The following is a 57,671-nucleotide window of genomic DNA, read 5'->3' as shown; positions in this document are numbered from 1 at the left end:
CAGTTCCCAGGCGAGCGCGCCTTGAGTGCGGGCGACGGCCAGGGATTGTTGCAGGAGTGCTTCGGCTTCCTGAATGGCCCCTTCGCGAGCAGGCTCGCTCCCACAGAGATTTTGGGTGTACTCAGACCCCATGTGGGAGCGAGCCTGCTCGCGAAGAGGCCCGTCCAGACAACCCAGATCGTCATTCAATAACGCATCAGCCCGAGCCCGCAGGATCTCCGCCGTGCTCCACCCGGCATCACCACTCAGCGCTCGCTCAAACAGAGCGTCATCCACAAAACGATCATCCAGCGTCACCATGATTTCCCGAATCAACCCACTGCTGTCCTGCGGCACGGGTGCGAGGGTTTGAGCATCAATCACCTGCGCGTAGTGCCGCGCCCACGTATTGAACAGCAGCACCGAATGCTTCTGCGATTGCTCCAGCAACAGTTGCAACAGCGCCCGGGCGTTCTGCTCATCGCCGTTGTAATGAGCGATCAGGCAACTGGCCAGCGCCAGGGTGTAGCAAATCGAAGTGCCATGGTCGATCTGCACGGCAATATCCAGGGCCAGCCGTGCCGTATGCCACGCTTGCTCCGGCAAACCCTGCAGCCATAGCACCCGCGCCAACACCGTCAGCGACGCGACACTTTGGTCGTACTGCACGCCAAAACCGTGAGTGAAGCGGTTGACATGGCCGCTGTGCGCCATGCGCTGCAGCACCTGTTCGGCATGAATGCGTGCCTGCGGTTGGTCGCCGGCATAGTGCAGGGCCAATACGCGCAAGCGGTGGGTACTCAGTGACAACAGCGGGTCGCCGTGCAGACCGAGGCGGTCGAACTGTTCGCTCTGGGCCAGCGCCATGCGATAGTGCCCGCAACTGAGGTTGACCGCCATGTGCCCGGACACCGCGCGCAACTGCCCGGCGACATCATCGTGTTCATGCGCCAACTGACGCGCTTCGGCGAACGCTTCGATGGTTTCCGGGGTGCCGCCCCACGTGTGATAGCAGGCACTGCCGAGGGCCAGTTTCAGGGAGATTTTCAGGCGCGGGCAGGGTTCGCCCAGTTCGTCAAACAGGCTCAGCGCCCGCCGTACATAGCTGCCGTATTCCTTGAGCAGCGACAACTCTTGCCACAAAGGCGCCGACGCCGCTGCCAGGCGAATTCCCAAGCCGCCCGGGCCGACACCGTTGAGGCTCCAGTCCAGCGCGGCGCGCAAATCTTCCAAGCCTCGGGCGTAGCGCTCGATCCACAACGCCGTTGGCGTGTTGTCCCAATCGTTTTGCGCCTGCTGCATCAACGCCAGACAGCGTTCAGCATGCCGTTCACGGGTTTCTTCGCATTCAGCGGCGTGATCGAGTTTTTCCAGGGCATAACGGCGGGTCGTGTCGAGCAGGCGATAGAACACCTCTTCATCACCGACCTCGACGCTGAGCAGGGATTTGGCCACCAGTTGGCTGATCGACACAAACACCATGCTGGGGTCGATTTGTTGGCCAACGATCACCGCCGCCGCTGACTCCAGGGTAAACCCTCCGCGAAACACGCCGAGACGGCGCAGACAGGTTTGCTCGCAACGGTCGAGCAGATTGAAACTCCAGTCCAGCGTGGCGCGCAGGGTGAGATGGCGCTCAAGACTGTTTTGATTACCCGCTGCCAGCGGTGGCAAACGGCCCTGCAGTTGGCTCAGCAAACCGTCCAGGCCCAGTTCGGCGACCTGCGCAGCCGCCAGCTCCAGCGCCAGGGGAATGCCGTCGAGGCGGTGGCAGATCTCGATCACTTGCGGCAACTGCGCGTCGCTCAGTTCAAAGCTTTCCTGCGCGGCCGTGACCCGTTCGATGAACAGCTGCAGCGCCGAGAAGCTCAGCGCTTGCTCGCGATTCAATATCGCTGGCATCGACGGGTATTCGAGGGAATCCAGACGCTGCACAAATTCGCCTTCGGCCCGCAGGCTCTCGCGGCTGGTGGCGAGGATATGCACCTGCGGTGCGCCGCGCAGAATGCTTTCGCTGAGCGCCGCGACGGCATCGATCAGGTGTTCGCAGTTGTCGAGCAGTAACAGCATTTGTCGCTGTTGCAGACCATTGACCAGCGCCGCCAGTGGATCGCCTTCGATTAACGCCAGATCGAGCAGGGTGGCCAGGTGCGAGCAAATCAGCCGAGGATCCTTGAGCGGTGCCAGGTCCAGCAGCCGAATACCGTCGCGGTAATGGCCGATCAACTGTTCAGCCACGCGCAAGGCCACCGTGGTTTTACCGATGCCGCCGGGGCCGACCAAGGTGATGCAGCGTTGGCGCGGCAGCTGCGTCATCAAGCTGTCGACCAGCGGCTGGCGGCCGATCATGCGCGTGCGCCGCAAGGGCAAATTGTGCCGACCGCCAGCATCGCCCACAGGACGCTCCTCCATGGATTCCAGTAAAACCGGTGCGACAAAACTGTAACCGCGTTGCGCCACGGTGATGATGTAACGCTGCCCGGCCTGACCATCACCGAGAGCCTTGCGTAACGCCGCCATGTGTACACGCAAGTTGATGTCTTCGACAACGCTGTCCGGCCAGACTCCGGCCATCAATTGCTGTTTGCTCACTACTTCGCCGGCGTGGGCCAGCAGAATCAGGAGGATGTCCATCGCCCGTCGACCGAGTCGCAACGGCTGTTCGCCTTCGAGCACCCGCCGTTGTCCGGGATGAATCCGATAGGGGCCAAAACCGAGGGCCTGATTCGGCGAAAGACTCAACAGCTCACTCCTGCGGTGCTGCGGCGGACAGAGCGGAGTAGTGCCAGGCGTTAGCGCAGGCCTTCTAATCCGGGGTGTTCCGGCATAATCCTCAGGTTTGAGCGTCAGTGCAACGGGTGTCGCGATCAAAACACGGCGGGTTGTGAACGGTGGACTTTGGGTTCGCGCATGACCTGGCAGCGCCAGGCAAACGGATTGATGCCTTCGCTACGAGTGAACATATGGCAGAAATGCGCCTGATCGCAGAACCCGCATTCCAGGCTGATTTGCGTCAGGCTCAGTTCCGTGTGCCGGATCAACAGCTTGGCTCGGGCCAGGCGCTGGGTGCGAATCCAGTCCTGCGGCGATAATCCGGTGCTGCATTTGAAGGCGCGGGAAAAATGGCTGCGTGACAGTGAACAGGCGCGGGCCAGTTCGGTGACCTCGAGGCTTTCGCCGAGGCGTTCGAGGATCAGCTGTTTGACCTGTCGTTCACGTTGCGGACTGAGTCCGCCGACCCCGGTCTTGCGTGGTTCGTTGGCAGGGGCGAGGGCGACGCTGTGCTGTAAGTGAGCCATGGCCAAAGTCCGTGTCGATGGGGAATGCACGGTCGGCGCATCCCCTCAGGTCAAAAAAACAACGCTGCGCAGAGGGTTTCATTGTTGGCCGAGGGCGGGAGGCTGACGAGTTAATCGTTGTTAATTCCAGCGCATTGACCTGAACTCAGCACATCCCTGCAAGTCTGCGCCCCGCTGTTTGCGGCACGATGACTGCAAGCGTGGCGAACCGATGGGGCGTCGCAATCGGCAGGTCCAGGGGGAATCAAATGAAAGGCATCTTTAAAGCAGCGACGGCGCTGACGTGCGCGCTGGTGATTTCCGGTGCCATGGCGCAGGCACCACAGCAGGCCACTCAGGCGCCGGGCTATTTCCGCCTGGCCTTGGGGGATTACGAGATCACCGCGTTGTTCGATGGTTACAACGACCTGTCACCGAAGCTGTTGCAGGGCATGAGTCAGGGCCAGATTCGTGCGCTGCTGGCACGCCGTTCGATTGAAACCCCGGGTGTCCAGACGGCGTTCAATGCGTTTCTGGTCAATACCGGCAAGCAACTGATTTTGGTCGACAGCGGCGCCGGGCAATGCATTGGCGCCACCGCCGGACAGCTTCTGGCGAATATGCGGGCCGCGGGTTACCAGCCAGAGCAGGTCGATACGGTCTTGCTGACGCATCTGCACCTCGATCATGTCTGTGGTCTGGTCGATGCACAGAAACAAGCGTTGTTCACGAATGCCACGGTGTACGCCGCCAAGGCGGAAGCGGATTACTGGCTCGATCCGGCCGCGCTGGCCAAAGCGCCGGCCGGCGCCAAAGAGTTTTTCAAGATCGCCCAGGACTCCACGGCGGCCTACGTCGCCGCCGGGCGCTTCAAGACGTTCGCCGCTGGCCAGTCGCCGTTGCCGGGATTAGTCGAAGCGACACTCGAAGCCGGCCATACGCCGGGCAGCACCACCTACCGTTTCACCTCGCAGAACCAGAGCATCGTTTTCATGGGGGATCTGGTCCATAACCTGGCTGTGCAGTTTGAGCATCCGGAAGTGTCAATCGGCTTTGATGTCAACAGTGCGCAAGCGATCAACGCGCGTCAGGCAGTCTTCAGTGCGGCGGTGGCCAGCAAGACGTGGGTGACGGCGGCGCACCTGCCGTTCCCGGGCATCGGTCACATCACCGCGCAAGGCGAACACTTTCAGTGGGTGCCCGTGGAATACGGTCCGTACAAGCGCGCGGCCAAGGTGCCGTTAATCGAGTAAAGTGCGCAGCGCCCACCCGCAAAAACAGCTGACACCGAAAAGGAAAACATGCCCATGAACCGTAACGATCTGCGTCGCGTCGACATGAACCTGCTGGTGATTTTCGAAGCGCTGATGTTCGAAAAGAACCTGACCCGCGTCGCCGAAAAACTGTTCATGGGGCAACCGGCCGTCAGCGCGGCGTTGGGGCGTTTGCGCGATCTGTTCGACGATCCGCTACTGCTGCGCAACGGTCGCAGCATGGAGCCGACCGCGCGGGCGTTGGCGATTCTCAAAGAGCTGCAACCGGCGATGGACGTCATTTCTGGCGCGGTCAGCCGGGCCAAGGAGTTCGAACCGGCAAGCAGTTGCGATGTTTTTCGCATCGGTTTGTCAGACGACGCCGAGTTTGGTCTGTTCCCGCCGCTTTTACGCCAGCTTCAGCAGGAAGCACCGGGGATTGTCGTGGTCGTGCGCCGCGCCAATTACTTGTTGATGCCGGCACTGTTGGCCTCCGGGGAAATCTCCGTCGGCGTCAGTTACACCACTGAATTGCCGGCCAACGCCAAGCGCAAAAAACTGCGCGACATTCCCTGCAAGGTCCTGCGCGGCGATGACCGCCCGGGGCCGCTGACCCTCGACGAATACTGCGAACGCCCGCACGCGATGGTGTCGTTCTCTGGCGACCTGAGCGGCAATATCGACATGGACCTGGCCAAGGTCGGCCGTTGCCGTCGCGTGGTGCTGGGCGTGCCACAGTTCAGCGGTTTGCGCGCCTTGCTCGCCGGCACCGAGATGATCGCCACCGTGCCAGATTACGCCGCCTGCGCGTTGGTGGAAGGTTGTGCGCTGCGCGCCGAAGATCCACCGTTTCCGATCGATGCGGCGCAATTGTCGATGGCGTGGAGCGGGGTGCATGACAACGATCCGGCGGAGAAATGGCTCAGGTCGCGGATCAGCCAGTTCATGGCGGCACCGCTGGATATACCGCCACGTTAACCCCGCCGCTCGTCGGAAATTGCTCTGTACCTGTCAGATCTGACAGGTGACGATTTTCTGTTTCTGGCTGTTAATCACTCCGTCGCCCGATCCCTCGGCAGGAGTGTTTTGTCATGCTTTTAAAACTCAAAAAACAGATCGCAACTCTGGCACTTGCTGAGCCGGATATTACCGGTCGTACGCTTCCCATTCTTCCCTCGGGGGAGTGGGGGATCAATCGCGCTGCGGCGCAAGGGATCTATCCGGACGATGGATTGCAGGTCTACCTCAGCCCATGGACGACGAAGAATAAAGGCGACCTGGTGGTGCTCAGGAAAAACTCCGTCGAGGTGGATCGGTACACCATTCGTGATCAATCAGAATCTGATCAGCGTGCGACCCTGTTCGTTGCTCCGCGGCATCTTGCTTCGGGCTCCCATGAAATCGACTATTGGGTAAAACGATTAGGCCTGGATCCCGCCGAGACGTACACGCCGCCATTGAAAATTTTCGTCAAGCTGGAAATTCCCGGCGGACAGGATACGGAGGAGGGGCCGGGGCATTCCAATCTGTTCATGTTCATCCCGCCGGAATTTGTCTCTGGTGGGGTGCACAGCGACAACATTCCGGTGGATCCGGATGATCCGGATAATCCGGAGGCGCCGAAAGCGGGTGTGCCTATCGTCATTAGACACGCATCCGGTAGCGGCAAACCTTACCCCGATATTGCCGTGGGCGATCAAGTTCAGCTCAGTTGGGGGGGCATTCTGATCTGGTCCGACCCGGTGACGGCAGAGCAAATCAATGACCCGTTGAAGAATCCCATCACGATTTACGTCAAGCGGGCGATTATAGAAAAAGCAGGTGATACCGATGCGGTGGGCCTGGCCGTGAGCTTTCGCGTGCGCGATATCGTCCACAACTATTCGGAGGACTGGTGTAGAGAAACCCGGATCAGGGTTTCGCTCAACACCAATCGGCTGGTTGCCCCTATTGTCAAGGATGCGCTCAACAATGTTCTCGACCTTGACCGGTTGGGTGATAAAAACGTCGTCGTTCAGGTCTGGGCAACCTCGAGCGAATTCAAACATCAGGACTGGATTGAAGTAAAAGTCAGCGGTACCACCGCCGATGGCGAAGCCGTCACATTCACTGCGCCGAAGCAGGAGGTCGACAATCTCCCCCACACCTATGAGTTCGAGTTTGAGAATGCGGATCTGCGCAGGCTTGTCGCAACCCAGGTGATTTTTTCTTATGAGGTCGAGCGCGAGGGAATTGCCGATCCGCTGCAATCCAAAGGTCAGTTCGTGCAAGTCAACGGTGAGGCCACGCGCCTGGATGCCCCTGTTGCTGAAGATGAAAACCAGGGCGCCATTGATCCTGACCTGGCACGTACCCGGATTCTGATTCGCTCTGATTCGGTGTTCAACTATGGCGATGCGTTTGAACTGGTGTGGTTCGGTAAACGTCCGGATGGCAGTGCCTATATCCCGGAATTCGAAAGGTATACACCTAGTCGGGAGGAAATCGCCGACCCGGTCGGTTTTTTCCTCACTGTCGAAGGTTTGCACTTGAAGACCATTGAGGGCGGAACACTGGTGCTGTCATATGTCCATTTGAGTGTGGATGGGAGCGACGACATTGTCAGGCGTGTGTCGCGTCCCGCGGCATCGCTGAGCGTGGGCGAGCCAAAATTCGAGTTGGTTAAACCGATCGTGCTCGGAGAAAGCAATGGCTCACTGGAGCCTGATGAATTACCCAACGGCGTTGGTCGGCTGACCGTTCCCAAACCCATCGTCACGCCGACGAAACGCGGCGATAAGGTGACTTACAAATGGGAAGGGGAACGATCAGGCAAGACCAGCGACTTCATCGACATTACTGCGCTCAACGAGAACAGCGACGTGCCATTCCGACTCAGCGAGAAGTTTGTTGCCGAGCATATCGAGCCAAATCGCGGTGCCACGATCACGGCCAATTACGAAATCTGGCGCAAAGAAACCGACACGATCAGTTATTCCAACCCTCTCGTGTTCTCCGTCGGCGAGTCCACGCAATTGCTGGATCCGGCCCGCGTAGTGCAGGCGCTCGATGATATTCTCGACCCGGCCAATGCTCCAGACGGAGCGACCGTCGAGATACCGGCCAATGACCCCGACAATGCCGGCGATCACTTCTATATGACCTGGGCTTCGTCAGATGGAGTGGTCAAGCACACCGATGACAAAGCGGTCAGTGGCAATAACAAGGGCAAGCCGATCGAGTTCACTGTGGGTCTGCCAATTGTGCAGGCCAGCTTGAACAAAAAAGTGACTGTCGATTATCGGGTCGAGTTGTTTGACGGCGGCGAGGCAGACGGCAAACCTTATGACTTTGACGTGCAAGCGCAAGAGTTCCGTCTACCGGTAGCCACCTTCAGGGAGGCCACGGGTTCGCAGAAAGATCAGTTGAACCCGGACGACGTCTACCCCAACGGCGCAACGGTGGTGATCCCGGCGACGGCTCAACTGAAGACCGACGATGAAATCACCGTGACCGTGGTCGGCAAAACCACCACCCCTTACACCCACACGGTTCTGGCAGCAGAGGCCGACAAAGAACTCAGCGTGATCAAGGCGGCCCACGCGGTGATCAGCGCTAACCTCGATGACAGCATCGCGTTGAGTTATGAGGTCAAGCGCAAGGCGGGAGGGACCGATGGCCCGTCGGTGCCGACGGTTTACGATGTTCGCCGGGTCATTGGCAGCGGTACCCTGAAGATTATGGGCGCCCGTTATAACCGCAGTACTTATCGCGCATCCAGTGCTACTCGTGTACTGAGCGCATTCAACGCCACCACGGGGCAGCCGCTGCAAGCGCAGTGGAAGTACGCTTCGGACACAGATTGGATGACCGCTGCCACCTGGCGCGACACCTCACCGCAGCAGCCGCTGCAAGTGCGCACTGCCGATGATCTGGTCACGCTCAACTCGGCGAATATCATTGGCAACGGGATCGATACCACGGTCACAGGTTTCGCAGCTTTCGTCGCTCACCGAGATGTCGGGGATGTCGCTGGTTGGGGCAACGCTGCGTACGGCGCCAATATTCCTCCGACCATCATCACCATGGATGACATCGTTGAGGTGAGCTGCACGCGCAGTGCTTATGCGGCTCGCCGCGCCAATAGCGCAGTTGTCGCCTGGGGAACCGCCGCCGAGGGCGGAAGCATGAGCGGTATAGATCCGCTGGGTTTTGTCGAAGTTATCGGTAATGCGACCGCGTTCACCGGGTTGAAGACTACTGGACAGGTGTTTGCCTGGGGCACAGCAGCCGATGGAGGTAGTGTTCCAGCAGAAATCAGCGCACTGACGGATATTGTTCGAGTGGTGGCGGCGGGTCAGGCTTTTTCAGCAAAACGAGCCGCCGGTAATGTTGTGGCCTGGGGCCTGGCGGCAAACGGTGGGGTAGTTCCGGGTGAGATTGCAGGCTTGACCGATATCGACAATCTGATCGGCAGCTTTGGTGCCTTTGCCGCGCATCGTGGCAATGGACGGATTGTCGGCTGGGGCCACGCCACCTATGGCGGCGTTGTGCCGGCTGAAATTGCGTCCCTGACCGACATCATCGAATTGAGCTGCGCCAATGCGCAAGCCTTCACCGCAAGGCGCGCGACCGGGCAGGTGGTGGCGTGGGGGACGGCCGCGTACGGCGGGACGATTGACGCGCTGATTGGCGGGCTCACGGACATTGTCGAGGTCAGTTCCACCTGGCGCGCATTCGCAGCACGCCGAGGCAACGGTCATGTAGTGGCGTGGGGCACTCCCGCGGAGGGTGGTCTGGTGCCTGCCGAAATCGCGGCGCTCGATGACATTGTTCAGGTGTGTGGTTCCTCCATGGCTTTTGCCGCGTTGCGCAAGAACGGCACAGTGGTCGCCTGGGGGAATGCGACCGTAGGTGGCGATACCTCGACGGTCGTCACTGAGCTGACTCAGGTACAAGCGCTTTACGACAACACTCACGGGTTTACCGCGCTCACCGCTGATGGTCGAGTCGTGACCTGGGGGCATCCTGCTGGCGGCGGGGACAGCAGCGCCGTACAGGAGCGGCTGAGGGGCAAGGTGTCTTATCACGCTACCCCGACCTCCAGAGGCCGGGCACTTCTGGCCAGTCGCTGGGCCGAGCTGAATATCGGGCGTTGAACGCCTGCCATTGAGCCTTCCTTCAACCCCGAAATACGGTGCTCGACAGAGCGCCGTGTGAGGTGTCGCCATGCACAAAACAACAAACACCCCGCTCAAACCGTCTGTAGACGAAGCGCCCGGCGATGTACTTGATCCTGCAGACATTCCGACCAAAGGCGTGACAGTCAGAATCAAACCTTATGACGACATGGCCTACCGTGACTATGTGTATCTGTTTGTTGGTGAGGTCGTTGGTGAGGAATACACCGATGACATCCCGATTGGTTCGACCGCTGTTGGCAAAGACGTCACATTTACCGTGCCCGGCAGTGCGCTGATCGCCAACGCGAAAGACATCGTACTTGTTCGTTACCAAGTGCAGTTTGTTGGCGGCGATCTGGTGGATTCGCAGCCACTGGAGCTCGTATTACAGTCGGGCTTTGACGCGAAAGCGACCCTCGATCTGAGCGCACATAATCACGTGGTGTCAGTAGACAAACCGCCGGTCAAGTTACCCGCCGCCGCCCGAATGACGCGACTGGCGCAGTGGGGGAGTGGCCCCTATCAATACACCAGCAGCGATCCGGCCATTGCCAGTGTCGATGAGCAGACGGGCGAAGTCAGCGCCCGACGCAATGGCGACTGTGCGATCAGCGCCACCGACAGCCAGAGCCAGACCCGAACCTACCCGTTGACGGTCAAGGGGATTGTTGAAGTGCATTTCCTCACCGACCGCGCGGATTGGCAAGGGATGCTCAGACTCTGTGAAACAGCAAAATTGCAGCCGGTCACGCTGTCCCGGATCAAACGCATGTGGACGCTGTACTTTCCCGACGCCGGCCCTGTGGCCGAATACCTTGAGTGGCTGAATTATCCCGTGTGGACCGGCGATGAATTGGGAGCCGGCACCGCTTGGACCTATGACCTGAACGGCGATTCGGTCAATGACAATGCCAGTGCGCACAACAAGGACACGTATTGGCAAGTCCTTGGGGTTAGCGCGACCCAAGCGAAGCGTCAAGAGGGCAGGGGGTAGAAACCATGCAAAGCGCACGGACGCAGATAACCCGATACCTATTGGCATTGCTGTTGCTCAGCGGTCCGGTTCTCGCCGCCACCGGCCCGGAAACCGCGCAGTTGCTTAACAGGCGCTATCAGAACACCACGGCAGAATGCGCAGGCGCCAAACCGGCGTATTTTTGCAGTGGGGTGCTGGTGCGCGGCAGTGATCCGGCTCTTGAGTTCTGGAAGCACGGGGAGGTTGCCCGAAAATTGGGAGCGGAAGGTTTTGTTTATCTGCGGGGCGACCTTGATACGCAGAGGTTGGCTTTGGCGAATGGGATGGTGTTCAGCGATTCATTCACAGCCATCGGGAATGGTCTTTCGCTGGAGGTGTTGTGTGCCTACCCATTCGCTTTCCCATCGACGGCTACCCGCGCAAACTTCGGTTGCGCTGCCCTGTCAGCCACACAGCACCTGCAAGACGTCAGTTCTTGTGCCGACGTTGGCGTCAGCGATGCGCCAGCCTGGTTGGCGCACTTTCAACAACAAGGGCAGTTACCCGAAAAGCAATGCTCGTTGAGCAGCCTTGACCCGGCACAATTCAAGGCTAGCCTGCTGGCGCACCAAGGCATCGACGATAGCTGGTCGGCCAGACCGAACAAGGTGCAGATCAAAAACTGGGATCCCGATGCACCCGGACTGTTGCCGGTTCAAGGCCTGTATTACGACGTGACGCAACCCGGGGCGTTACTCGGCGCGCAGAAAGATCAGCGTGATTACTTCATTGCCACGGGTGAGTGGCTGCCGATCCTGCGCATGAACCTGAGCGAACCACCGGATGCCGTATTCGGTTTCAATCTGCAGGATCAGTTGTATATCGGTTATCGGATTGCCGCCAACATGAATGCACGCTTCGCCGATACGGCTTCGGGTTGCCTGCGCGAAAAGCCCGGATTTCACTGCAATGGCGTGTTGGTTCGAGGTGCAGATGCGTCAGCGGGTTTCCACGCCTGGAATCCCAGCCCCAATTCGATAGGCCGCAATGGTGTCTCATTCAGTTATGTGCGAAAGGATGTGGGTACCACAAAACTCGCTGGTACTCAGGGCTTCACGTTCAAGGAAGCGTTTGCCCCGACAGGTCATGCGGTGACATGGCGTTGCGCTTATCCGGCCAATGCCGGGACGAATTCCATACCCGACAGTTGTCGCGCCAGTTGCCAATCTCAGGGCATTACCACCGTTGCTGCCTGGCAAGCCCGCTACGCTTCCAACCCCAGTGCAAGTTGTGCTTTTGACATGTCATTGGCCTCGTTTCAGCTCAGCATCGACGTGCGTGCCGGCCTCAGCGCGGCAGCCAGACTCAACTGGAACGAAGTCATCATTGCCGTGTGGCCTCAGAACATACCGGCGCTAGTGCCCCTTGAAGCCTTTTTCTATGTGTCGGGAAGCAGTCCGGGATTGGCCAATGCGCAATTCATCCAGCGTGACTATTTCACGCAAACCCATGCGTTTTTACCCGTTATACGATTGAATCTGGCCAGTGCAGATGGCCGACCTTTTGTATTTGAAGTGGGGGATCAGACGGTTCAGGACACCTCAACTCAAACCCTGGTCCGAGGCATAACGCCGCGACCGCCAGTCTCGTCGCAAAAGGACTCGGGCCCTGATGAAAATTAATAGCCTGCTCGTTTTTCTGGTAGCGCTCGCGCACTTTGATATTTCCCTCGCCGCAACCGGCCCGGAAACCGCGCAGTTGCTCAACAGGCACTATCAGAACACCACGGCAGAATGCGCAGGCGCCAACCCGGCGTATTTTTGCAGTGGGGTGTTGATACGCGGTACTCAAGGTACACAGGAGTTCTGGAAACACAGCGAAGCATCCGTTCAACTGGGGGCGCAGGCTTTCAACTATCTGCGGGCCGATCTCGACACGCGCACGCTCGGACAGCCCAATGGGTTGATCTTCAGTGATGCCTTCACTGCCATTGGTCAAGGCAAGCCGCTTGATGTGCTGTGTGCCTACCCCTTCGAATTTCCAGTGCAAAGCACGCGACCTGACTCGGGATGTGGCTGGGTTGCTGCGGTACAGCACTTGCAGGACGTCAGTTCGTGCAGCGGTCTGGGTGTCACCGACGTACAAGGATGGCTCGCGCATTTTCAACAGGAAGGTCAGCAAGCCGCCGGGCAATGTTCGCTAAGTAGCCGTGATCCTGCCCAGTTCAAGGCCAGTCTGCTCGCACACCAGCAGATTGATGCGCAATGGGCCGCTCAACCGACGCTGCTGCTAGTCGGGAACTGGAACGAACAAACCCCTAAACAACTGCCATTACTCGGCTTGTTCTACGACGTCAACCAGAGTCAGTCGCTGCTCGGCGCGCAGAAAGATCAGCGCGATTATTTCGCTGCCACCGGTGAGTGGCTACCGATCCTGCGCATGGATCTGAACCAGCCGCCGCAGGCAGTGTTCGGGTTCAATCAGGACGATCAGTTGTATATCGGTTATCAGGTGGCAGCCAGGTTGAATGCGCGTTCGATCGAGAAAGTACGCGAATGCCGTGGCAGCACCGCGGCGTTCAATTGCACCGGCGTGTTGATCCGCTCAACGGATGTTTCAACGGCATTTCATTCCTGGAACCCCAGTCCTTCGTCGGTTAACGGCAATGGTGTTTCCTTCACTTACATTACCGACGGCGCGTTGATCGCCAAGACTTACAAACCTCAGGGTTTCATCACTCGCGAGTCTTTTGCGCCCACCGGTAAACCGCTGACGGTTCGCTGCCTCTATCCCTTTGATGCTGGTACCGGCGGCTCTGCCGACATCTGTCGAACCCATGGCGGTCAGTGTGAAGAGTTGGGTATCGACACCCGCGAGGGATGGATTGAACGCTTTGCAAGTACCCCGTTGAGAAGCTGCGCGTTCAATACCGAGGCCAGGATGTTCGAACTGGCGACCACGGTTCGTGCTGACGCCAGAGACCCGTACGGTTGGAACGAGCTGATTGTCGCGGCCTGGTCGGAAGACGATCCGCAAAAGCTCCCTTTGGAAGCTTTCACCATCATTACGCCTTCGCATATTGCCGGTGATGGCCTAGCCGGCGCTCGATTCATACAACGTGATTACTTCGAGGTGACCGGTCGCTTCATTCCCATCGTGCGCGTGCTTTTTACCGCCGCACCCGGCTCGGTATTTTCCTATGACCCACAAGATCAGGCGCTGTCGGACACCAGCATGCGGATGTTGAGCAACAAGATTCCGTTTTTGCCGAGTTCCATGCGTGATGATTGATTCCCGCTCGACGTCAGGCAGGCCCGTATGAGCCCAATAATTCCAAGGCTCACAGCTTTTTTGTTGGCTCTTGTGCTCGCAGTCAGTTCAAGTCAGGCCGCGACCGGCCCGGAAACCGCGCAGTTGCTCAACAGTCGTTATCAGAACACCACGGCAGAATGCGTGGGCGCTAACCCGGCGTATGTTTGCAGTGGGGTGCTGGTGCGCGGCAGTGATCCGGCTCTTGAGTTCTGGAAACACGGTGAAGTCGCCACGCAGTTGGGGGCTGAGGCTTTTCTGTATCTGCGTACCGATCTGGGGACTCGCACGTTGTCATCAGCCAACGGCGTTATCTTCAGTGATCATTTACTGCCATAGGTCTGGGTAAATCGCTGAACGTGTTATGTGCCTATCCATTCGAACTGGGCCTGCACAGTTCAGGGCCAGCCTGCTCGCGAAAGCGGTGTGTCATTCAAAACATCTGTTGGCTGACCCGACGCCTTCGCGAGCAGGCTCGCTCCCACATTGGCTCGCTGTGGTCCATAGATTTTCGGTGCTTTAAACATCGCTGTTTAAGCAACACCCACAGACACTCTTTCAGGCTACGCAACCTTGCGCCTTTGCCTACAGCTACGCCAGAATCCGCCGGCTTGTGCGCTTGTGGTCCGGTCTCTATCGTTTGGTGGTCGCTGAAAACTCAGCGATCGGGTTTAGCGACTCGGACCAAAAAAAGTGCATCAGCGCTCCATGCTTCGTTGCAGGCTATCGTCTGCACTTCGCTATGGCGGCTGTATGCGGGAGACCTTCGGGTCTACCGGGTTGCCTTTTTACCGGTTCGCTAACCTGCATACGGTCGCCACCCATCCTGTTTAGCGACAGGACGTGGTGATCCCGGCTCTAAAAAGGAGATTCACCATGTTCAAAGTCACGCCCAACCCACCAGACATCGACCCCACATCCCCCTACGAATCCATCGATTCTCGAAAGCTCCACGAAGCCGCCGACCGCGCCCTCGACCATTACCTCCTTCCACCCGGCTCCACGCCACCCCCACGCAGAACCCGTGGCATGTACGCCGTAACTGCCGACACCAAAAATGAAGAACTGCTGACCGACGCCAGCGAAACACTCGCCTCGGCCAAGACCATCGCCCAGGACGTCGCCCACCTGTTGCCCGCACCGCAGCGCCGGGCGTTGTTGGGAATTGCGCAGTTGATCATGCTCGGTGAGTTGGCAGTGAATCGGGTGCTGGATAACCTCGAACCACCGGCCTAAGCACACCCCCTGTGGGAGCGAGCCTGCTCGCGAAAGCGGTGTGTCATTCAAAACATCCGTTGGCTGACCCGACGCCTTCGCGAGCAAGCTCGCTCCCACAGGGGGCTGCGGTGTTCCAAGAATTTTGGAATGCCGCAGAACTGAGCACATCTATCCAATTTCCTCCCGACCATCATTGGCATGATTCCAGCCAATGACATTTCAAGGGTCGGGTCATGAATGCCTCAACAGATGAACAGGCACGCGACATCGGTTTGCTGTTCCTGCGGGTCAGCGGCGGGTTGTTTTTGTTGTGGGTGCACGGCTTGCCCAAACTGCTCGACTTCACCGCGCAACTGCAGCTGATCGAAGACCCGTTCCACCTCGGTTCTCACCTCACCTTGATCCTGGCGATCTTCGCCGAAGTCCTCTGCCCGCTACTGATCGTCGCCGGGTTACTGGCGCGATTGGCCTGCGTGCCTATTCTCTTTGTGCTGCTGGTGGCGTTGCTGGTCGTGCATCCGCAATGGAGTGTGGCCGAGGGGCAGTTCGGCTGGTTGCTGCTGATCCTGTTTACCACTGTGTTGATCGCTGGGCCGGGACGGCTGGCGATTTCTGTTCGTTTGCCCGGAGTGTTGCGTTATGCCTGAAGTCCTCAATCCACAGTCACCGGGGGCCGATGAGACGGTCACATTGATCATCAAACACCGGGTCAAGGCCGGTTTCGAGTCGGCGTATGAAGCCTGGCTGCGCAATATCGTCCGTGTAGCGGGGCAGCGTGAAGGGCATTTGGGCGTGGACGTAGTGAGGGGCAAGCGCGGCCGTCTCGACTTCTACACCTGCGTGCTGCGTTTCAGCAGCACCGAAGCGATGCAAGGCTGGCTGGAGTCGCCGCAGCGACAGGCACTGGTCGCCGAAGCCGCGCCAATGCTGGCTGATGGCGATCAGACCGAAGTCGCGCCGATCAATGAATTCTGGTTTACGCCACTGGCCGACGCCGCTTCGCCGCCGCCGCGCTGGAAGCAAGCGGTGGTCACGCTGCTGGTGATTCTGCCGCACACCTTGCTCGTGCCGCTGATCTGGGGACCGCTGCTGGCGCTGCATCCGCTGCTTTCCAACTATGTGGTCGCCACGTTCCTGATCACCCTGACCATCGTCCTGTCGGTGGTGTACGTGGTGATGCCGCCGGTCACCCGTTTATTTTCGCCATGGCTCGAAGCCAGCCAGGCCCATGAACACCTCGATTCCCAAGACACCTCGCCGCGTTGAGCGCGCGAGGTTCGCTCCTTTTCACTTTGCTTGAGGAACTGCGATGAGCGCCGATCTGATTCTGTTCAATGGCCAATTTCACACCGTCGACCGCACCAAACCACTGGCCAGTGCCGTGGCCATCACCGACGGCCGCTTCGTCGTCGTTGGCAACGACAACCAGGCCATGGCCCTGCGCGGGCCGAACACGCAAGTGGTCGATATGCACGGTCGCTGCGTTATTCCGGGTCTCAACGACTCGCACTTGCACTTGATCCGTGGCGGTTTGAACTACAACCTCGAACTGCGCTGGGAAGGCGTGCCGTCGCTGGCCGACGCGCTGCGCATGCTCAAGGATCAGGCCGACCGCACGCCGACCCCGCAATGGGTGCGCGTGGTCGGTGGCTGGAACGAATTCCAGTTCGCCGAAAAACGCATGCCGACCCTGGAAGAAATCAACCAGGCCGCGCCGGACACCCCGGTGTTCATCCTGCACCTGTATGACCGTGCGTTGCTCAACCGCGCCGCATTGCGCGTGGCCGGTTACACCCGTGACACGCCGAATCCGCCGGGTGGCGAGATCGTCCGCGACAGCAACGGCAACCCGACCGGCATGCTGGTCGCGCGGCCGAACGCGATGATCCTCTACTCGACGCTGGCCAAGGGGCCGAAGCTGCCGCTGGAATATCAGGTCAACTCGACCCGCCAGTTCATGCGCGAACTCAATCGCCTCGGCCTGACCAGTGCGATCGATGCCGGCGGCGGTTTCCAGAACTACCCGGACGATTATCAGGTGATCGAACAACTGGCCAAAGACGACCAGTTGACCGTGCGCATCGCCTACAACCTGTTCACCCAGAAGCCGAAAGAAGAGCTGAGCGATTTCCAGAACTGGACCGGCAGCGTCAAGTTGCATCAGGGCGACGACTTCCTGCGTCACAACGGCGCCGGCGAAATGCTGGTGTTTTCGGCGGCGGATTTCGAAGATTTCCTCGAACCACGCCCGGACCTGCCGCAGACCATGGAAGAAGAGCTGGAACCGGTGGTGCGCCACTTGGTCGAGCAGCGCTGGCCGTTCCGTTTGCACGCGACCTACAACGAATCGATCAGCCGCATGCTCGACGTGTTCGAGAAGGTTAACCGCGACATTCCGTTCAACGGTCTGCCGTGGTTCTTCGACCATGCCGAAACCATCACCCCGCAGAACATCGAACGTGTGAAGGCGTTGGGCGGCGGCATCGCGATTCAGGATCGCATGGCGTTCCAGGGCGAATACTTTGTCGACCGCTACGGCAAGCAAGCCGCCGAGGCGACTCCGCCGATCAAACGCATGCTCGCCGAAGGCGTACCGGTCGGCGCCGGCACTGATGCCACGCGGGTTTCCAGCTACAACCCGTGGACCTCGCTGTACTGGATGGTCAGCGGTCGCACCGTCGGTGGTCTGGCGCTGTACGAAGAAGGTCTGCCGCGCACCACCGCACTGGAACTGTTCACTCATGGCAGTGCCTGGTTCTCCTCGGAGCAGGGCAAGAAGGGCCAGATCAAGGTCGGGCAACTGGCGGATCTGGCGGCGCTGAGTGCGGACTTCTTCCATGTCGAGGAAGAAGCGATCAAGTGGATCGAGTCGGTGCTGACCGTGGTCGGCGGCAAGATTGTTTATGCCGCCGGTGACTTCGAAGACCTCGGCCCGCGCTCGATTCCAGTGCTGCCGGACTGGTCGCCGGTGGTCAAAGTCCCGGGTCACTGGCGGCCGAATTCGCCATTGCAGGCGCAGGTGCACCAGTGCAGCGGCCCGTGCGCGGTGCATACGCACAGCCACGAAAAGGCGCGGATGTCGAACGCGCCGGTCAGCGACTTCGCCGGTTTCTGGGGCGCGTTTGGCTGTTCCTGCTTCGCCTTCTGATTTCCCCTAAAGCGCCGGCCATCCGGTCGGCGCTGCACGCTTCATCCATCCGTCCATCAGGAGTTTTCCCATGAGCGTTCCTTACACACGTCTGAACAAAGATGACGCGGTTGTACTGCTGGTCGATCACCAGACCGGCCTGATCTCGCTGGTCCAGGATTTCACCCCGAACGAATTCAAGAACAACGTGCTGGCGCTGGGCGATATCGCCAAGTTCTTCAAGCTGCCAACCATCCTGACCACCAGTTTCGACGCCGGCCCGAACGGCCCGATCGTGCCTGAGCTGCGTGAGCAGTTCCCGGATGCACCGTTCATTCAACGCCCGGGGCAGATCAATGCCTGGGACAACGAAGACTTCGTCAAAGCGATCAAGGCCACTGGCCGCAAGCAACTGATCATCGCCGGTGTGGTGACTGACGTTTGCGTGGCGTTCCCGACCTTGTCGGCGATTGCTGAAGGCTATGAAGTGTTTGTGGTGACTGACTCGTCGGGCACTTTCAACACCACCGTGCAGCAGGCGGCGTGGGCGCGGATGTCGGCGGCGGGTGCACACCTGCTGAACTGGTTCTCGGTGGCGTGCGAACTGCAGGGTGACTGGCGCAATGATATGGAAGGTCTGGCGCATTTGCTGTCGGAGCGTCTACCGAACTATCGCAATTTGATCAACAGCTATACCAAGTTCACTGCCAAGTAATCGGCTGATCCTGAAAAGCCCCTCACCCTAGCCCTCTCCCGGAGGGAGAGGGGACTGACCGAGGGGCTCTTTCGAGGTACGCCGACGTGTAATACCGAGCCGAACTTCAGTTTTGAACAGCTTGAAGATCGGCTCCCTTTCCCTTCGAGGTCTTGGGGAGAGGGGCTGACCGAGGGGTTCTTTCGAGGTACGCCGACGTGCAATACCGAGTCGAACTCTGGTTCGGAATTGCATGCGGTCTGCTCCCTTTCCCTTTGATGTCTTGGGGAGAGGGGACTGACCGAGGGGTTTTTTCGGGGTACACCGACCTGGGGAATCGAGTCGAACTCTGGACTTGAAGCACACGGAGATCGGCTCCCTTTCCCCCTCGCCCCCTTGGGGGAGAGGGCTGGGGTGAGGGGGAGGCTTTTGATCTTGATCCTGCCGCTTCAACGCTTCTGCAACCACCCCAAAAACCCACCTTTCCTCACCGCCACCGGTTTGCCCATCAACGCGAGGCGACTGTTCTGCTGACGCACCGCCTGCAATTTATTCAACGCCCGACCCACCTCCGTGCGCTGTTCCATGCACTGACGAGTCAGGCTCTTGTCGAGACGATAAATGATGCTCGACGTCAACGCCGTGAACGTCGCCTGCGACGGTGTATCCGCGAGAATGCTCTGTTCACCCATGACCTCACTCGGCCCCATCCGCCCGGCCTCGACCTTGCTGTCGCCGTCCGCCACAGTCGCACTTACCACCCCGGTGGCAATCACGAACAGGCTGTCCGGCACTTCGTCCAGATCCAGCACCACTTGGCCTGCGGTGTATTGCTGCGCAACCATCGATTCCGCCAGACGATCACGTTCCTCACTGCTCAGCGAGCGGAAGATTTTCACTTCATCGAGCAACGCGCGGGCGCGGGTCGACGGTTCGATCACGCCGTCGGGATGGCGCGAAATGCCTGCTGCTTCGAGATGCCGGTGGGCGAGGTCGAACAGTTGATTGCGTACTTCGCTTTTCTTGCCGAGCTCGGCGATGAACCCGCTGGCGACGTATTCCGACATGGTTTCGCCGGCCTCTTTCAGCACGGCTTTCGGCGCTGGCGTCAGCAACAGAGAGCTGCTGCCCTGCAGGGTGCGATCAAGTGCATCCAGTACCCGGCGCGGGCGGATGTGATTCGGCACCTGAATGCTGATCGACACGCCGTGCATGTTGTTCGGGCGGCTGAGGTTGACGATCTTCGCCTTGGCCGCCACCGAGTTCGGCACCACGGCCATGGTTCCGGCGCTGGTCAGCAGGTGGGTGGCGCGCCAGTCGATGTCGAAGACCTTGCCTTCGACGCCGTCGATCACCACAAAATCATCCACCTGATACGGCTTGGTGGTGTTGAGCACGATCCCGGAAAACACATCGGCCAGGGTGCTTTGCAACGCCAGACCGACAACGATCGCCACCACGCCGGAGGTTGCCAGCAGACCTTTCACCGGCAATTCCAACACATAACCGGCTGCGGCGACGGTGGCGACCAGGAAGACCAGTGCGCCGATCACGTCTTGCAGCAACCGCCCGCTGTGGCCGATGCGGCGCATCAGTGCCAGGCCGATGACTTCGGTCAGCACCCGCGCGGCGTACAGCCACCAGAGAATGCCCAGTGCCGTCGCACCCAATTGCGCCACGCGGTCGTCGGTGAATTGTGGTGCTTGCAACGGACTGACGCCGGCGTTGATCACCAGCGCCGTGAACGCCAGAAACAGCACCAGCCGCACAGCGACTCTCGGAGCGCGATGGGTGAAGGGCGAGAAGTGCCAGAGCACGGCGTCGAGCAGCAGCAGGGCGGCGCTCCAGGACAGCAGGTGGGTGTAGAAAAGGGTCATGACCGAAGCTCCGCAATGTCTGCCAATAAAAAGATCGCAGCCTGCGGCGGCTCCTACAGAAGAACGTATTCCAATGTAGGAGCTGCCGAAGGCTGCGATCTTTTGCCGTTATGGATTCAGATGGGTTTTCAGCTCAGCCGCTGCCTGACGCACTGCCGCTTTCACTTCCGGAATCTGACTCAGCGGATTGAGCAAACCGAAGTCATGAATCATCCCGTTGTAACGCACCGAGGTCACCGCCACGCCGGCCGCATCAAGGTGCCGCGCATAGCCTTCACCTTCGTCACGCAGCACGTCGAACTCGGCGGTCTGCACCAATGCGGCAGGCAAGCCCTTGAGCTGTTCGGTGCTGGCGTTGAGCGGCGAGGCGTGGATCTGCGCACGTTCGGCCGGGTTGGTGGTGTAGTTGTCCCAGAACCACTGCATCATGCCTTTGGTGAGGAAGTGGCCCTCGGCAAATTGCTGGTACGAACCGTCGTCGAACTGCGCGTTGGTCACCGGCCACATCAGCAGCTGGAAGCGCAGCGCCGGTGCTTTCTGTTCCTTGGCCATCAACGCCACGACCGCCGCCATGTTGCCGCCGACGCTGTTGCCCGCTACTGCCAGACGCTTGCCGTCGACACCGATGTCCTTGCCGTGCTCGGCCACCCATTTGGTCGCGGCGTAGGCCTGGTTGATTGCGGTCGGGTACTGCGCCTCTGGCGACGGCGTGTAATCGACGTACACCGCGACGGCACCGGAACCCACCACCAGATCACGAATCAGGCGCTGGTGCGTCGGGTAATCGCCGAGCACCCAGCCGCCACCGTGGAAGAACATGAACACCGGCAACTCGCCTTTGACCTTGGCCGGACGCACCACTTTCAGGTTGATCGTCTGGCCATCGACCTTGATCGCCTTGTCGCTGACTTCAACACCGGACAAGTCCACCTTCACCGAAGCCTGTGCGCCGGTCAGTACCGCACGGGCGTCTTTCGGGCTCAGTTGCTCAAGGGGTTTGCCACCGCCGGCGGCGAGGGCGTTGAGAAAGGCTTGGGTGTTGTGTTCGACACCGCTGCTTTCAGCGGCGAAAGCGTTGCCGATGGACAGGGCGAGGAGGGAAGCGGTGAGGGTTTTCTTGACGATGTTCATGGTGGAAATCCTTTTGAATGTTTTTGAATTTTTATGCCTGGGTTGCGGGCTGCTGTGGCGCTGGGCTTCAGGCCTCAGCAACACCGTGAGCACAGATTAATGAGCTGCTTGAAAGTGAAAAAGCGGCTATAAAGCGTTTAACTGTCCACCAGAGAGTGACAATGAACCCGTTCGAAGACATGCGTATTTTTTGCCAGGTCATGGACTCCGGCAGCTTCACCTCCGCGGCCGATCAACTGGGCCTGTCCAAGCAGTTCGTCAGCCGGCGCTTGATGCAGCTGGAAGAGCGCCTCGGCGTGCGCTTGTTGAATCGCTCCACCCGGCGTCTGGACGTGACGCCGCTGGGGCAGAGTTATTACGAGTCGGCATTGCGCCTGCTCGGTGAAGTCGAACAGGTCGAGCAGGGCATCGCCGGGCAGACTGCCGAGCCGCGCGGGACGATCCGCTTGAGTGCGCCGCTGTCGTTTGCCGTGGCGCATCTGGGCTGTCTGCTGCCGATGTTTTTGCAGCGCTATCGCGAGGTCACGGTTGAGGTCGATTTGAGCGATCGCCCGGTGGATTTGCTCGGTGAGGGCTACGATCTGGCGCTGCGCATTGGCGTGCTCGAAGATTCGACATTGATCGCCCGGCGCATCGCGTCGATTGAACGGGTGTATTGCGCCAGCCCGGCCTACCTCGCCGAGCGCGGCACGCCGCAGCAACCCGAAGATCTGCTCAGCCATGACTGCCTGCCGTACGGTCATGGGCGCTCGGTGCAGTGGCGGTTCAATGCGGGGCAGGGCAAGCCGCTGTTGGTCAACGTCACCGGGCGCATGCGCGTGAATAACGGCGAGTTGCTCAGGGATGCGGCGGTGCAGGGGATGGGGATTACTTATCTGCCGACGTTCATTGTCGGCGCGGCGTTGAAAGACGGCCGGTTGGTGCCGGTGCTGGATGATTTGCGCCCGGAACCGCTGACACTTTCAGCCGTTTACCCGCAACACCGCCAAGCCTCCAGACCGGTGCAGGCGTTGGTCGAGTTTTTGCGTGAACGCCTGAACGAGAGCCACGTCGCCCTCTGAGCCTTACGCAGATCAAAACTGTAGGAGTGAGCCTGCTCGCGATAGCGTTCTGTCTGTCACAGCTTCAGTGTCTGAATGACTGCTATCGCGAGCAGGCTCACTCCTACAATTGATGGTGGTTGTTTGCGGAATCTGTGTACGCCGCAAAACCCTGTGGGAGCTGGCTTGCCAGCGATGGCGGTGTGTCAGGCAATACAATTTTGTCTGACCCGGCCTCATCGCTGGCAAGCCAGCTCCCACAGGGGGTGTGGTGTTTTCAGGATGGATCAGTTGGCGCGCTTGTCATCGCCCGGCTCGCCGCCGACATGTACGCCACGATCATCCCCCGGTTCGCCAGCTGCATGCAGGCCCCGGTCGTCACCGACTTCACCCGCGCGATGGACGCCATGGTCGTCGCCGACTTCGCCTGCCCGGTGCACGCCGCGGTCATCGCCAGGTTCGGCGTGGGTGCCGCTGCGTCCTGAGGAAGCGGAGTTGCCGGCGTGTCCGGAGCCCTGGCCGCCGCCGCCGTCACCGTGGCCACTTCCGCCATTGCCACTGCCGCCGTGTCCACCACCATTGCCGCCACCGCCACCGCCACCGCCTCCGCCATGTCCACCGCCGCCACTCCCTCCACCACCACTGCCACCTTCCTTGGCCTGAACACTGGAAATGCCGGAAAGGCTATCCGGAATCAGCACGATGGACGCCGACAGAACTGCGCCGATGGCCATTGCGAGCACGAGCTTTTGAATGTGCATATCGTTCTCCGTCTTTGTGGTTTTGTTGGGAACGTAAAAGTGCGTTGTTGCAGGAATCGGACCCGCTCTCGAGGTCAGTGAATACTCGAAGCCAGTTCGAAAATCGGGATGTACATCAGGATCACGATGACCCCGATCAGCAGGCCGATAAACGTCATCAGCAGCGGTTCGAACAACTTCACGAACCACTCCAGCCAGCGGCTGATTTCCTCGTCGTAGAAGTCGGCGCTGCGTTCCATCATCTGCCCGAGGTTGCCGGACTGTTCGCCGGCGCGCAGCAGGCGCAGGGACACCGGGGTCACCAGGTGATTGAGTTCCAGCGCGGTGGACAATGATTGCCCCTCGCGCACCCGCTCGCAGGCCTGGTCCAGCCGCACCCGTGAAGCTACGGTGAGCAAACCGCGCACCATGCTCATGGCGGTCACCAGCGGAATCCCGCCTTGCAACAGAATCCCCAGCGACCGATAAAACCGTGCCAGCTCATACATGAAAATCCGTTGATGCACGGCCGGCAGTTTTTCCACCAGCCGATCCAGCCCACGGCGAAACGCTGGTTGCTTTTGCAACACGGCGAGGGCGATGACAATCGCCACCAACCCAGCGAAGAATTCAGCCTGATGCGCATGCAAAAACATGCCACTGCTCATCAACACCTGCGACAGCCACGGCAGGTTATTCCCCAGCCCTTCAAACACCAGGCTGAAGCGCGGCACCACATATCCCATCAAGAACAGCACCACGCCACCGCCGACCACCAGCAACAGCATCGGGTAGATCGAGGCGCTGATGATCTTCTGCCGCACCTCGTCCATGCGCTGGCGATAACTGACGTAACGGCCCAGCGCATCGCCGACCGCGCCGGTCTTTTCGCTGGACTGCACCAACGCCACGTACAACGGCGGGAACACCGCCGACAACTGGCCTAACGCTTGCGAGAAGGATTTGCCCTCGTACAGCAGGCGTACCAGCTCACTCAAGGTTTTCCGGGCGGCGGGGGCGGTTTCTTTTTCGGCGAGGCTTTCCAGCGCATCGATCAACGGCAGGCCGGCATTGAGCAGCGTGGTCAGTTCCTGGCTGAACAACACCAGATTGAACGTCTCACGCTGGCGCAGTCGTAGCGAGCGCCAATGCTTGTCGGCGTGCGAACTGAGCACACGTAAACCTTGATCCTCGGCAATGCGCCGCGCCTCGCTGTCGCCCGGCGCCTCCACACTCAAGGACACCACGCCAGCCTTGCCGACCGCTTTCAAATGAAATCGCATGGGCCGCGCTCCGCTTACTGCCAGTTGGTCACTTCGGCGTTTTCACCTTCGCCGCCGGGCTGGCCGTCCTTGCCCATCGACAGCAAATCGTACTCGCTGTTTTCGCCGGGATAGCGGTAGGCGTAATTACGTCCCCACGGATCCTGCGGCAGTTTTTTCTGCAAGTACGGGCCGGTCCATTTCGCCTCGTCACTCGGCGCGATCACCAAGGCTTGCAAGCCCTGTTCGGTGGACGGGTAGTGGCCGACTTCCAGTCGATAGATATCCAGCGCTTTGCTCAGCCCTTCGATTTGCGCCTTGGCCACTTTCACTTCGGAGCGACCGAGTTGGGCGAAGTATTTCGGCGCGACGATCCCGGCCAACAGACCGAGCACCACCAGCACCACGAGCAATTCGAGCAGGGTAAAACCGCGTTGGCCACGCGGACGAAATTGCAGCTTCATGATGACCTCCCGTGAGTGGCAGCCGTGTCGCCAGAAGGGCTTATGCAATTGCCATGCTCAGCCCCACTGAAAATCACTGGATTGGCTGAAACCCTTGTAATCAGGGCATCTCCAGAGTCGGCACAGTGCTTGCGTATGGCTCAAACGTGATCGGCCATTGGGGCATTTCCCCCAATTTATCGGGGTCGATCCGGGGAGGCCCGACATGAAATTTCTCACCGGCGGATTGCTTGGTTGTGTGCTGCTCAGCAGCGCCGCGCAGGCCGATGTGTTCATTTCGGTGGACGCCAAGGGCAGCTATGTACTGTCCAACGTTCACCGGCCCGGACGCACCTACGAACGGGTGATCCACGAGGCTGAATTGCCTGTGGCCAGCCTCGATCAGCAGCCGCAAATGATCGCCAACCAGCCCTACGCGGAACTGGTTTCGGCGGCGGCCAGGGTCAATCAATTACCCGAGGCGCTGCTGCATGCAGTGATCAACGCCGAGTCTCGCTACAACCCCGGTGCCACTTCACCCAAAGGTGCGGGCGGGCTGATGCAGTTGATGCCCGACACCGCACGCGAGCTGGGCGTGACCGACGTCTACGACCCCAAGGCCAACATCCAGGGTGGGGCCAAATACCTCAAGCGCCTGATGACCCTGTTCGACAACGACATTGCCCTCGCCGTGGCGGCCTACAACGCCGGGCCGGACGCGGTGCTCAGCCGTGGCCGGGTGATTCCGCCGTTCGCCGAAACCCAACGTTATGTACCGAACGTGTTGCGTCAGTACCGGCGTTTGCAGGGCTTGGCGATGGATGCGCCGTTGTGACCCCAACCCGGTTTTCCCCACTTTCGGGGTAAACCGTGGAGGCCCGGAAAGTGGGGAAAACGGGTGGGGAATATCCCCCGGATTCTCAAGTGGTCGCAGTAACTGATTGAACGCTAATACAATTTTTTGTGGCACGCGGATTGCTCCGAGGCATTTGTCGAGAAGTGTTCCCAAGAGCACCCACTACGAGGTTACTGATCATGGCTGGCTTTCCTCACGCTCCGTCCCTGATTAACTGGCTGCTGATTCTGGCCTCGATGCTCAGCGTCGAGCTGGCCGGCGCGGCCGTACGTTGCGAGCGCAACCTGGTGGCCAACGTCGTCGCCTTCGATCAACCGCTGATGTTCAATCGCCTCGGCGCGCAGAACATCAACGGCATGATGTTCGCCCTGCGCCGCGATGTGGTCGATGAACATGAGCAGTCGCTGGCTTACGGCGGCGCCGCGGTGCCGGGCAAAGTCTCGCTGCGACCCGACAAGCGTCCACGGCCGTTGGTGCTGCGTGTGGCTGCCGGCGATTGCCTGACGATCAATCTGCAGAACCTGCTCGACTATCAGGCCAACCCGAACAAGCACTTTGAAAACGAGGGCGAAGAGGAGGGCATCGAAAACGCCAACGGCGCCGAAGACTTCAAAGTCGATGAGCAGGTGGCGGATCGTCACGTCGGTTTCCAGGTCAACGGCCTGCAAGCGGTGAACAGCATCGATGACATTTCTTCGTTCACCGGGCGTAACGCCAACACCCTGGTGCCACCGGGCGCCAGTCGCTCCTACACCCTGTACGCCGAGCGCGAAGGCGCATTCGCCGTCAGTAGCCGTGGCGCGACGTTTGGCGGCGAGGGCGCGGCCGGCAACGTTGCCAACGGGCTGTTCGGCCAGGTTGTCGTACTGCCCAAGGGCGGTCGCACCTATCGCAACACCCTTACCGAAGAAGAAATGCGCCTGGCCACGACTGGCCGCGCACCCACCGGCCAACCGATCGTTGATTACCAGGCGCGCTACCCACAGCGCGAACCGTGGTTGCGTGAAGGCAAGGCCGGCACGCCGATCATCGGCATGGTCGATGGCAATGAAATCATTTCCAGCGAGAGCGATGCGATTGTCATGGGCAGCAACGCCGACGGCAGCTTCCCATCCAGCACCTATCCGCTGGAATCGGTCGGCAAACGCAACCCGGCAATCCCCAACCGCCTCGAAGCGTTCCGCGATTTTGCCTCGCAATTCCAGGATGAAACCGCCGCCACTCAAGCATTCCCGGCGTACTGGGCTGATCCGGTGATGGCCCATGTGCTGGAGCCGACCCGCGACTCGTTCATGATCAACTATGGCTCCGGCGGCATGGGCGCCGAAGTGGTGGCCAACCGTTTGGGCGTGGGGCCGATGCACGATTGCCTGTCGTGCGCCTATGAAGAATTCTTCCTCAGCTCGCACACCGTCGGCGATGTGGCGATGCTGGTGGATGTGCCGGCCAACACCGGGCTTGAGAACATCGCCCCCGGCCAGATACCGCGCGCCGATCAGATCGGCGTGAAAGCCACCATGGCCCTGTATCCGTCGGAGCCGTCGAACGTCAACCACAGCTACATCGGTGACTTCGTCAAATTCCGCAATACCCACAATGGCCACGAGCAACACATCTTCCACCTGCACGGCCATCAGTGGCTGTTCAACCCCAACGACGACAATTCCGATTACGTCGACGCCCAGGGCATCGGCCCGGGCGCCGGTTATACCTATGAAATCGCCAACGGTGGTTCGGGCAACCGCAACCGCGTGGCCGGCGATGCGATCTATCACTGCCATTTTTACCCGCACTTCGCCCAGGGCATGTGGGCCATGTGGCGGGTGCACGATGTCTTCGAAGAAGGCACTCGACTTGATGTTTCGCAGCAGGGCGCCGACGGCTATCACAGCGAACCGTTTGCCTTGCGCAGCGGTAAACCGGCGGCCGGCGCGCGGGCCTTGCCTGACGGCGAGATCGTTGCCGGCACACCGATTCCGGCGATTGTGCCGCTGCCGGGCAAAGCCATGGCGCCAATGCCGGGCAAAGTCGTGGTGGTGCCGAAAATCGGCGAAACCCTGGTCGCCGGCAATGATGACGACGATGACGAAGAAGAGGGCGATGACGACGGCGAGCACCATGGCGGCAACGCCGGCGGTCAAGCCATCGGTTCACTGGCGCTGGTCGATCGCAGCGAAGCCAACCGCAATGCCGACGGCAGCCTGAAAAACCCTGGCTATCCGTTCTGGATCGGCGGCATGGAAAGTTCGGTCGGCCAACGTCCGCCAACCCCGCCGCTGGACATGCTCGACGCCGCCACCGCGCAATCGCTCAAGGCCAGCGGCAAAGCGCTATGGGCCAACCTTGATCCGGCGCAGTCCGGCGGTTGGGATGGCGGCTTGCAGCGTCATGCACTCGACGGCGTCGCGGCCGGTGGCGAAGCGCACACCGTGACCACCTCGCTGGATTTCTCCAAGGAAGTCACCCGCGCCAAACCGATTTACCTGCCGGAAGAGGGCACCGAAGTCGAACAAGCGGCGATGGCTTTCCACGCGAAAAAAGATCACCCAAGCTATGCCTTGCTGCCCGGCAATCAAGTGGTGGCCAAGGCCTTCCGCACTAACGGTGCCTTGCCGATGGCCGGCGCGCCGTACTACGAACCGTGCATGGATGACCGGCAAAAACGCCTGACCGCCAGCGCCGGTAGCGGTGAATTCGCCAGCGGTGAACGCATCGACGGCATGTCCTTTGTCGGCGCCTCGAGCTTCACCGCCGACCGCCCACGGATCTACAAAGCCGCCAACATCCAGTTCGACGCGGTGTACAACAAGGTCGGTTATCACTTTCCGCAGGCACGCATTCTCGCGCTGTGGGAAGACGCCTGGCCGGTGATCACCAAGCAGCGTCCACCAGAACCGCTGGTGATGCGCATGAACACTTTCGATTGCGTGCAGTACCAGCAAACCAACCTGGTGCCGGCCACCTATGAGATGGACGACTATCAGGTGCGCACGCCGACCGATGTGATCGGTCAGCACATTCACCTGCCGAAGTGGGATCTGACCTCGGCGGACGGCTCGTCCAACGGCTGGAACTACGAGGACGGCGTGCTCTCGCCGGGCGCCGTGCAGGAACGCATTCACGCCATTCGCGAGTTCAACCAATGCGCCGGCACCGACCCGCGCGACGGCACCCAGGCTTGCCCGAAAGCCAAGAACCACCCGTTCTTCGGCCAGTACGGCCGCGCCGATTGGCTCGGTGCGCGCACGGCGATGCAGCGCTGGTTCGTCGATCCGGTGGTCAACGCCAAAGGCGTTGATCGCGGCCTCGGCACCATCTTCACTCACGACCACTTGGGCCCATCGACGCACCAACAGATCGGTTTGTACGCGACTGTGCTCGCCGAGCCGGCCGGTTCCACCTGGTTCCACGCCGAAACCGGCGAGCCTCTCTATAGCGGCGCGCGTCAGGACGGTGGGCCGACGTCGTGGCAAGCGGTGATCAACACCGGTGACCTCGATGGCGACGGCAAGAACGACAGCTTCCGCGAGTTCTTCCTCGAATACAGCGACTTCCAGCACGCCTATGAAGCCGGCGTCTACGTCGGTGCCGGCCCCAACGGTGTGCCGAACGCGCAGGCGTTCCCGGCCACCGCCGACAGCTTCCGCTACGCGATCAACCCGCCGGTGCGCAACAACGCCAGCAACTTGCTTGAAGGTGTACTGGAAGTGCAGGGCGGTCAGGTACCGGGCTGCCCGAGCCGGCCATGTCCGCAGGCGATTTCGGTGGATGATCCGGGCATGTTCGTCGTCAACTATCGCAACGAACCGTTGGCTCTGCGCGTGTACGACCCGAACAAGGTCGGCCCGGACGGCAAGCGCGGCATGCAGGCCGACGGCCTCGGTGGTGATCTGTCGTTCGCCATGCAAAGCCGTACCGACCGGGCGATCCCGGCGATGAACCTGGCGCCGAATCTGCTCACCTCTGCGACCGGACCCACCGGCGGCACCACGCTGTTCCCGCCGCACATCAACAAGGGCGGCGCCGAACCCGGTGACCCGTTCACGCCGATGCTGCGCACCTATACCGGCGACAACGTGCGGCTGCGGGTGCATGCCGGCGGCCATGAAGAAGAGCACAACGTCACCCTGCACGGCGTGAAATGGCTGCAGAGCGGTTCCGGTTTCGGCAACAGCTCCAACTCCGGCTGGCGCGCGTCGCAAATGATCGGCATCTCCGAGCAGATGGGCTTCATTGCCCCGGTGTCGATGCTGTCCAGTTCGGCGGCGACCACGGGCGACTATCTGTACTCGATGGACGCCTCGATCGAAGGCTACTGGAGCGGTATCTGGGGCGTGATGCGCAACTACACCGCCAAACGCGCCGACCTGTTCGCCATCCCGAACAACCCGAGCCCGGCGGGCATGCGCAATACCGTGGCGTTCGAGGGCAGTTGCCCACGCTATGGTGCCAATCCTAACGGCATTGGCACCCGGCCGACGGTGCAGCGCAACTATGAAGTGGTCGCGGCGCTGGCCAACGACATCCTCGGCAATACGCTGGGCCTGACCATCGGCGATCCCGAAGGGCTCGGCCAGCATGTCGGCGGGCCGCTGAATCCGGCGGGCGGCACCCTGGTGCTGAACTCGCGCACGGTGAGCATTCCACAAGTCACCGTGACCGATCCGGAGGATGGCGAAACCATCACCATCGGCGGGCAGAGCGGGCCGCTGCATGATCCGACCGCGATCCTCTATGTGCGTAAATCCGATCTCGATCCGGTGAGCGGCAAGCTCAAACCCGGTATTCCGGTTGAGCCGCTGGTGCTGCGTGCGGCGGCAGGAGACTGCATCAACATCACTCTGGAAAACCGTCTGCCGAGCGTGATGCCTGACTTGACCCAGACTGCCGTGATGCAAGGCATGGTCAAGCGTGATCGCAACAGCGGTCTGGGCTCGACCACGTTCAGCAATAACCTGATGCGGCCGTCCAGCCACGTCGGTCTGCACGCGCAGTTGCTGGCGTACGACATCACCAAATCCGACGGCGCCAACGTTGGCGCCAACCCGATCCAGACCGTGCCACCGCGTGTCGGCAACAGCGGCGCGTACCCGACCCGTACCTATCAGTACTACGCCGGGCACCTGGAGCGTGAAGGCAAACCGGTGACTCAACTGGGCCGCAGCGTCGACAACATCAACGCCACGGCGGTGGAGTTCGGCGGCTTGAACATCACCCCGGCGGACGTGATCAAGCAGCCGCAAAAAGGTCTTGGCGGGGCGATGAGCATCCTGCCGATCGGCGCGACCTGGGTTGACGATGCGCGCAAGGTCAACGCCACGGTCACCGCGCCTGGGCAGACCAGCTACCGCGATTTCGCGATGGTCTGGCACAAGGCGTTGAACACCCGTTGGGCCAATGGCCGGCCGGTGGAAGGGATTGCCGCTGAGGGCTTCGGTGTGCCGACCGACCCGCAGGACAACTCGAGCATGGCGATCAACTACAAGACCGAACCGCTGTGGTATCGCTTCGGCCTCGCCCCGGATGCACCGTTCGGGCATGCCGATGGCGCGGGTTACGGCGACATGGTCAACGCGCACATGGCTTACAGCAATGCGCTGGTCGGCGGTGATCCGCAGACGCCGGTGCTCTACGCCAAACCGGGGCAGCCGTTGCGGACGCACATTCTGATGCCGAGCGGTGGCAGTCGTGGCACCACGTTCCAGCTCGATGGGCATGTCTGGTCGGTCAATCCGTTCCAGGCCGAGAAGAGCGACACCGGGGGGTATCCGATGGGCACGCCGGGCGTGGGCTCGGTGCGCTTCGGCTACAACCCGATGTCGATGTACATCGGTGCCCACGAAAGCATCCTGCCGGCTGCGCACTTCAGCTTCATGATTCCGAGCGCTGGTGGCAGCAATGCGATCCCGGGGGATTACCTGTTCCGCGACTACGGCGCCTACGGCAACACCTCCGGGTTATGGGGCTTGCTGCGCGTGACCAACGAACCGGAACCGGCACCGCCAAGCCAGTAGGCACAAACGCAAGACCTGTAAATGCAAAACCCTGTGGGAGCTGGCTTGCCAGCGATGACGGCGGCACAGGCGCCATTGATGTGACGGAAAGGACGCCATCGCTGGCAAGCCAGCTCCCACAGGGATCGCGTCGTTTGGTTTGAATGTGTAGGGGAGGGTTGTATGAACAGGATCATCAACATCATCGGTATTTGCACCCTGGCCACGGCCGGGGCGTTGCTGACGCTGAGCGAGGTTGCGCTGGCGCAAACCGGCGTGACTCAGACGTTGGCCCGCGACGGCGTTGCGGTGGATTTCAACCTCAAGCCACTCGCCGCCGACGGCAAACTGCGTGAAGGCGAATTCGCCGATGTGCAGTTCCGCGTCACTGACGGCGCCTCCGGCCAGCCGTTGTCCGGGGTAGCGCCGGGCGCCTGGGTCGATCCGCAAACCCTCGCCGCCGACCAGGCTCAGGGCCGCGACCAGAGCTGCAAAGCCCGGGTCGGCGTGTTCCTCAAGTCCAACATCGGCGCGCGGCCGTTGCTCGACCTCAACAGCTATTTCCTGCTGGTGATGAACCGCGACGCCAGCATCGCCGTGGTCGATCCGTCGGTATCGGTTGGCGGCATCACCAGCACCCTCGCGCGGATCGAACTCAAACAACCGCCGATGGACTGGGTCACGCCCAAAGACAACAAACGCGTGTTCGTCTCGATGCCGACAGCGGGCGAAGTGGCCGTTATCGACAGCGAACAATTCAAGGTTCTCGATTCGGTCAAAGCCGGCAGCCAACCGGTGCGCGTGGCGCTGCAACCGGATGAACGTCTGCTGTGGGTCGGCAACAACGCCAGCAAAGCCGAAGACTCCGGCGTGACGGTGATCGACAGCCAAAGCCTCAAACCCCTGAAACATTTGCAGACCGGGCGCGGCCACCACGAAATCAGCTTCAGTAAGGACAGCCGCTTCGCTTTCGTCAGTAACCGCGACGACGGCACCGTCAGCGTGATCGACATCGCCAGCCTGAACATCGTCCAGCAGATCAAAACCGGCTCTCATCCCTTGTCAGTCGCCTACTCAGCGCTGTCCGGCGCGGTCTACGTCGCCGATGGCAAAGACGGCACCGTCACCGTGATCGACGCCAGCACCCACGCCATCCGCCGGGTGATCAAACTGCAACAAGGCCTCGGCCCGATGGGCTTCAGCGCCGACGGCCGCTTCGGTCTTGTGCTCAACACCTTGGAAAACCGCGCCACGGTTATCGACGCCGCGACCAGCAGCGCGATCCACGACCTCGACGTCAGCGCCGAACCCTACCAAGTGGTGTTCACCCAGGCCTACGCCTACATCCGCGGACTCGCTTCACCGAAAGTCACCATGATCAACCTGTCCTCCCTCGGCGAAGGTCGCCAGCCGATCAGCCAAGGTTTCGAAGCGGGCCCGCAAGCGCCGCGCCTGGCCGGGGATTTACCGCTGGCCTCAAGCTTGGCGGTGTCGCGTGACGACAACGCGGTGTTCGTGGTCAACCCGGTCGACAACACCACCTACTTCTACGCCGAAGGCATGAACGCGCCGATGTCCGGTTACCCCAACCGTGGTCAGATCGCCCGCGCCGCCATGGTTATCGACCGCAGCCTGCGCGAGGTCTCGCCGGGGCTGTACAGCGCCCGGGTGAAACTGCCGGCAGCAGGGCGCTTCGACGTGGCGTTCCTGCTCAACCAGCCGAACATCATTCACTGCTTTACCGCGCAGATTGATCCTGACGGCAAACCGCAAAAACACCTCGGCCAGCCGAAAGTCGAGTTCCTCCTCGACAAGACTGCCGTGGCACTCAACGACCCTTACGTCGTGCGTTTCCGCATCGTCCAAGGCAAAGACAAAACCCAGCGCAGCGGGGTGAAAGACGTGCAACTGCGCTACTACCTCGCGCCCACCTCGCACCCGCGTGAAGTGGCCGCGCTGGAAGTCGCCGACGGCGTGTACGAAGCGCCGATCAGCCTCGACCGCAGCGGCGCCTGGTACCTGCATGTGCGTGCGGCATCGCTGGGCGCCGGTTTCGATGACAGGACCTTTGCCAGTGTTCGGGTAGCCCCCGGCCAGGCCCGTTGAAGAGGAGTTTCGACATGAACCGATTTGCTTCCACTGGCCTGCTGACCCTGTGTCTGTTGAGCCTTGGCATTCAACAAGTCCACGCTCATTCGGCCGACGAACACGCCGGACACAAAGCCCCGGCCAGCAGCACTCAGGAACACGCCCAGGTGAAATTCGCCAACGTGCCGCTGCTCGACCAGAACGGTAAAACCGTACGCCTGGAACAAGACTTGGTGCAGGGCAAAATCGTCGTCATGAGTTTTATCTACACCAGTTGCACCACGGTGTGCCCGGTGGTCTCGTCGATCATGGGCAAGGTGCAGAAACAACTCGGCGCGCGCGTTGGCGAGGAAGTGCAACTGGTGTCGATCAGCATCGACCCACAGCGCGATGACCCGAAACGCCTGCAGGATTATGCGCGCACCTTCCAGCGCGGGCCGGGCTGGAGCTGGTTGACCGGTTCGCCGCAGTCGATCAATGAAACCCTCAAGGGCCTCGGCAGTTTCAGCGGCGACCTGAAGAGTCATCAACCGCTGATCCTCGTCGGCGACGGCGACAGCCGCCACTGGATGCGCTACTACGGCTTCACTGATCCGGCGCTGCTGGCCAAGGAAGTGGAAAAACTCAGCGGCCTGCGCACCCACGCCAAACACACCGCCATCGCCATGGAGCAACAGCCATGAGACTGCTCGACTGGATCTCCCTGACCGTGTGCTTCTGGATTCTCGGTAACGTCGCGTTCGCTCACGAAGGCCATGTCTCTGAGCCGCCAGCCGCCGTGGCTGCCGCGCCGGCCAAAGGCACCCACGATGCGAAAACCTGGTTCACCGACACGCCGTTGCAGGATCAGAACGGCGAGACTTTGCGCTTCTACAGCGACGCGCTGCAAAACCGCATCGTCCTGCTTAACGTGATCTTCACTAGCTGCAACGATGCCTGCCCGCTGATCACCCAAAAGCTCAAGGAAGTGCGCGAGCTGCTCGGTGACAAGGCACAGGACATCACCTTCATTTCCCTTACCAGTGACCCGCTGCGCGACACGCCGGCGGTGCTCAAGGCTTACACCTTGAAGCAGGGTTCCGATGACCCTCATTGGCTTTTTCTTACTGGCGACAAAGCGCAGATGGACCTGGTATTGAGCCGCATCGGCCAGATCGTGCCGACGCCCGAGCAGCATTCCACGCAGTTGATCGTCGGCGATGTCGCCAATAAACGCTGGAGCAAGATCCGTCCCGACGCCCCGGCCGCCGCCATTGCCCAGCGCTTGCAGTTGCTGACAATGCCCGTGGCCGGCCGCTGAGTTCGCGCCATGAACCTGAGCCGCGTCCTCGCCCTGATCCTGCTCGCTGGCGTCAGCCTTGGCGCGAGTGCTGCGCCGCTGACACCCGAAGAGGCGGCGGGCAAACGCTTGTACCGCCAGGGTCTGTCGGCCAGTGGCGAGGCGATCATGGCGCGGGTCGGTGCGGCAGATGTGTTGCTGCCGGCGACCAGTCTTCCGTGCGTCAATTGCCATGGCGCCGATGGCCTTGGTCGACCCGAAGGAGGGGTGCGTCCGCCGCCGCTGAACTGGGCGCGACTGACCAGCACCTACGGCCAGCAACAGGTCAACGGGCGCAGCTATCCGGCCTACAGCGAAAGCACTCTGGCCATTGCCATCGAGCAGGGCCGCGACCCCGGCCACAATCGTCTCGACCCGAGCATGCCGCGCTTTGTGCTGTCGATGAAGGATCAGCGCAACCTCACCGCCTATCTCAAACGCCTCGCCGATGAGCGTGACCCCGGCCTCGATGCCGAGACCTTGCACCTGGGCACCTTGCTGCCCAGCCAAGGCCCGTTGGCCGAGGAGGGCGCGACGGTGGCAGCTGTGCTCAACGGCAGTGTCGCGCGGATCAACCAGGCCGGTGGCATTCACGGCCGACAGTTGCGGTTGACGGTGATCGATCCCGGCCCGGATCGCATCAGTGCCGAACAGGCGTTGCAGCGTTTGATCGAGCAGGAACAAGTGTTCGCGTTGATCGCACCGCTGGCACCGGCCCTCGACGGCGAACTGGCGAAACGGTTGGAGCAGTCCGGCGTGCCGCTGATCGGTGCCTTGTCGTTGCTCGGGGCGATGCAGGCCAGCCCGCAGATTTTCGAGCCATTGCCAGGCTTGCGGGAACAGTTGATCGCGCTGGCCGATTACGCCACGGCCAGCCTGCGCGTGCTGCAAGGGCCGACGCTGATCGCCTATCCCTATGACCCGCTGCAAGCGCAAGCAGCGGCGACCCTCGCTCAGTACTTACAGGATCACGGCTGGCAAAAAGTCCTTTTGCAAGCCTACGACCCGGCAGCAGAGGCTTTGCCGCTGGGTTCGCGATCGGTGTTCTATCTGGGCAATGGCGGCGGTTTCAGTCGCCTGGCAACGCGGCTGCAAAGCGCCGGGCAAGTGCCTTACCTGTTTGCCGCCTCCAGCCAGGTGGCCGGTGATCTGCTGCAAGTGCCCGACGGCTTCACCCGGCGGGTGTTTCTTGCCTATCCGTTCGTGCCCAGCGACTGGACCCAAACCGGGCGCATGGCCCTGACGCTGCTGCGCGAAGGCCAGGGCCTCGGCGCCCAGCATGCGGTGCTGCAAGTCGGCGCTTATGCCTCGATGTTACTGCTCAGCGAAGGCATGAAGCAGGCTGGCCGCGACGCCAGCCGGGAAAAACTGGTGGCGGCGCTGGAAGGCCTGCACGACTTCGACACCGGCCTGACCCCGCGCCTGAGTTTCGGCCCCGGCCGACGCCTGGGCTTGAGCGGCGCACACGTGGTCACCGTGGACTTGCCGGATCAGCGCTTTTATCTGGTCGCACCCTATAAACCGATTGTTGCCAGCCCCTGAATGGAGGGCCCGATCATGAAGCTCACAACGCTGATAATGCTGCTGACCTGTTGGCTGCCGATGGCGTGGGCCAATAACGAACCGGCCGTGGCGCGGGTCAATGGCGAGGAAATCTCCGGGTTTCGCTTCGAGCGTTTCTTCGCCGAATACCTCGAAGATCAGGGCCGCGCCGTGGCGAGCATTCGTAGCCCCAGGGCCTATAAAGAGCTGCGTCAGGCAGCGCTGCAAACGCTGATCGACAAAGAACTGCTGTGGCAGGAGTCGCAAAAGCGCGGTGTGCAGATCGACGATCAAGTGGTGCGTCAGCAAGTCGAGCAGACCCGCAGTGCCATCGGCGGCACGGATAAATTCGTCCGGCGCTTGCAGGACGCCGGTTTCGATGAGGCATCCTTCACCGAGTACACCCGCCGCGAACTGGCGGCGCAGCAGATGTTCGCCGAACTGATCCGCGCCAACACCTTGCAACCCCGCCACCTGCTGATCCGTGTGCCCGCGCAAGCAGATACAGCCACTGTGGCTGAAGCACGTCTACGCTTGTTGCAAATGCGCGCCTCGATTGTCAGCGGGGCGAGTTTTGCCAGCGATCCGGTGCGTTCACCGTTCGGCTGGCATGTGATTTATTTGCCGAACCACCTGGAGGCCGCCGATGTCCCAGATTTGCAGGGGCTGGATACAGTCAGGGCACAGCTCGCCCGACAGCAACAGACCCAGGCTCGTCGTCAGGTGCTCGCGCAATTACGAGTGCAGAACAGGATCGAACGAATTGACGACGACTGAAGGTTCCCCCCCAATAGTGGGGAATGGCTTCGATGCCCATTCAGGTGCTTCCCCGTTTCTGGGGAACGGGGTACCGGGACGAGCGGGCATTGTCATTAAATTCAAGGACATGAAGACGTAAAATCACCGGCACTCAGCCTGGCATGAAGTGTGCGTTACCCCTGGTAAGGCGCACTCTCAGGGCGGGGTCATCGGACCTGCTGTTTCAAGGAGTCGACCTTGGTTAACAAAGTACTGGTTGTCGAAGACGAACAGCTGCTTGCACAGAACCTTCAGGATTATCTGTCGGCGCAGGGGCTGGACGTCCGGATTGCACATGACGGAGCGACGGGTATCGGTTTGGCCGAAACGTTCGCCCCCGACGTGCTGGTGTTCGATTACCGCTTGCCCGATATGGAAGGCTTTGAGGTGCTCGACGCGGTCCGCCAGAACAGGACGTGTAATTTTGTGCTGATAACAGGTCACCCCACCGCTGAAGTCTGTGAGCGGGCGCGGCAACTGCAAGTCAGCCACATCCTGTTCAAACCGTTTCCATTGGCGGAACTGGCCCGAGCTGTCTGCGACCTTCTGGGCATCAAGCGCGAAGCGAAACCCGGTGCGAGCCCTTCCGAGGGCTTCGTCGAACGACGCCAGAGCAGGATCGAGAGCTTCCCGTTGCAGTTGTACGATGGCAGTTGGGTGTTGGCGGATCGGCGACGGCAGTCGCAATCCATGGCGCCGGACGACGATCAAATGCTCACCGGGGAGTAATGGCGCGATCAGACGTTCCGGCACTTGCCGCCAAGGTTTGCCGCGCCGACAGGGCTCTAAGCCCCGGTTGGAGAGCAAGCCATGGAACGTCTGTCCGTTGTCGTCGAACCGCTGCTGGCCGAATGCGCCCCCGAGCGCTTTTCCAGTGAACAGCTTGCCCAGGCCCGGGCGCGGGCCGCCACCTCCGGCGAACGCGTCCTCGAAGCCCTTGGCGTACTCTGTGAACTGGCGCCGATGCCGTTCATTCACACCCTCGGCGCCACCCTGCATTACCCGGTGCTCGACACCGACAGCCTGTTTCAAGCGACGCCGGTGTTCGACCGGGTCACCCTCGCACAATGCCTGAAACGTGAATTCATCCTGCTGCGCCACAACGACGAAGTCATCGGCGTGTTTGCCGACCCCTTCGACCCGGCGCGGCTGGCCTGGATCGACGATTGCCTGCATGGCGCGCCGCTGCATCTGGTGCACGCCGATGACCTCAAGGCCTATCTGGCCCGCCACGAAGAAAGCTTCCACGCGGTCGAATCGCTGAACGCCCAAGGCGACACCCACAACGAAATCGACACCCTGCAAAGCCTGTCGCTGACCAGCATCAGCGAAGACGCCAGCAGCGTGGTGAAACTGGTCAACTCGACCCTCTACGACGCGCTGAAAATGCACGCCAGCGACATTCACCTCGGCACCACCGGCCACGGTCTGGTGATCAAGTACCGTATCGATGGCGTGCTCAACAACATCAGCAAAGTCCAGGGCAACGAGTTCGCCGAGCAGGTGATTTCGCGGGTCAAGGTCATGGCTGAACTGGACATCGGCGAGAAGCGCGTACCGCAGGACGGTCGTTTCAAGATTGGCATCAGCGGCCGCCAGATCGACTTCCGCGTATCGATCATGCCGAGCATCTTTGGCGAAGACGCGGTGCTGCGGGTGCTCGACAAACAGGATCTGGCCGACAAGGTTTGCGGCGTGCAATTGCAGGCGCTGGGCTTTGAAGACGAAACCCTGCGCCAGTTGCGTCGCCTCGCCGCCGAACCCTACGGCATGGTCCTTGTGACCGGCCCGACCGGCAGCGGCAAGACCACCACGCTGTACGCGATGATCACCGAGATCAACCATGGTGTGGACAAGATCATCACCATCGAAGACCCGGTTGAATATCAATTGCCGGGGGTGCTGCAAATCCCGGTCAACGAGAAAAAAGGCCTGACCTTCGCCCGGGGTTTGCGCTCGATCCTGCGCCACGACCCGGACAAGATCATGGTCGGCGAAATCCGTGACCCGGACACCGCGCAGATCGCCGTGCAATCGGCGCTCACCGGCCACCTGGTGTTCACCACCATCCACGCCAACAACGTTTTCGACGTGATTGGCCGCTTCACCCAAATGGAAATCGACCCGTACAGCCTGGTCTCGGCGCTCAACGCGATTCTCGCTCAGCGGCTGATCCGGCTGGTGTGCGCCAGTTGCAGCGCGCCGGTCAATCCAAGCGATGAAGAGCTGCGCGCCTCTGGCCTCGATCCGCAGAAAGTCGATCACTACCACTTCGTTCACGGCAAAGGCTGCGGGCACTGCCGGGGCAGCGGTTATCGCGGGCGCACGGCGATTGCCGAGTTGCTGCACCTCGACGACGAACTGCGCCAGATGATCGTCGAGCGCCAACCGATCACCCAAATCAAAGCCCTGGCCTGCGCCCGTGGTTTGCGCCTGTTGCGCGAATCGGCGCTGGAGCTGGTGGAACAAGGTCGCACCACGCTGGAGGAGATCAATCGTGTCACTTTTATCGCGTGAGCGTTTTGTCGCCGTGCTCGGCGCCAGCGGTGTTGGCCTCGGTCAGCGGCGCGGCAGCGAGACCCTGTGGCTGGGCAGCGTCGGTTACATCGACGAAGGCTTCCAGAGCTACGCGGTGGCGCTGGACACCCTCGACCGCCTGCTCGGTGAACACGCCCGCGCCGGGGCCGAATTGAGCGTGGTCATCTCCGGGCACTTCAGCCGCTTCTGCCTGGTGCCGTGGAGCGCGCAGATCAGCAGCCCTGAGGAACTGCGCGGCTTTGCCCAACTGTGTTTTGAAGACCTGTTTGGCGCGCCGACCCAGCCGTGGAGTCTGGTGCTGTCTGCTGAGCCGGCCGGTTACGACCGCATCGCCAGTGCCTTGCCGCAGGACTTGCTGGAACGCTTGCGCACGCTGGTCAGCGCTCGTGGGTTGCGTCTGCGCTCGGTGCAGCCGTATCTGATGGCGGCGTTCAACCGCTTCGACAAAAGCCTCGATGCCGGCGACTTCCTGTTCGTCGTCGCCGAGCCGCAACGCAGCGTGTTGTTGCTCGCAAGGGAAGGGCGCTGGGCCGGCGTGCGCTCAGTCGGCGGCAGCGACAGCGATGCGGCGCTGAGTGCATTGATCGGTCGTGAACGGCAGTTGCAAGCCTCGACCAGCGAACGCGCGTTCAACGTTTATCTGCATGCCCCGGCGCGCCTCGATGCGCATCCGGACGTGGCGGGTGTGCAACTGCGCACCCTTGAAGATGACTCGATGACTGTGCGTGACGGCTTGTACGTCATGTCCCGGGCGGTGGCCTGAGATGCGCGCGCTCAATCTCGACTTTCAGCCGCGTCCGCGTTCCGGCCCGTTGGGTTGGAGCTTGCTCGGCGGCGGTGTACTGCTGGCGCTGCTGTGCTTCGGTGTGCAACAGCACCTCGACGCGCACACCGAACAGCAACAAGGCCACCTGCAAACCACTCAGCGTCAGCTCACCGGCGACAGCGGCGCCAAGTCCAGCCTGAGCCCGGCGGAAACCCGCGAGCAAGCGGCAAACCTCGCCGAGATGCGCAAGGTCTCGCAGCAACTGCGCCGGCCGTGGGAACGCCTGTTCGCCATGCTCGAAGCGATGCCGCGCGATGACGTCGCGCTGCTGACCCTGACCCCGGATGCGCGCAAAGGCCAGGTCCGCATCAGTGCCGAAGCGCGGGATCTGCAAGCGATGCTCGATTTCCACAAACGTCTGGAAGCCAGCGACGAGCTGTCTGACGTGTCGCTGCTCAGCCACGAGATCGTCGTCAAATCGCCGGAGCAACCGGTGCAATTCAACCTGTCGGCGACTTGGGAGATTGGCGATGCGAATCCCTAGACTGATCGTCCACGAATACCTGCAAGGCCTCGGCGTTCCGGGCCTGGCCGGGCTGGCGCTGCTGCTGGTCACCGTGGCTTGGGCACTCGGCAGTTTGTTGCCGGGCTGGCAATCGTTGCAGCACCTCAGCCAACAGACTCAGGAAGCCACCGCATACCTGGCCAAGGTTGAAGACGGCAGCATCGCGCCGCCCGTAGTGCCACAACGTCAGCTCGACGATTTCCGCAACAAACTGCCGGCGCAGCCGCAAGCCACCGTCGCCATCGACCGCATCTACGCCCTCGCAGCGCAAGAACACATCACTCTGGCACGCGGCGAATATGCACTCGGCGTCGATCCGAAAACCCATCTGGCGCGTTATCAGATCCTGTTGCCAGTGCGCGGCAGCTACCCGCAACTGCGGCGCTTTCTGCACGCCTTGCTCGGCCAGTTGCCGGCGGTGGTGGTGGAAGACCTTGAGTTGCAACGCAAGAAGATTGGCGACACCGACCTCAATGGCCGGATTCGTATGACCCTTTACCTGTCGAGGTCGTGATGAATACCAAACGCGTGACAGGGTGGCTAGCGTTCTTCGCTGTGGCGGCGGCGCTGGCGTGGTTGCCGGAATATTTCTCGCCAACCGAGGACGCCGATTCGAATGAAGTGGCCGTCGCCACGCCGGGGAAAACCCGGGGCGCGCTGCCGGCCAGCACCGCCAAGGCCAAAGATGCCCCGATCAAGGACCTGAGCCCGGCCGGCGACCTGTTCGCGGCCAAATCCTGGAAGGCCGCGCCGACCCTGGCCACGGTCACCGAAATGGCCATCAATCCAGCAACTGTGGTGCAAGCCCCGAGCCTGCCACCGGTGCCGTTTCAGTTCGTCGGCAGGCTGCATGACCGCAGCGATCTGCAAGTGTTTTTGCAGAACGGCGAAAAGATCTACGTCGTGCGCAACGGGGATGTGATCGACGACACCTGGAAGATCACCGGCATTTCCGATGTGGAATTGAGCCTGGTCTACCTGCCTTTGCATTTGTCGCAGACCCTGTCTGTGGGGAGTACGCAATGAACCGTTGCCGTTTGCTGATGAGCCTGGGCCTGTGTGCCGGGCTGGCCGCGTGCAGTTCCGCACAAGTGGCCAACAAGGAAGCCGCCGACCTGATTGAACAGGGGCAGTACGAGGCGGGGCTGGCCCGGATCGAGGAAGGCCTGCGTGAGAATCCTCGCGACACCGAGTTGCACCTACTGCTCAACAGCGGTCGGGCCAAGGCAATTACGGCGCTGCTGACGACCGGTGATACCGACCGCTCGCGTCGCGACTTCGCTTCGGCGCGGGTGGCCTACAACCGCGTGCTGACCATCGAACCGAACAACCGCCGCGCTCAGGATGCCCTGAAGCAGATGGACTACCTGCGCAGCATGGACGAGAAACTGGAACTGGCCCGTGGCGACCTGCGTCGCGGCGACATTTACGGCGCTGATCGGCAGGTCAAACAGATCCTCGAACTCGACCCGAACAACGAAGGCGCGCTGGCGCTGCAAGGCAACATTCGTCTGGTGCAGAGCCGCAACGTGATTGCCTATCCGCAACTGCGCACCAAGCTTGACCGTCCGGTGACTCTGGAATTTCGCGACGCCAATCTCAAGACCATTTTCGAAGTGCTGTCGCAGGTCGCCGGGCTGAATTTCATCTTCGACAAAGACCTGCGCCCGGACATGAAAGCGACGATCTTCGTGCGTGACGTGCGCATCGAAGACGCCGTAACCCTGCTGCTGCAACAGAACCAGTTGCACCAGAAAGTGGTGAACGAAAACACCTTGCTGATCTATCCGGACTCGCCGCAGAAAGTGAAGGATTACCAGGAACTGGTGATGCGCACGTTCTACCTGACCAGCATCGACGCCAACACCGCGCTCAACATGGTGAAAACCATGCTCAAGACCCGCGATGTGTTCGTCGACGAACGCCTCAACACCCTGACCATGCGCGACACCGAAGACGCTGTGCGCATGGCCGAGAAACTGCTGCAGTCGCAAGACCAGTCCAACCCGGAAGTGGTGCTTGAAGTGGAAGTGATGGAAGTCGCCACTCAACGCATCCTCGACCTCGGCCTGCAATGGCCGAACACCTTCGGCGTGGTCAACAGCGACGGTTCGGCGGTGACCCTGCTTGATCAACTGAAAGGCATCAACTCCAGCCGGATTTCGATTTCGCCATCGCCGCAAGCCAAGATCAACGCTCAGGACAATGACATCAACACCCTCGCCAGCCCGGTGATTCGTGTGAGCAACCGCGAGCAGGCGCGGATTCACATCGGTCAGCGTGTGCCGATCATCAGCGCGACTTCGGTGCCGTCGACTCAAGGCCCGGTGATCACTGAGAGCGTCACTTATCTGGACGTCGGTCTGAAGCTCGAAGTGCAACCGACCGTGCACCTGAACAACGAAGTGGCGATCAAGATTGCTCTCGAAGTGAGTAACGCGACGCCGCTGGAACCGACCCGTCAGGGCACGATCCCGGTGCAGGTCGACACCCGCAACGCACAAACCTCACTGCGCCTGCATGACGGCGAAACGCAGATCCTCGCCGGCCTGATGCGCAACGACCACGGCGCCACCGGCAACAAGATCCCGGGCCTCGGCGATATTCCTGGCATTGGCCGGCTGTTCGGCAGCAACAAGGATACCGTCGGCAAATCCGAACTGGTGCTGTCGATCACCCCACGGATCGTGCGCAACCTGCCGTACCAGAGCCCGTCGGACATGGAATTCTCCACCGGCACTGAAACCAGCATGCACATTCAGGCCCCGGATCGTTCGCAGAGCTACGTGATGCCGTCGCCGGCCGCGCAGCCGCGTGCCGTCGGTGAATCGGCCGTGGCCACCACCCGCGTCACCGTCGAGAAGCCTTGATCATGAACGCCTCCCAACGCGGTTTCACCCTGATCGAAGTCGTGGTGACGCTGGCCCTGATCGGCCTGTTGGCGAGCATGGCCGCGCCGCTGACCGAGACTTTGGTGCGGCGTGGCAAGGAGCAGGAATTGCGCAACGCGCTGTACCAGATTCGCGATGGCATCGACGCCTACAAACGCGCCTTCGATGCCGGCTACATCGAGAAGTCGCTGAACAGCAGCGGCTACCCGCCGAACCTGCAAGTACTGGTCGAAGGCGTGCGCGATGTGCGCAGTGCCAAAGGCGCCAAGTTCTACTTTTTACGCCGCATCCCGCGCGATCCGCTGGTGCCGGCCAAACGTGACGACGAAGGGGGTTGGGGCGTGCGCGCCTACAACAGTTCGGCTCAGAACCCGCGCGATGGCGAGGACGTTTTCGACGTCTACTCCCACGCTCGGGGCAAGGGCCTCAACGGCATCGCCTACCGCGAGTGGTGAACCTCATGCGCCGGGAAAAAGGTTTTACCTTGCTGGAGCTGATGGTGGTGATGGCGATCATCGCCACGCTGATGACCATCGCGCTGCCGCGCTACTTCAACAGCCTCGAAGCGTCGAAGGAAACCACCCTGCGCCAGAGCCTGTCGGCGATGCGCGAGGCGCTGGATCACTTCTACGGCGACACCGGACGGTATCCGGATTCCATCGAGCAACTGATCGAACAACGTTACCTGCGCAACGCACCACTCGATCCGATCACCGAACGCAAAGACCAGTGGGTACTGATCGCGCCACCGGACGGCGTCGCCGGTGGTGTGGCCGATATCAAAAGCGGTGCTACCGGGAGGGCGCGTGATGGCAGCCAGTATTCCGAGTGGTAACCGCGCGCAGCAGGGTGGCTTCACCTACCTCGGCGTGCTGTTCCTCATCGTAGTGATGGGCATGGGCCTGGCCAGTGCCGGCGAGTTGTGGTCGACCGCTTCGCGTCGTGACCGTGAACGCCAGTTGCTCTGGGTCGGCACTCAGTACGCACAGGCGCTGCGCAGCTACTACCGCAGTTCGCCGGGGTTGGCGCAGTACCCGAAAGAACTGGCGGATCTGCTTGAAGATCAGCGTTTTCCCGAGGCCAAGCATCACCTGCGTCAGCTCTATCCGGACCCGATCGGTCAGGGTGAATGGGCGCTGCAACGTGGTTTTGATGGACGCATCACCGGCCTCAACAGTCCTTCGACCGAGCTGCCTTTGAAGCAATCGGGCTTCCCGACGCAGTGGTCGGATTTCGAAGGCATGCAGCGTTATTCGGACTGGCAGTTCGTCGCCGAAAAAGCCTTCCTCGACGGCACCAATGGCCCGGCGAAAGGCCAGTCGAATCTGCCACAGGCGTTGCAGCCATGACTCGCCACTGGTGGTGCGCGCTGGTCTTCACCCTAGCGGCGAGCTGCGCCCAGGCCGGTGAAGAAGACGAAATGATGGGTTTCATCGTCGATGACACGATCTCGCACATCGGCCACGACTTTTACTACTCGTTCAGTGAACGCCTGCGCGACACCAGCCCGATGGATTTCAACCTGGTGGTGCGCGAGCGGCCCGACGCGCGCTGGGGCAGCCTGGTGACCGTGGAATATCAGCAACGCCTGGTTTATCGGCGCTTCCTGCCGCCGAACACCGTGGAACTGAGGGACGAGGCCTACGCGGCCGCCGACTGGGTTCGACGCCAGGTTGTCCAGCGCAAGCTGGAGGCTCTGTTGCAGGACACCACCGACCTTGAGAAGGACGAACTATGAACAGCACAACGTTCTCACGGCGCAGCGGATTCTGGATCTCGGGGTTGTTGATCGGGCTCGCCAGCGCCGCTGCCGTCCAGGCCACCGAACTGGTCTACACACCGGTCAATCCGTCGTTCGGCGGCAACCCGCTCAACGGCACCTGGTTGCTCAACAACGCCCAGGCGCAAAACGATCACGACGACCCGGACATCCAGAGCCGTTCGGCGGTGGCCGGCACCTCGGCGCTGGAGCGTTTCACCAGTCAATTGCAATCGCGGCTGCTAGGGCAGTTGCTGGACAACATCTCCACTGGCAACACGGGGAGCCTGTCCACCGACTCTTTTATCGTCAACGTCATCGACGACTCCGGGGCACTGAGCATTGAAGTGACCGATCGAGCGACCGGTGAGGTTTCGGAAATTCAGGTGAACGGCCTCAACCCATGACGGGCTGACGGTTCCGGGGAGTGACGGACATGAAAAAGATCATCGCGTTAGGGCTGCTGTTGGCGACATTACAAGGGTGCAGTCTGCGGGAGCCGATGTCGGCCGAGCAGGACACCGAAACCCCGACCCTGACTCCAAGGACTTCGACTTATTACGACTTGCTGAAGATGCCGCGGCCTAAGGGGCGGTTGATGGCGGTGGTGTACGGTTTCCGTGATCAGACCGGGCAGTACAAGCCGACCCCGGCGAGTTCGTTTTCCACCAGTGTGACTCAGGGTGCGGCGTCGATGTTGATGGACGCAATGCAGGCCAGTGGCTGGTTTGTCGTGCTGGAGCGGGAAGGGCTGCAGAACCTGTTGACTGAACGCAAGATCATTCGCGCGTCGCAGAAGAAGCCGAATACGCCGGTGAATATTCAGGGTGAGCTGCCACCGTTGCAGGCGGCGAACATGATGCTCGAAGGCGGGATCATCGCCTATGACACGAATGTGCGTAGTGGTGGGGAAGGGGCGCGGTATCTGGGGATTGATTTGCAGCGTGAGTATCGGGTGGATCAGGTGACTGTGAACTTGCGTGCGGTGGATGTGCGCAGTGGGCAGGTGTTGGCGAATGTGATGACCAGCAAGACGATTTATTCGGTGGCGCGCAGTGCGGGGATTTTCAAGTTTATCGAGTTCAAGAAGTTGCTTGAGGCTGAGGTTGGGTATACGACGAATGAGCCGGCGCAGTTGTGTGTGTTGTCGGCGATTGAGGCGGCGGTGGGGCATATGGTGGCGCAGGGGATTGAGCGGCGGTTGTGGCAGGTGGCGGGGGACGCTTCTGTGCCTTCGCAGGATGATGTGTTGAATCGGTATTTGAGCCAGAACAAGGTTGATCCGGAGGTGGAGTGAACGTGGCGGCCTTCGGGCCGACCAGGTTCTGGCTGGGCGGTGAGTTCTGGTTGACCGGGTACATATCCGTTTCTGCGGTAACGGCTGCTTAGGGTTCCGCCCTTACGGCGGGTCACCTTTTCCAAACGCCGAAAAGGTAACCCAAAAGGCTTGCTCCTACGTGCGGCCCGCTCGCTGGGGCTCGGGGTTCCTTCGCTCCGGGATCGATCCGGGCGCAGCGCCTACGGTTTGCTTCGCTGCACCTCCTCTCGCTGTGTTTGGCTGCGCCAAACGGTCGCTGCGCTCCCACGCCCGGATCAATCCCTCCACTCAGCCTTCCGACGTCGCCCGTGGATCAAGATCAAGAGCAGGCGAGCTGACACTCGGCCTATTGAGTGGTGAAGAGCACGGCGCGCACGGCTTTGGTTTTTGTGGTGCTCTTGCCCCTCACCCCAGCCCTCTCCCGAGGGAGAGGGAGCCGATTTGTGGGCCGTTCAAAATCTGAGTTCAACGCGGTATTTCACGTCGGCGTAGCTCTCCCAAACACCTCGGTCAGTTCCCTCTCCCTCCGGGAGAGGGCTAGGGTGAGGGCTGCGATCTGAAGTGTGTTTAAAGAAGTGTCTGAATCGGCGGAACCTTCCCACAAGGTTTTCAGGTTGTCCGTCGGACGTCCGGTCTCTAGCCTGTGTTCGTCGCTGCCAATTCAGCGACCGGGCATGGAAACCCGAAGACACGAGAGAGCAGATACGCCTTTCATAACGTATGCTTGCGCACTTTCATTGTGTGCACTCTGTTATGGCGGTTGTGCGCGGGAGACATTCGTGTCTGCCGGGTTGCTCTCTCCCGGATTTCCAGCCTGCGTACAGCTGCCACCCATTTTTCCTGGAAGTCGAATGGGCCAGCTGAAACTATCAATGAGAGAGAATTACCATGAAAAAACCAACACCCAACCCCCCAGAACCAGACACCAACACCACATCCCCCTACGCCTCAGTCGACAGCAAAAAACTCCACGAAGCCGCCGACCGTGCCCTCGATTTCTACCTCAACCCCACACCCCACACCCCACATCATGTCCAGCGCCAACGAGCCGGAACCCATGTACCTCGCCAATCCCAGGTACAACACCGAATCCCTGCTCGCCAACGCCAGCGAAACCCTCGGCTCGGCCAGCGAAATGCTCATCAACTTCGCCGCCTCCCTGGAAACCTCACAGCGCAAAACCGCACTGGGCATCGCTCAAGTCGTCATGCTGGGCGAATTGGCGGTGAATCAAGCGCTGGATCACGTCGAGTTGAAGGATGGCTAATTAGATCGTTCCCACGCGCAGCAAAGGAATGCAGCCCCTGACGCTCTGCATCAAATTCGCAATTTGGAACTGGAGCGTCCCGAGAGCCATTCCCACGCAGAGCGTGGGAACGATCAAAAAACCGTACCTCCACGGGAAGCACGGTTTCTTGTGTTGAGACGAGGAAGCGATCTTAACCGGGGTCGCGTCGAGGGTACTCCTGACGCGTATGCAAGATGCTCACAATCTCAATTTGGTCCGCCACTTGATAAACGACGAGATAGTTCGGGCTTACCACAATCTCTCGAGTGCCGGGAGAGCGGCCTTTGCGATACAGGTGTGGATGCCAACAAAGCGCAGATGTAGTTTTTACGACGGACTTGTGAAGTGCAGTCGCCGCTACAAAATTTCGCTCGCCAATGTACTTCAGGATTTTCGAGAGTTCGACCCGAGCCTTGGGTCGCCACTTAATCTGCATCAGCGCTTTTGCGCATTGATTCCATCAAGGCATTGATTTCCTCCATCACTTGCTCATGGGGAATACTCGGACGCGGATCATCGAGAGAGGCCTGTACTTCGGCCCGAAACCAACGGTCATAACTCGCAGCCTGCTCCTCGGGATCAAGATCCGAAACAACCGGGCACAGTGGGTCGATCAAGGACGGGTCGATCATAGAACCTCCGGGTTTGGTGCCTCGAAGTCTATTCGTTAACGGTAACGCTGTCGTCGCTGTCTGGATGAATTGCATGTAGGCCTAGCTCCATGAGGATCAAGTTGTCCCGGCAAATCCTAGAGCCTGCACTTCCGACGGCCAACCGCCAGAACTTGTAAGAAAACTCCCCGAATTTCTGAAAACGTTCCGTTTTCCGTAGGACGCAACTCAAGCGTAAGCGCAAAAAAAACCGCGACCTCCTCACCAGAGAATCGCGGCCCATCAACACCCAACCCCTACTGCTGCAACACCGTCGCCTGGTTAGCTGACCCGAACTGCTGAATATTCGCGGTCTGCGTCACCCCACTCTGATCGACATTGGCAATGTTCCCGGTCCCCCCCTGGGTCACATACGCCACGTTCATCGTATCCGCCTGTTTCACGGTGATCATGTTGTCACTGCCATACAACTGCGCGGTATACGCTTGGTTCCCGGACCCCGATTGATCAAACTCGGCACTGTTCCCAGTGCCATTCGAAGACCCCTGCACCAGGTTGCCCGTCCCGCGCTGATCCGAGATCAGAATGTTGTCGCTACCATTCTGATCAAAGTACAGCTCGTTGTAGGAATCAGCCTGACTGACCGTGGTCTTGTTGCCCGTCCCGGTCTGATGCGTGGTCATGACTTGCCCGACGCCATCCTGAGTGAAGCTGGCGATGTTGCCGTTGCCCGCCTGAGTAACCGTCGCACGCTGGCCGCTGCCGAACTGGCCGCCGGATTGCGGGCCTTTCCAGTTGCTGGCGTAGACCTTGTTGTCGTTGCCCACGGAGGTGGCGTTGAGCACGTGGCTGTCGCCGTTCTGGTAGGTGAAGTGCACGTTGCCGTTACCGACCTGATACAGCGCCAGTGTCGAGTTGACCGATTCGAACTGGTCGGCGTAGATCGCGTTGCTGTTGCCGACCTGGGTGACGGCGGCGGTGTTGTTTTCGCCGAAGCTTTGGTCGACCACGGTTTCGTTGCTGTCACCGTATTGGTTGACGGTCGCCTGACTGGCCAGTTGCGCGTCCTGCCAGATTTCGGTGCCGTTGAGGTTGCCGAACTGGTTGATGCTGATGTTGCCGCCGGTGCCGTTGCGCTGGTCGCCGTAGGCGTAGTTGCCTTCGCCGGCCTGGTTGATGCCGATCTGGCCGCCGTTGTGCAGCACTTGTTCGGCGGTGCCGTAGTTGGCAGTGCCGTACTGGGTGATCACTGAACTGTTGCCGCTGCCTTCATAGAGTTGTTCGATGTTGGCTTCGTTGCTGTCGCCGAACTGGAAGGTTTTGCCCTCGCTGCCGTTCTGCGAGTCCTGATAAATGAACGAGAAGTTGCCGGTGCCTTGCTGCTGTTGCAACGCGCTGTTCGGTGAGCCGAAGCCCAACGACTGGCTGGCGTGAGCGGTGTTGAAGGCGCCGACTTGTTGCTGGGTGATGGTGGCGTTGTCTTCGTAAAGTTGTTCGGCGTAAGCGGCGTTGTAGTCGCCGACGGCGTCCTGGGTGATCACGCTGGTGGCGTGGTCTTGCACGGCGGCGGCGTCGTTGCCTTGGCCCAGTTGGGTCTGGGTAGCGGTGCTGAATGGGGCCTGGGTCTGCTTCACATCCGCGATGTTGGCGGTACCGACCTGGCTTTGGTTGGACAGGCTGTCGTCGGCCATCGCCTGGGCACTGATCATGACCAGGATGGCGGCGGTGAGGGGCGTCAGTTTGAACATGATGAACTCTCCGATGATTGGCAGTGCTTAGCGATATTGCTTGACCGAAACGCTCATGCCGTTGCCCGACTGGGTCACGGCGCTTTGCAGCCCCGCGCCGGCCTGCTCGATGCTGGCGTCGTTGTTGTTGCCGTTTTGCGAAATCTGCGCGCGGTTATGGCTGCCGTTTTGGGTAATGGAGGCGGCATTGCCGGAACCGTTCTGGTTGATCAGCGCCATCAAGTCGCTGCCCTGTTGCAGGATGTACGCTTCCTGATTGCTGCCCGACTGCACGATCTGCCCGAGCAGCGACTGACCGTTCTGTTGCAGCAGGGCGACGTTGGCCTGGCCGAGTTGATCGATCAGGGCTTGCTGACCCACCGGTGGGGGCAGTTCGCCGAGGTCGCTGCTGGTCGGGGCCAGGTCGTCGTTTTCCATCAGGTCGTCGGCGCGCCCGCCCGCAGTGCTGCACAGCAGGAGCAGGCAAAGCAGGGCGGCGGTCGGCGTGTTCATGGCGAAAATCCTGTGTGGCGTTATCCGGTTGCGAAGCACGCCCCAGCCACCCGCAAGTGGCTGGGGCGCAGGCTTACAGCGTGGTCACCGAGACCGTGCGCACGGTGCCCTGAGACGAGCGGATCGTCGCGGTCGGGTTGGCCGATGGCACCACCAGCGTGTTGTTCAGCGTCAGCCGCCAGCGTCCGGTCAACGGCACCGTGGTGGTACCAAGGGTGACCAGCCCGGAAGGGGTGGTGACCTGCACGGTTATGGTGTTGCCGGTGGTCACTGACGAGGTGCCGGTGAAGTCCCAGTTGAAGCGCCCGCCGGAGCGTGCCTGTACCGTCGATGCGGTGACGGCGAACGTTTCCGCTGCTGGCCGTGGCGACACTTGCACCGTGACCGTGGCCGGCGTCGACAGGGCACCGAAGGCGTCCCGGGCGATGTAGGTGAAGGTCGTGGTGAATGCCGTGGTCACGGTGCCCGGTGGGGTGTAGGTGATCACCGTGCCGTTGCTGCTAACCGTGCCGCGTCCGGCGGCGGGCTGGGTCAGGCTGTTGACGGCCAGTGGCACGTTGCCTTCCGGATCGGTGTCGTTGGCCAGCACGTTGATCGGGATTGCCACACCCAGGGTGGCGACGCTGTCGGCGACGGCGGTCGGTGCCTGGTTTGGCGCGACGGTAATCGTCACGGTTGCCGGGTTGGCCGAGGCCAGGCCTTTGGCGTCCTGCGCTTTGTAGGTGAAGGTGGTGGTCAGTGGCGCGTTGACCACCGCTGGCGGGGTGTAGACCACTGATGTGGTGCCGTTGAGGGCGACGGTACCTTGACCGGCGGCCGGTTGAGTCAACGCGGTGATGCCCAGTGGGTTGTTGCCATCGGGATCGCTGTCGTTGGTCAACAGACTGAGGGTGATCGGCACGCCGAAGCTGGTGCTGCCGCTGTCGGCGTTGGTGATCGGCGCCTGGTTTTCACCGGTGTCCGGCGCGCTGCCGACCACGACGACCGCTTCAGTGTCACCACCGCCAGCAGCAGATTTCACCGTCACGGTAGCGGGTGGCTGAGTCAGGTCGGCGACGGTGATGCGCTGCAGGGTGCCGGTCTTCGACAGACGTCCGTAGCCTTGGGCAACCATGTCGGGGATCGCCACTTCATCGCTCGAAGTGGCCTCGATCAGCAAGCTATGGTTGGCCCAGTTGTAGCGCGCGGTCTGCACTTTCACCACGTCGGTGAGCTTGGCTGATACGGCCGTCGGACGCGTGGTGCCGGCGGGGTTGGTGGCGGTCACGACGACTACCGGAGGTACCGCGCCAGTGCCCAAGCGGTGGCCGAAGAACAGACCATTGTTGTCACCCAGCAGACTGGTCTGGCACGGCGTTGGCGGTGGGCCGGGCAGCAGCGCCACGGTTTCGCGGAAGCACAGGGTCGAGCTGTTACTGGCCTTGGCAAACACTTCGGCACGCACGCCAGCGGCGGTGCGGCGATAGGTGGCGCGGTCGATTTCCACTTGGGTCTGCTGACGGCTGTCGAGCACTTTGCCGGACAGGCTGAACACGCTTGACTGGATCGTCCCGGCCGGCCCGGTGATGCGCAGGAAGTTGGTGTTGAACGGGCTGCCGGTCACCGCTTCGTTGAGGTTCGGGTCGCCGACGAAAGTTTCCGTGGCGCCGGTGTCCGGGTTCACTTCGGTGTACGGGCCGTTGACGCTGCGCAGGAACGGTCCGATGGCGCCATTGACGGCACCGGTGAAATTGCCTGGTGCACCGATGCCGATGTCGCGGGTGATGTTGATCGCGCGGCGTCCGGGCGCGGTGACATTGACCGTCTCGACACCGTACGGGTGAGTGATGGTGTAGGTGCCGGCAACGGGTACGTTCACCCGGATGCGAATCCGCGCGAAGCTTTGCTGATCACCGTCCGCCGGATTTTCCGAGGCGAATGCCGCTTCGATCCCGGCGACATAAGCGTCCACACCATAACCGGCAGCGTTGTCGGCAATCGTGGTTTCGGCCAGGAACCAGAAGGCTTCCGGCGGCCAGTTGTCCGGGAAAATCATCGGCTGGGCATCATCGTAGATCCCCGGCTCGGCGAGCAGAATGCACATGTAGGCCGGTGGCGTGGTCGCGGCAACGCGCGAACTGGCAGCACGCGACTGGCACAGTTCCATCGACAGCAGATTGTTGTCCTGATACCACATCGGGAATTTCCCGGTGGCGAAGGTGTAGGGGCCGGGGTCGACGGCGGCGAGTTGCGCATAGGCACTGCCGGTTAGCGAGAGAGCGAGCCCGAGCGCGTTGAGCGCAAAGCGTGGCCACTTGTTCATGATGCCTCCTGATGCGGATCTGGGCATGTGAGCGTTCATTGCACGATGACCACTTCTTCGGTATCGCTGCCGCCGTTGGACGACGTCACGTGGACCTTGGCCGGCGGTATCGGCGAGATCCCGGTGGCCAGGGTTTTCACTGCGCCGTCGCCGCCCAGGGCACCGATGGCGGCGCCGCTGCCGGAGGTGGCGGTGAGTACCGGCGGCGAGGTTTCGTCACTGGTCGAGGCCACCACGGTCAGTTGTCCGGAGCTGAGGCTGTATTGCGCGCTCTGGATCACCACCAGGTCGGTCAGGGTCATGGGCAGAGTGGTCGGCGTGCTGCTGGCGATGGCCAGGTGGTTGTCGGCGGTCACTTGCAAAGTGGTTGGCAAGGTCGGGTTGACCGAGGACTGCGCGTACCAGCTGCCGGTGCTGTTGGCTTCGGTCATGTTCAGCACCGGGGTGCTGCTGGTGACGGCCGCCGTACCCGGAGCTGGCGGAGCAAGGACGAACACGTCTTGCTGCGCCACCGGTGCGCTGTCGCCGGCCTTGCGCGAGTAGGTGCTGCGCTGGGTGATCATTGGCGTAGGCCGGACCACCGTCGACAACTTGCCCGAAACGGCGAACACGTTCGTCCGCAGATCGAGGCCGTTAGGGCCTTCGATGCGTACGTAGTTAGTGTTGAACGGGCTGCCGGTGACTGCCTCGTTGAGGTTCGGGTCGCCGACGAATTGTTCGGCGGCACCGGTCAGCGGATTGGTCTCGGTGTAGGGACCGTTGACGCTGCGCAGGAACGGGCCGATGTCACCCTTGAGCGCGCCGTCATAGGTTTTCGGCGTACCGATACCGATGTCGCGGGTCATGTTGATCGCGCGCCGCCCGGGGGTGTCGATGTTGAACACGTCGACGCCATACGGGTGGGTGATGACATAGGTGCCGGCGGTCGGTACATCGACGCGAATGCGGATTCGGGCGAAGCTGACTTGATCGCCCTCGACCGGCTCTTCAGCGGCGAATGCGGCTTCGATGGCGCTGACGTAGCCCAGATCAATCCCCCGTGCGGCGTCGACGAGGGCCGTTTCGCCGGTGAACCAGAACGCTTCGTCGGGAAAGTTTGTCGGGAAGACAATCGGTTGGGTGTCGTCGAATACACCGGGGGTTGGCAGCAGCGAGCACATGTACGACGGCGCGCCGGGGGCGCTGGGTACTCGGGAGCTGAGCGCTTTGGACAGGCACAGATCCAGGGTGCGACCGTGGGAGTCCTGATACCAACTGGCGAAACCACCGTTGGCCGGCGCGTACGGGCCGGGGTCAACAGCAAACAAAGCGGCTTGGGCAATGCCTTGGGCCAATGCGCTCACGACCAGGACAGTCGCGGTTTTGGACAGTAAAGGGTGCATGAGTTAATCCCTCTATCAAAGTACCTGCCCCTTGGGGATGGGTCAGTTGCACAGGGCCTGTACACCTTCCATGCCAAGGTGCGATGAATGGGCGGGAGAGGGCCGGGATAGAGGGTTTGACGCGCAGAAGGGTCAGGTTTTTGGCCAGCGGGGAAAGGGCGTCATTCCCCAGAATCGGGGACGGTGGGGATGAACACTGAATACCTGTCGTACACCGAACCCTTGTAGGAGTGAGCCTGCTCGCGATAGCGGTCTCCCTGTACCAAAAATCTCAGCTGACCCACCGCGATCGCGAGCAGGCTCACTCCTACAAGGGATTAGCGGTGTCTGTGGGATCAACTCAACCGGGGCGATACCCCCGCAACCGGGCAAACCCCCACCCGTGGGCTATAACCCTATAGGGACGTATAGAGAAGTCGCCGCCATGAACATGCAGTCGAAATCGCTTCCGGTCGAGGAGGGCAACCTGCGCTTGAGCTCGCGCAAGCAGTCGTTCAACCTGCTGCGCTGGTTTTCGCTGATCAGCATGGCGGTGATTGGTACCGTGGCCATCGCGCTTGGCGCGGTGTCGACGCGTTTTGTCATTGATGAAAGCGTGCAACGCGATGCCTTGCTCACCGCGCAGTTCATTCAGGCGATCGCCTCGGCCGAGGTGCGCCATGTGTCGATTCCCAATGTGCGGACCATGGGCGAATTGCTCGATCCACGTCAGGACACGCATTTTCCCGACGTCAGTCCGCAAGCCCGGGCTGATGCTCGGGGTGAATTTCTCGATCACATCGAACACTTGCCGGATGTCATCCTCGCCAACATTTATGCGCCCGACCGCCAAGTGATCTGGTCGACCAACCCGGTTCTGATCGGTACCAGCATTCATGCCGACGAAGACCTCGATCGTGCCTTCAACGAAAAGATTCCCGTATCCGCCAGCTACCACGATGTCGACAAGGCCCGCGAAGAACAGAAATTCATCACGCCACCGGACTACATCTTCATCGAGAACTACATTCCGCTGTTTGACGCCGAGGGCAAGAACGTCACAGCAATGGTCGAGATCTACAAGGAGCCCAAGGATCTGATCGCACGCATGGAGCGCGGATTGGTTCTGATCTGGCTGGCCACCGCACTGGGCGGCGGGCTGATTTATCTGGGCCTGTACTGGATCGTGCGGCGCGCGGCGATCTTGCTCGCGGCCCAGCAAAAACAACTGATCGCCAATGAAACCTTTGTCGCGCTGGGCGAGATGTCTTCCGCCGTGGCGCACAGTCTGCGCAATCCGCTGGCGACCATCCGTTCCAGCGCTGAACTGGCGCTGGAGTTCGACGCCGGCCCGGCCGAGAAAAACATCAACGACATCATCGGCCAGGTCGACCGCATGTCGAAGTGGGTGCGCGAGCTGCTGCAATCGCTGCGTCCGCTCAACGATGATCCGGAACCGGTGAATCTGGTGGCAGCGCTGCACGAAAGCCTTGTCGCGTTTGAACAGCAGATCGCCAGAGCCGGCGTGCAGGTGGTGTTTCATCCGCAGCACACGCCCATGGTGCTGAGCCAGCCGGTGCAACTGACACAGATCCTCAACAGCCTGCTGGCCAATGCGCTGGAGGCGATGGACAAGGGCGGCACACTGACCGTCCGCCTGGAACCGAGCGAAGACCGTGGCGTGTGCGTGGTGCTCAGCGACACGGGTAAAGGCATGAACGAAGAGCAACGGACCATGGCGTTCCGGCCGTTTTTCACCACCAAATCGGGTGGTTTGGGTGTCGGCCTGGTGCTGGTCAAACGCATCATGGAACGCTTCGGCGGCGGCGTGACCCTCGACAGCCGCGAAGGCGAGGGCACCACCGTGCGCCTGGCCTTCCAACTCGTCCCCTGATTCACACATTCCCCCTGTAGGAGCTGCCGAAGGCTGCGATCTTTTGATCTTGATCTTAGAAACCAAGATCAAAAG

At 61.0% G+C, this 57,671-nt stretch carries 47 protein-coding genes and 1 pseudogene (1 of these 48 running past the window's edge); 35 read left to right on the top strand and 13 right to left on the bottom strand.

Annotated elements, in window-relative coordinates:
* Positions 1 to 2,721 carry the 5' portion of an ATP-binding protein gene (locus ACW9IR_RS08665; RefSeq protein WP_457462757.1) on the bottom strand. It extends 168 nt beyond the left edge of the window, so 2,721 of the gene's 2,889 nt are visible here — the first part of the coding sequence; its start codon is at positions 2,719 to 2,721; its stop codon lies off the left edge, out of view.
* Between the two features lie 125 nt (positions 2,722 to 2,846).
* Complete coding sequence (locus ACW9IR_RS08660; RefSeq protein ID WP_102902855.1) at positions 2,847 to 3,278, bottom strand: helix-turn-helix domain-containing protein; 432 nt, start codon at positions 3,276 to 3,278, stop codon at positions 2,847 to 2,849.
* A 248-nt stretch (positions 3,279 to 3,526) separates the two neighbouring features.
* Between ACW9IR_RS08660 and ACW9IR_RS08655 the strand changes: the two genes are divergently transcribed.
* The 12 genes from ACW9IR_RS08655 (at position 3,527) to ycaC (ending at position 18,996) form a co-directional block, all read left to right on the top strand.
* Positions 3,527 to 4,510 carry an MBL fold metallo-hydrolase gene (locus ACW9IR_RS08655; protein ID WP_457462754.1) on the top strand — a complete coding sequence of 328 codons (984 nt, stop codon included), beginning with the start codon at positions 3,527 to 3,529 and terminating at the stop codon, positions 4,508 to 4,510.
* Positions 4,511 to 4,564: 54 nt separating this feature from the next.
* Complete coding sequence (locus ACW9IR_RS08650) at positions 4,565 to 5,488, top strand: LysR family transcriptional regulator (protein ID WP_110719640.1); 924 nt, start codon at positions 4,565 to 4,567, stop codon at positions 5,486 to 5,488.
* A 113-nt stretch (positions 5,489 to 5,601) separates the two neighbouring features.
* Complete coding sequence (locus tag ACW9IR_RS08645; protein WP_457462752.1) at positions 5,602 to 9,648, top strand: hypothetical protein; 4,047 nt, start codon at positions 5,602 to 5,604, stop codon at positions 9,646 to 9,648.
* A gap of 70 nt (positions 9,649 to 9,718) precedes the next feature.
* The gene (locus tag ACW9IR_RS08640; RefSeq protein ID WP_422606550.1) at positions 9,719 to 10,666 is read left to right on the top strand and encodes an Ig-like domain-containing protein; all 948 of its coding nucleotides are present in this window, start codon (positions 9,719 to 9,721) and stop codon (positions 10,664 to 10,666) included.
* Between the two features lie 5 nt (positions 10,667 to 10,671).
* A complete protein-coding gene (locus ACW9IR_RS08635; RefSeq protein WP_457462750.1) occupies positions 10,672 to 12,309 on the top strand; it encodes a hypothetical protein in 1,638 nt (545 codons plus the stop codon).
* Entirely contained in the window at positions 12,299 to 13,918 is a 1,620-nt protein-coding gene (locus tag ACW9IR_RS08630) for a hypothetical protein (protein ID WP_457462748.1), read from the top strand. The genes ACW9IR_RS08635 and ACW9IR_RS08630 overlap by 11 nt, the downstream gene beginning before the upstream one ends.
* Positions 13,919 to 13,978: 60 nt before the next feature.
* On the top strand, positions 13,979 to 14,275 hold the full coding sequence (locus ACW9IR_RS08625) for a hypothetical protein (protein WP_457462746.1): 297 nt from the start codon (positions 13,979 to 13,981) through the stop codon (positions 14,273 to 14,275).
* 537 nt (positions 14,276 to 14,812) lie between these two features.
* Entirely contained in the window at positions 14,813 to 15,172 is a 360-nt protein-coding gene (locus ACW9IR_RS08620; protein ID WP_095120147.1) for a DUF6124 family protein, read from the top strand.
* Positions 15,173 to 15,387: 215 nt separating this feature from the next.
* Positions 15,388 to 15,801, top strand: a complete 414-nt coding sequence (locus tag ACW9IR_RS08615; RefSeq protein ID WP_102902852.1) for a DoxX family protein — start codon at positions 15,388 to 15,390, stop codon at positions 15,799 to 15,801.
* A complete protein-coding gene (locus ACW9IR_RS08610; RefSeq protein ID WP_123374833.1) occupies positions 15,794 to 16,420 on the top strand; it encodes an antibiotic biosynthesis monooxygenase in 627 nt (208 codons plus the stop codon). The genes ACW9IR_RS08615 and ACW9IR_RS08610 overlap by 8 nt, the downstream gene beginning before the upstream one ends.
* A gap of 43 nt (positions 16,421 to 16,463) precedes the next feature.
* A complete protein-coding gene (locus tag ACW9IR_RS08605) occupies positions 16,464 to 18,302 on the top strand; it encodes an amidohydrolase (RefSeq protein WP_095120150.1) in 1,839 nt (612 codons plus the stop codon).
* A gap of 70 nt (positions 18,303 to 18,372) precedes the next feature.
* Positions 18,373 to 18,996, top strand: coding sequence for an isochorismate family cysteine hydrolase YcaC (gene ycaC / locus ACW9IR_RS08600; protein ID WP_007913541.1), 624 nt, complete (start codon positions 18,373 to 18,375; stop codon positions 18,994 to 18,996).
* A gap of 428 nt (positions 18,997 to 19,424) precedes the next feature.
* On the opposite strand, the gene ACW9IR_RS08595 is transcribed toward ycaC, so the two are convergent.
* Positions 19,425 to 20,852 carry a mechanosensitive ion channel domain-containing protein gene (locus ACW9IR_RS08595; protein ID WP_457462742.1) on the bottom strand — a complete coding sequence of 476 codons (1,428 nt, stop codon included), beginning with the start codon at positions 20,850 to 20,852 and terminating at the stop codon, positions 19,425 to 19,427.
* A 108-nt stretch (positions 20,853 to 20,960) separates the two neighbouring features.
* Positions 20,961 to 21,983 carry an alpha/beta hydrolase gene (locus ACW9IR_RS08590; protein ID WP_457462740.1) on the bottom strand — a complete coding sequence of 341 codons (1,023 nt, stop codon included), beginning with the start codon at positions 21,981 to 21,983 and terminating at the stop codon, positions 20,961 to 20,963.
* A gap of 161 nt (positions 21,984 to 22,144) precedes the next feature.
* Here ACW9IR_RS08590 and ACW9IR_RS08585 point away from each other — a divergent pair, with 161 nt between their 5' ends.
* Complete coding sequence (locus ACW9IR_RS08585) at positions 22,145 to 23,044, top strand: LysR family transcriptional regulator (RefSeq protein ID WP_457462738.1); 900 nt, start codon at positions 22,145 to 22,147, stop codon at positions 23,042 to 23,044.
* Between the two features lie 266 nt (positions 23,045 to 23,310).
* Here the strand turns inward: ACW9IR_RS08585 and ACW9IR_RS08580 are convergent, their stop codons facing one another.
* The 3 genes from ACW9IR_RS08580 to gspG form a co-directional block, all read right to left on the bottom strand.
* Positions 23,311 to 23,784, bottom strand: a complete 474-nt coding sequence (locus ACW9IR_RS08580) for a hypothetical protein (RefSeq protein WP_457462736.1) — start codon at positions 23,782 to 23,784, stop codon at positions 23,311 to 23,313.
* A 74-nt stretch (positions 23,785 to 23,858) separates the two neighbouring features.
* Complete coding sequence (locus ACW9IR_RS08575) at positions 23,859 to 25,046, bottom strand: type II secretion system F family protein (protein WP_457462734.1); 1,188 nt, start codon at positions 25,044 to 25,046, stop codon at positions 23,859 to 23,861.
* Between the two features lie 14 nt (positions 25,047 to 25,060).
* Positions 25,061 to 25,489, bottom strand: coding sequence for a type II secretion system major pseudopilin GspG (gene gspG / locus ACW9IR_RS08570; protein ID WP_095120156.1), 429 nt, complete (start codon positions 25,487 to 25,489; stop codon positions 25,061 to 25,063).
* A 205-nt stretch (positions 25,490 to 25,694) separates the two neighbouring features.
* Here gspG and ACW9IR_RS08565 point away from each other — a divergent pair, with 205 nt between their 5' ends.
* The 21 genes and pseudogenes from ACW9IR_RS08565 to ACW9IR_RS08465 all read left to right on the top strand — a co-directional run bounded on the left by ACW9IR_RS08565 (position 25,695) and on the right by ACW9IR_RS08465 (position 49,167).
* Positions 25,695 to 26,303: a lytic transglycosylase domain-containing protein gene (locus ACW9IR_RS08565; RefSeq protein WP_457462732.1), complete on the top strand. Its 609-nt coding sequence runs from the start codon at positions 25,695 to 25,697 to the stop codon at positions 26,301 to 26,303.
* 200 nt (positions 26,304 to 26,503) lie between these two features.
* On the top strand, positions 26,504 to 32,338 hold the full coding sequence (gene mnxG, locus ACW9IR_RS08560) for a manganese-oxidizing multicopper oxidase MnxG (RefSeq protein WP_457462730.1): 5,835 nt from the start codon (positions 26,504 to 26,506) through the stop codon (positions 32,336 to 32,338).
* Positions 32,339 to 32,500: 162 nt separating this feature from the next.
* Positions 32,501 to 34,423: a YncE family protein gene (locus tag ACW9IR_RS08555; protein WP_457462728.1), complete on the top strand. Its 1,923-nt coding sequence runs from the start codon at positions 32,501 to 32,503 to the stop codon at positions 34,421 to 34,423.
* A gap of 14 nt (positions 34,424 to 34,437) precedes the next feature.
* Positions 34,438 to 35,088: an SCO family protein gene (locus tag ACW9IR_RS08550; RefSeq protein WP_095047581.1), complete on the top strand. Its 651-nt coding sequence runs from the start codon at positions 34,438 to 34,440 to the stop codon at positions 35,086 to 35,088.
* Positions 35,085 to 35,705 (top strand): SCO family protein, encoded by a 621-nt coding sequence (locus ACW9IR_RS08545; RefSeq protein ID WP_007919362.1) that lies wholly within the window; start codon positions 35,085 to 35,087, stop codon positions 35,703 to 35,705. Before ACW9IR_RS08550 ends, ACW9IR_RS08545 begins: the two co-directional genes overlap by 4 nt.
* Before the next feature lie 9 nt (positions 35,706 to 35,714).
* On the top strand, positions 35,715 to 37,265 hold the full coding sequence (locus ACW9IR_RS08540) for an ABC transporter substrate-binding protein (protein WP_457462724.1): 1,551 nt from the start codon (positions 35,715 to 35,717) through the stop codon (positions 37,263 to 37,265).
* A 15-nt stretch (positions 37,266 to 37,280) separates the two neighbouring features.
* Positions 37,281 to 38,042 carry a peptidylprolyl isomerase gene (locus tag ACW9IR_RS08535; RefSeq protein WP_457462722.1) on the top strand — a complete coding sequence of 254 codons (762 nt, stop codon included), beginning with the start codon at positions 37,281 to 37,283 and terminating at the stop codon, positions 38,040 to 38,042.
* A gap of 219 nt (positions 38,043 to 38,261) precedes the next feature.
* The gene (locus tag ACW9IR_RS08530) at positions 38,262 to 38,792 is read left to right on the top strand and encodes a response regulator (RefSeq protein WP_102902839.1); all 531 of its coding nucleotides are present in this window, start codon (positions 38,262 to 38,264) and stop codon (positions 38,790 to 38,792) included.
* A gap of 81 nt (positions 38,793 to 38,873) precedes the next feature.
* On the top strand, positions 38,874 to 40,580 hold the full coding sequence (locus ACW9IR_RS08525) for a GspE/PulE family protein (protein ID WP_457462719.1): 1,707 nt from the start codon (positions 38,874 to 38,876) through the stop codon (positions 40,578 to 40,580).
* A complete protein-coding gene (locus ACW9IR_RS08520; protein ID WP_457462717.1) occupies positions 40,561 to 41,364 on the top strand; it encodes a hypothetical protein in 804 nt (267 codons plus the stop codon). Before ACW9IR_RS08525 ends, ACW9IR_RS08520 begins: the two co-directional genes overlap by 20 nt.
* 1 nt (position 41,365) lies before the next feature.
* Complete coding sequence (locus tag ACW9IR_RS08515) at positions 41,366 to 41,911, top strand: PilN domain-containing protein (RefSeq protein ID WP_457462715.1); 546 nt, start codon at positions 41,366 to 41,368, stop codon at positions 41,909 to 41,911.
* On the top strand, positions 41,898 to 42,446 hold the full coding sequence (locus tag ACW9IR_RS08510) for a GspMb/PilO family protein (protein WP_457462713.1): 549 nt from the start codon (positions 41,898 to 41,900) through the stop codon (positions 42,444 to 42,446). The genes ACW9IR_RS08515 and ACW9IR_RS08510 overlap by 14 nt, the downstream gene beginning before the upstream one ends.
* On the top strand, positions 42,446 to 42,958 hold the full coding sequence (locus ACW9IR_RS08505) for a hypothetical protein (protein ID WP_457462711.1): 513 nt from the start codon (positions 42,446 to 42,448) through the stop codon (positions 42,956 to 42,958). The genes ACW9IR_RS08510 and ACW9IR_RS08505 overlap by 1 nt, the downstream gene beginning before the upstream one ends.
* A complete protein-coding gene (locus ACW9IR_RS08500) occupies positions 42,955 to 44,802 on the top strand; it encodes a secretin N-terminal domain-containing protein (protein WP_150731380.1) in 1,848 nt (615 codons plus the stop codon). The genes ACW9IR_RS08505 and ACW9IR_RS08500 overlap by 4 nt, the downstream gene beginning before the upstream one ends.
* Positions 44,803 to 44,804: 2 nt before the next feature.
* Positions 44,805 to 45,278: a type II secretion system protein gene (locus ACW9IR_RS08495; RefSeq protein ID WP_102902833.1), complete on the top strand. Its 474-nt coding sequence runs from the start codon at positions 44,805 to 44,807 to the stop codon at positions 45,276 to 45,278.
* A 5-nt stretch (positions 45,279 to 45,283) separates the two neighbouring features.
* Positions 45,284 to 45,658, top strand: coding sequence for a type II secretion system protein (locus tag ACW9IR_RS08490; RefSeq protein WP_007919395.1), 375 nt, complete (start codon positions 45,284 to 45,286; stop codon positions 45,656 to 45,658).
* On the top strand, positions 45,633 to 46,172 hold the full coding sequence (locus ACW9IR_RS08485; RefSeq protein ID WP_122597819.1) for a type II secretion system protein: 540 nt from the start codon (positions 45,633 to 45,635) through the stop codon (positions 46,170 to 46,172). The genes ACW9IR_RS08490 and ACW9IR_RS08485 overlap by 26 nt, the downstream gene beginning before the upstream one ends.
* Complete coding sequence (gene csgE / locus ACW9IR_RS08480) at positions 46,169 to 46,561, top strand: curli production assembly/transport protein CsgE (protein WP_457462708.1); 393 nt, start codon at positions 46,169 to 46,171, stop codon at positions 46,559 to 46,561. The genes ACW9IR_RS08485 and csgE overlap by 4 nt, the downstream gene beginning before the upstream one ends.
* The gene (locus ACW9IR_RS08475) at positions 46,558 to 46,989 is read left to right on the top strand and encodes a curli assembly protein CsgF (RefSeq protein ID WP_095047567.1); all 432 of its coding nucleotides are present in this window, start codon (positions 46,558 to 46,560) and stop codon (positions 46,987 to 46,989) included. Before csgE ends, ACW9IR_RS08475 begins: the two co-directional genes overlap by 4 nt.
* A gap of 29 nt (positions 46,990 to 47,018) precedes the next feature.
* A complete protein-coding gene (locus ACW9IR_RS08470; RefSeq protein ID WP_457462705.1) occupies positions 47,019 to 47,879 on the top strand; it encodes a CsgG/HfaB family protein in 861 nt (286 codons plus the stop codon).
* 909 nt (positions 47,880 to 48,788) lie between these two features.
* Positions 48,789 to 49,167: pseudogene (locus ACW9IR_RS08465) on the top strand (DUF6124 family protein).
* A gap of 172 nt (positions 49,168 to 49,339) precedes the next feature.
* Here the strand turns inward: ACW9IR_RS08465 and ACW9IR_RS08460 are convergent.
* The 6 genes from ACW9IR_RS08460 to ACW9IR_RS08435 all read right to left on the bottom strand — a co-directional run bounded on the left by ACW9IR_RS08460 (position 49,340) and on the right by ACW9IR_RS08435 (position 55,723).
* Positions 49,340 to 49,624, bottom strand: coding sequence for a type II toxin-antitoxin system RelE/ParE family toxin (locus ACW9IR_RS08460; RefSeq protein ID WP_080761993.1), 285 nt, complete (start codon positions 49,622 to 49,624; stop codon positions 49,340 to 49,342).
* On the bottom strand, positions 49,614 to 49,820 hold the full coding sequence (gene relB / locus ACW9IR_RS08455) for a type II toxin-antitoxin system RelB family antitoxin (RefSeq protein ID WP_034152589.1): 207 nt from the start codon (positions 49,818 to 49,820) through the stop codon (positions 49,614 to 49,616). Before relB ends, ACW9IR_RS08460 begins: the two co-directional genes overlap by 11 nt.
* A 275-nt stretch (positions 49,821 to 50,095) precedes the next feature.
* Positions 50,096 to 51,547: a curlin gene (locus ACW9IR_RS08450; protein WP_457462703.1), complete on the bottom strand. Its 1,452-nt coding sequence runs from the start codon at positions 51,545 to 51,547 to the stop codon at positions 50,096 to 50,098.
* A 27-nt stretch (positions 51,548 to 51,574) separates the two neighbouring features.
* Positions 51,575 to 52,039, bottom strand: coding sequence for a curlin (locus tag ACW9IR_RS08445; protein ID WP_457462701.1), 465 nt, complete (start codon positions 52,037 to 52,039; stop codon positions 51,575 to 51,577).
* Positions 52,040 to 52,112: 73 nt separating this feature from the next.
* Positions 52,113 to 54,341: an Ig-like domain-containing protein gene (locus ACW9IR_RS08440; protein WP_457462699.1), complete on the bottom strand. Its 2,229-nt coding sequence runs from the start codon at positions 54,339 to 54,341 to the stop codon at positions 52,113 to 52,115.
* Positions 54,342 to 54,376: 35 nt separating this feature from the next.
* Entirely contained in the window at positions 54,377 to 55,723 is a 1,347-nt protein-coding gene (locus ACW9IR_RS08435) for a hypothetical protein (protein WP_457462697.1), read from the bottom strand.
* Positions 55,724 to 56,147: 424 nt separating this feature from the next.
* On the opposite strand from ACW9IR_RS08435, the gene ACW9IR_RS08430 reads away from it, so the two are divergent.
* The gene (locus ACW9IR_RS08430; protein ID WP_457462695.1) at positions 56,148 to 57,596 is read left to right on the top strand and encodes a sensor histidine kinase; all 1,449 of its coding nucleotides are present in this window, start codon (positions 56,148 to 56,150) and stop codon (positions 57,594 to 57,596) included.
* Positions 57,597 to 57,671 lie beyond the last annotated feature (75 nt).

The sequence above is a fragment of the Pseudomonas sp. SDT291_1_S447 genome (genome assembly GCF_054070155.1).
Note: the sequence above shows the minus strand (reverse complement) of the source record. Positions and strands in the feature narration are given on the sequence as shown.

Excerpts from the sequence above, each read along its gene's own strand:
- ACW9IR_RS08660 (WP_102902855.1), bottom strand. The coding sequence starts at position 3,278 with ATGGCTCACTTACAGCACAGCGTCGCCCTCGCCCCTGCCAACGAACCA.
- ACW9IR_RS08655 (WP_457462754.1), top strand. The coding sequence starts at position 3,527 with ATGAAAGGCATCTTTAAAGCAGCGACGGCGCTGACGTGCGCGCTGGTG.
- ACW9IR_RS08650 (WP_110719640.1), top strand. The coding sequence starts at position 4,565 with ATGAACCGTAACGATCTGCGTCGCGTCGACATGAACCTGCTGGTGATT.
- ACW9IR_RS08645 (WP_457462752.1), top strand. The coding sequence starts at position 5,602 with ATGCTTTTAAAACTCAAAAAACAGATCGCAACTCTGGCACTTGCTGAG.
- ACW9IR_RS08640 (WP_422606550.1), top strand. The coding sequence starts at position 9,719 with ATGCACAAAACAACAAACACCCCGCTCAAACCGTCTGTAGACGAAGCG.
- ACW9IR_RS08635 (WP_457462750.1), top strand. The coding sequence starts at position 10,672 with ATGCAAAGCGCACGGACGCAGATAACCCGATACCTATTGGCATTGCTG.
- ACW9IR_RS08630 (WP_457462748.1), top strand. The coding sequence starts at position 12,299 with ATGAAAATTAATAGCCTGCTCGTTTTTCTGGTAGCGCTCGCGCACTTT.
- ACW9IR_RS08620 (WP_095120147.1), top strand. The coding sequence starts at position 14,813 with ATGTTCAAAGTCACGCCCAACCCACCAGACATCGACCCCACATCCCCC.
- ACW9IR_RS08615 (WP_102902852.1), top strand. The coding sequence starts at position 15,388 with ATGAATGCCTCAACAGATGAACAGGCACGCGACATCGGTTTGCTGTTC.
- ACW9IR_RS08610 (WP_123374833.1), top strand. The coding sequence starts at position 15,794 with ATGCCTGAAGTCCTCAATCCACAGTCACCGGGGGCCGATGAGACGGTC.
- ACW9IR_RS08605 (WP_095120150.1), top strand. The coding sequence starts at position 16,464 with ATGAGCGCCGATCTGATTCTGTTCAATGGCCAATTTCACACCGTCGAC.
- ycaC (WP_007913541.1), top strand. The coding sequence starts at position 18,373 with ATGAGCGTTCCTTACACACGTCTGAACAAAGATGACGCGGTTGTACTG.
- ACW9IR_RS08595 (WP_457462742.1), bottom strand. The coding sequence starts at position 20,852 with ATGACCCTTTTCTACACCCACCTGCTGTCCTGGAGCGCCGCCCTGCTG.
- ACW9IR_RS08590 (WP_457462740.1), bottom strand. The coding sequence starts at position 21,983 with ATGAACATCGTCAAGAAAACCCTCACCGCTTCCCTCCTCGCCCTGTCC.
- ACW9IR_RS08585 (WP_457462738.1), top strand. The coding sequence starts at position 22,145 with ATGAACCCGTTCGAAGACATGCGTATTTTTTGCCAGGTCATGGACTCC.
- ACW9IR_RS08580 (WP_457462736.1), bottom strand. The coding sequence starts at position 23,784 with ATGCACATTCAAAAGCTCGTGCTCGCAATGGCCATCGGCGCAGTTCTG.
- ACW9IR_RS08575 (WP_457462734.1), bottom strand. The coding sequence starts at position 25,046 with ATGCGATTTCATTTGAAAGCGGTCGGCAAGGCTGGCGTGGTGTCCTTG.
- gspG (WP_095120156.1), bottom strand. The coding sequence starts at position 25,489 with ATGAAGCTGCAATTTCGTCCGCGTGGCCAACGCGGTTTTACCCTGCTC.
- ACW9IR_RS08565 (WP_457462732.1), top strand. The coding sequence starts at position 25,695 with ATGAAATTTCTCACCGGCGGATTGCTTGGTTGTGTGCTGCTCAGCAGC.
- mnxG (WP_457462730.1), top strand. The coding sequence starts at position 26,504 with ATGGCTGGCTTTCCTCACGCTCCGTCCCTGATTAACTGGCTGCTGATT.
- ACW9IR_RS08555 (WP_457462728.1), top strand. The coding sequence starts at position 32,501 with ATGAACAGGATCATCAACATCATCGGTATTTGCACCCTGGCCACGGCC.
- ACW9IR_RS08550 (WP_095047581.1), top strand. The coding sequence starts at position 34,438 with ATGAACCGATTTGCTTCCACTGGCCTGCTGACCCTGTGTCTGTTGAGC.
- ACW9IR_RS08545 (WP_007919362.1), top strand. The coding sequence starts at position 35,085 with ATGAGACTGCTCGACTGGATCTCCCTGACCGTGTGCTTCTGGATTCTC.
- ACW9IR_RS08540 (WP_457462724.1), top strand. The coding sequence starts at position 35,715 with ATGAACCTGAGCCGCGTCCTCGCCCTGATCCTGCTCGCTGGCGTCAGC.
- ACW9IR_RS08535 (WP_457462722.1), top strand. The coding sequence starts at position 37,281 with ATGAAGCTCACAACGCTGATAATGCTGCTGACCTGTTGGCTGCCGATG.
- ACW9IR_RS08525 (WP_457462719.1), top strand. The coding sequence starts at position 38,874 with ATGGAACGTCTGTCCGTTGTCGTCGAACCGCTGCTGGCCGAATGCGCC.
- ACW9IR_RS08515 (WP_457462715.1), top strand. The coding sequence starts at position 41,366 with ATGCGCGCGCTCAATCTCGACTTTCAGCCGCGTCCGCGTTCCGGCCCG.
- ACW9IR_RS08510 (WP_457462713.1), top strand. The coding sequence starts at position 41,898 with ATGCGAATCCCTAGACTGATCGTCCACGAATACCTGCAAGGCCTCGGC.
- ACW9IR_RS08505 (WP_457462711.1), top strand. The coding sequence starts at position 42,446 with ATGAATACCAAACGCGTGACAGGGTGGCTAGCGTTCTTCGCTGTGGCG.
- ACW9IR_RS08500 (WP_150731380.1), top strand. The coding sequence starts at position 42,955 with ATGAACCGTTGCCGTTTGCTGATGAGCCTGGGCCTGTGTGCCGGGCTG.
- ACW9IR_RS08495 (WP_102902833.1), top strand. The coding sequence starts at position 44,805 with ATGAACGCCTCCCAACGCGGTTTCACCCTGATCGAAGTCGTGGTGACG.
- ACW9IR_RS08490 (WP_007919395.1), top strand. The coding sequence starts at position 45,284 with ATGCGCCGGGAAAAAGGTTTTACCTTGCTGGAGCTGATGGTGGTGATG.
- ACW9IR_RS08485 (WP_122597819.1), top strand. The coding sequence starts at position 45,633 with ATGGCAGCCAGTATTCCGAGTGGTAACCGCGCGCAGCAGGGTGGCTTC.
- csgE (WP_457462708.1), top strand. The coding sequence starts at position 46,169 with ATGACTCGCCACTGGTGGTGCGCGCTGGTCTTCACCCTAGCGGCGAGC.
- ACW9IR_RS08475 (WP_095047567.1), top strand. The coding sequence starts at position 46,558 with ATGAACAGCACAACGTTCTCACGGCGCAGCGGATTCTGGATCTCGGGG.
- ACW9IR_RS08470 (WP_457462705.1), top strand. The coding sequence starts at position 47,019 with ATGAAAAAGATCATCGCGTTAGGGCTGCTGTTGGCGACATTACAAGGG.
- ACW9IR_RS08460 (WP_080761993.1), bottom strand. The coding sequence starts at position 49,624 with ATGCAGATTAAGTGGCGACCCAAGGCTCGGGTCGAACTCTCGAAAATC.
- relB (WP_034152589.1), bottom strand. The coding sequence starts at position 49,820 with ATGATCGACCCGTCCTTGATCGACCCACTGTGCCCGGTTGTTTCGGAT.
- ACW9IR_RS08450 (WP_457462703.1), bottom strand. The coding sequence starts at position 51,547 with ATGTTCAAACTGACGCCCCTCACCGCCGCCATCCTGGTCATGATCAGT.
- ACW9IR_RS08445 (WP_457462701.1), bottom strand. The coding sequence starts at position 52,039 with ATGAACACGCCGACCGCCGCCCTGCTTTGCCTGCTCCTGCTGTGCAGC.
- ACW9IR_RS08440 (WP_457462699.1), bottom strand. The coding sequence starts at position 54,341 with ATGAACAAGTGGCCACGCTTTGCGCTCAACGCGCTCGGGCTCGCTCTC.
- ACW9IR_RS08435 (WP_457462697.1), bottom strand. The coding sequence starts at position 55,723 with ATGCACCCTTTACTGTCCAAAACCGCGACTGTCCTGGTCGTGAGCGCA.
- ACW9IR_RS08430 (WP_457462695.1), top strand. The coding sequence starts at position 56,148 with ATGAACATGCAGTCGAAATCGCTTCCGGTCGAGGAGGGCAACCTGCGC.